55 protein-coding genes (2 of these 55 running past the window's edge) are annotated in these 56,484 nt (G+C 68.5%); 20 read left to right on the top strand and 35 right to left on the bottom strand.

What is annotated here, in order from left to right; translation table 11 throughout:
* The 4 genes from carA to gloB form a co-directional block, all read right to left on the bottom strand.
* Positions 1-964, bottom strand: partial view of a glutamine-hydrolyzing carbamoyl-phosphate synthase small subunit gene (gene carA, locus BLA15945_RS08660; RefSeq protein WP_059235031.1) — the 5' portion only. Its footprint begins 182 nt before the window's first position; the window shows 964 of its 1,146 coding nt (coding positions 1-964); it begins with the start codon at positions 962-964; its stop codon lies off the left edge, out of view.
* A gap of 355 nt (positions 965-1,319) precedes the next feature.
* Positions 1,320-2,537: an MFS transporter gene (locus BLA15945_RS08655; protein ID WP_059235033.1), complete on the bottom strand. Its 1,218-nt coding sequence runs from the start codon at positions 2,535-2,537 to the stop codon at positions 1,320-1,322.
* A gap of 158 nt (positions 2,538-2,695) precedes the next feature.
* The gene (locus BLA15945_RS08650) at positions 2,696-4,255 is read right to left on the bottom strand and encodes a transglycosylase SLT domain-containing protein (RefSeq protein WP_059235036.1); all 1,560 of its coding nucleotides are present in this window, start codon (positions 4,253-4,255) and stop codon (positions 2,696-2,698) included.
* Between the two features lie 151 nt (positions 4,256-4,406).
* The gene (gene gloB / locus BLA15945_RS08645; protein ID WP_174992059.1) at positions 4,407-5,213 is read right to left on the bottom strand and encodes a hydroxyacylglutathione hydrolase; all 807 of its coding nucleotides are present in this window, start codon (positions 5,211-5,213) and stop codon (positions 4,407-4,409) included.
* An 18-nt stretch (positions 5,214-5,231) separates the two neighbouring features.
* On the opposite strand from gloB, the gene BLA15945_RS08640 reads away from it, so the two are divergent.
* The 3 genes from BLA15945_RS08640 to dnaQ are packed head-to-tail and all read left to right on the top strand — an operon-like array spanning position 5,232 to position 7,257.
* Positions 5,232-6,044: a class I SAM-dependent methyltransferase gene (locus BLA15945_RS08640; RefSeq protein WP_059235039.1), complete on the top strand. Its 813-nt coding sequence runs from the start codon at positions 5,232-5,234 to the stop codon at positions 6,042-6,044.
* Positions 6,041-6,484: a ribonuclease HI gene (gene rnhA, locus BLA15945_RS08635; protein ID WP_059235042.1), complete on the top strand. Its 444-nt coding sequence runs from the start codon at positions 6,041-6,043 to the stop codon at positions 6,482-6,484. Before BLA15945_RS08640 ends, rnhA begins: the two co-directional genes overlap by 4 nt.
* 38 nt (positions 6,485-6,522) lie before the next feature.
* Positions 6,523-7,257, top strand: a complete 735-nt coding sequence (gene dnaQ, locus BLA15945_RS08630) for a DNA polymerase III subunit epsilon (protein WP_059235044.1) — start codon at positions 6,523-6,525, stop codon at positions 7,255-7,257.
* Positions 7,258-7,284: 27 nt separating this feature from the next.
* On the opposite strand, the gene BLA15945_RS08625 is transcribed toward dnaQ, so the two are convergent.
* Positions 7,285-7,617: a YnfA family protein gene (locus BLA15945_RS08625; RefSeq protein WP_059235046.1), complete on the bottom strand. Its 333-nt coding sequence runs from the start codon at positions 7,615-7,617 to the stop codon at positions 7,285-7,287.
* 541 nt (positions 7,618-8,158) lie between these two features.
* On the opposite strand from BLA15945_RS08625, the gene proP reads away from it, so the two are divergent.
* A complete protein-coding gene (proP, locus tag BLA15945_RS08620; RefSeq protein ID WP_059235048.1) occupies positions 8,159-9,649 on the top strand; it encodes a glycine betaine/L-proline transporter ProP in 1,491 nt (496 codons plus the stop codon).
* A 110-nt stretch (positions 9,650-9,759) separates the two neighbouring features.
* Here the strand turns inward: proP and BLA15945_RS08615 are convergent, their stop codons facing one another.
* Complete coding sequence (locus BLA15945_RS08615) at positions 9,760-9,966, bottom strand: hypothetical protein (RefSeq protein ID WP_059235050.1); 207 nt, start codon at positions 9,964-9,966, stop codon at positions 9,760-9,762.
* Between the two features lie 173 nt (positions 9,967-10,139).
* The gene (locus tag BLA15945_RS08610) at positions 10,140-10,769 is read right to left on the bottom strand and encodes a glutathione S-transferase family protein (protein WP_059235052.1); all 630 of its coding nucleotides are present in this window, start codon (positions 10,767-10,769) and stop codon (positions 10,140-10,142) included.
* 141 nt (positions 10,770-10,910) lie between these two features.
* Between BLA15945_RS08610 and BLA15945_RS08605 the strand changes: the two genes are divergently transcribed.
* On the top strand, positions 10,911-12,128 hold the full coding sequence (locus tag BLA15945_RS08605; protein ID WP_174992058.1) for a polyhydroxyalkanoate depolymerase: 1,218 nt from the start codon (positions 10,911-10,913) through the stop codon (positions 12,126-12,128).
* 7 nt (positions 12,129-12,135) lie between these two features.
* Here BLA15945_RS08605 and BLA15945_RS08600 read toward each other — a convergent pair whose 3' ends face one another.
* The 11 genes from BLA15945_RS08600 to madL all read right to left on the bottom strand — a co-directional run bounded on the left by BLA15945_RS08600 (position 12,136) and on the right by madL (position 20,898).
* Entirely contained in the window at positions 12,136-12,780 is a 645-nt protein-coding gene (locus BLA15945_RS08600) for a phosphoribosyltransferase (RefSeq protein WP_174992057.1), read from the bottom strand.
* A gap of 125 nt (positions 12,781-12,905) precedes the next feature.
* Complete coding sequence (locus BLA15945_RS08595) at positions 12,906-13,427, bottom strand: phospholipase D-like domain-containing protein (RefSeq protein ID WP_059235059.1); 522 nt, start codon at positions 13,425-13,427, stop codon at positions 12,906-12,908.
* 117 nt (positions 13,428-13,544) lie between these two features.
* Positions 13,545-14,477, bottom strand: a complete 933-nt coding sequence (locus BLA15945_RS08590) for an acyltransferase domain-containing protein (protein ID WP_174992056.1) — start codon at positions 14,475-14,477, stop codon at positions 13,545-13,547.
* Positions 14,474-15,340 (bottom strand): triphosphoribosyl-dephospho-CoA synthase MdcB, encoded by an 867-nt coding sequence (mdcB, locus tag BLA15945_RS08585; RefSeq protein ID WP_059235063.1) that lies wholly within the window; start codon positions 15,338-15,340, stop codon positions 14,474-14,476. Before mdcB ends, BLA15945_RS08590 begins: the two co-directional genes overlap by 4 nt.
* Positions 15,337-16,005, bottom strand: a complete 669-nt coding sequence (mdcG, locus tag BLA15945_RS08580) for a malonate decarboxylase holo-[acyl-carrier-protein] synthase (protein WP_174992055.1) — start codon at positions 16,003-16,005, stop codon at positions 15,337-15,339. Before mdcG ends, mdcB begins: the two co-directional genes overlap by 4 nt.
* Positions 15,992-16,699 (bottom strand): biotin-independent malonate decarboxylase subunit gamma, encoded by a 708-nt coding sequence (gene mdcE, locus BLA15945_RS08575; protein WP_174992054.1) that lies wholly within the window; start codon positions 16,697-16,699, stop codon positions 15,992-15,994. The genes mdcG and mdcE overlap by 14 nt, the downstream gene beginning before the upstream one ends.
* Positions 16,686-17,621 (bottom strand): biotin-independent malonate decarboxylase subunit beta, encoded by a 936-nt coding sequence (locus BLA15945_RS08570; protein WP_059235067.1) that lies wholly within the window; start codon positions 17,619-17,621, stop codon positions 16,686-16,688. Before BLA15945_RS08570 ends, mdcE begins: the two co-directional genes overlap by 14 nt.
* Positions 17,618-17,932, bottom strand: coding sequence for a malonate decarboxylase acyl carrier protein (gene mdcC / locus BLA15945_RS08565; protein WP_174992053.1), 315 nt, complete (start codon positions 17,930-17,932; stop codon positions 17,618-17,620). The genes BLA15945_RS08570 and mdcC overlap by 4 nt, the downstream gene beginning before the upstream one ends.
* Before the next feature lie 10 nt (positions 17,933-17,942).
* Positions 17,943-19,589: a malonate decarboxylase subunit alpha gene (gene mdcA / locus BLA15945_RS08560; protein WP_174992052.1), complete on the bottom strand. Its 1,647-nt coding sequence runs from the start codon at positions 19,587-19,589 to the stop codon at positions 17,943-17,945.
* A gap of 134 nt (positions 19,590-19,723) precedes the next feature.
* Positions 19,724-20,491 carry a malonate transporter subunit MadM gene (gene madM / locus BLA15945_RS08555; RefSeq protein WP_059235073.1) on the bottom strand — a complete coding sequence of 256 codons (768 nt, stop codon included), beginning with the start codon at positions 20,489-20,491 and terminating at the stop codon, positions 19,724-19,726.
* 11 nt (positions 20,492-20,502) lie between these two features.
* Complete coding sequence (gene madL, locus BLA15945_RS08550) at positions 20,503-20,898, bottom strand: malonate transporter subunit MadL (RefSeq protein WP_059235074.1); 396 nt, start codon at positions 20,896-20,898, stop codon at positions 20,503-20,505.
* A 328-nt stretch (positions 20,899-21,226) separates the two neighbouring features.
* Here madL and BLA15945_RS08545 point away from each other — a divergent pair, with 328 nt between their 5' ends.
* Positions 21,227-22,075, top strand: coding sequence for a LysR substrate-binding domain-containing protein (locus tag BLA15945_RS08545; RefSeq protein ID WP_059235076.1), 849 nt, complete (start codon positions 21,227-21,229; stop codon positions 22,073-22,075).
* Between the two features lie 165 nt (positions 22,076-22,240).
* On the top strand, positions 22,241-22,519 hold the full coding sequence (locus BLA15945_RS08540; RefSeq protein WP_059235078.1) for a DUF4148 domain-containing protein: 279 nt from the start codon (positions 22,241-22,243) through the stop codon (positions 22,517-22,519).
* A gap of 25 nt (positions 22,520-22,544) precedes the next feature.
* Here BLA15945_RS08540 and BLA15945_RS08535 read toward each other — a convergent pair whose 3' ends face one another.
* Positions 22,545-23,462 carry a 3-hydroxyacyl-CoA dehydrogenase NAD-binding domain-containing protein gene (locus BLA15945_RS08535; RefSeq protein ID WP_174992051.1) on the bottom strand — a complete coding sequence of 306 codons (918 nt, stop codon included), beginning with the start codon at positions 23,460-23,462 and terminating at the stop codon, positions 22,545-22,547.
* Positions 23,463-23,707: 245 nt separating this feature from the next.
* Between BLA15945_RS08535 and BLA15945_RS08530 the strand changes: the two genes are divergently transcribed.
* Together BLA15945_RS08530 and BLA15945_RS08525 are read left to right on the top strand one after the other, a co-directional pair.
* A complete protein-coding gene (locus tag BLA15945_RS08530) occupies positions 23,708-24,148 on the top strand; it encodes an Hsp20/alpha crystallin family protein (RefSeq protein WP_059235082.1) in 441 nt (146 codons plus the stop codon).
* Between the two features lie 16 nt (positions 24,149-24,164).
* Positions 24,165-24,575 carry an Hsp20/alpha crystallin family protein gene (locus BLA15945_RS08525; RefSeq protein ID WP_174992050.1) on the top strand — a complete coding sequence of 137 codons (411 nt, stop codon included), beginning with the start codon at positions 24,165-24,167 and terminating at the stop codon, positions 24,573-24,575.
* 116 nt (positions 24,576-24,691) lie between these two features.
* Here BLA15945_RS08525 and BLA15945_RS08520 read toward each other — a convergent pair whose 3' ends face one another.
* Complete coding sequence (locus BLA15945_RS08520; RefSeq protein ID WP_174992049.1) at positions 24,692-25,012, bottom strand: TFIIB-type zinc ribbon-containing protein; 321 nt, start codon at positions 25,010-25,012, stop codon at positions 24,692-24,694.
* A 90-nt stretch (positions 25,013-25,102) separates the two neighbouring features.
* The gene (locus BLA15945_RS08515; protein ID WP_059235088.1) at positions 25,103-25,855 is read right to left on the bottom strand and encodes a TerC family protein; all 753 of its coding nucleotides are present in this window, start codon (positions 25,853-25,855) and stop codon (positions 25,103-25,105) included.
* Positions 25,856-25,963: 108 nt separating this feature from the next.
* Between BLA15945_RS08515 and BLA15945_RS08510 the strand changes: the two genes are divergently transcribed.
* Complete coding sequence (locus BLA15945_RS08510; protein ID WP_174992048.1) at positions 25,964-26,857, top strand: LysR family transcriptional regulator; 894 nt, start codon at positions 25,964-25,966, stop codon at positions 26,855-26,857.
* A 116-nt stretch (positions 26,858-26,973) separates the two neighbouring features.
* Positions 26,974-28,206: a DUF2242 domain-containing protein gene (locus BLA15945_RS08505; RefSeq protein ID WP_174992047.1), complete on the top strand. Its 1,233-nt coding sequence runs from the start codon at positions 26,974-26,976 to the stop codon at positions 28,204-28,206.
* Positions 28,207-28,722: 516 nt separating this feature from the next.
* On the opposite strand, the gene BLA15945_RS08500 is transcribed toward BLA15945_RS08505, so the two are convergent.
* Positions 28,723-29,643, bottom strand: a complete 921-nt coding sequence (locus tag BLA15945_RS08500) for a pyridoxal-phosphate dependent enzyme (RefSeq protein ID WP_174992046.1) — start codon at positions 29,641-29,643, stop codon at positions 28,723-28,725.
* A gap of 162 nt (positions 29,644-29,805) precedes the next feature.
* On the opposite strand from BLA15945_RS08500, the gene BLA15945_RS08495 reads away from it, so the two are divergent.
* The 6 genes from BLA15945_RS08495 (at position 29,806) to BLA15945_RS08470 (ending at position 37,826) form a co-directional block, all read left to right on the top strand.
* Positions 29,806-30,717, top strand: coding sequence for a LysR family transcriptional regulator (locus BLA15945_RS08495; protein WP_059235096.1), 912 nt, complete (start codon positions 29,806-29,808; stop codon positions 30,715-30,717).
* A gap of 756 nt (positions 30,718-31,473) precedes the next feature.
* Positions 31,474-32,679, top strand: coding sequence for an MFS transporter (locus BLA15945_RS08490; protein WP_059235098.1), 1,206 nt, complete (start codon positions 31,474-31,476; stop codon positions 32,677-32,679).
* Between the two features lie 563 nt (positions 32,680-33,242).
* The gene (locus BLA15945_RS08485; RefSeq protein ID WP_174992109.1) at positions 33,243-33,740 is read left to right on the top strand and encodes a Csu type fimbrial protein; all 498 of its coding nucleotides are present in this window, start codon (positions 33,243-33,245) and stop codon (positions 33,738-33,740) included.
* Between the two features lie 15 nt (positions 33,741-33,755).
* Complete coding sequence (locus BLA15945_RS08480) at positions 33,756-34,475, top strand: fimbrial biogenesis chaperone (protein ID WP_059235102.1); 720 nt, start codon at positions 33,756-33,758, stop codon at positions 34,473-34,475.
* 94 nt (positions 34,476-34,569) lie between these two features.
* Positions 34,570-36,867, top strand: coding sequence for a fimbria/pilus outer membrane usher protein (locus tag BLA15945_RS08475; RefSeq protein ID WP_233464155.1), 2,298 nt, complete (start codon positions 34,570-34,572; stop codon positions 36,865-36,867).
* Positions 36,864-37,826, top strand: coding sequence for a Csu type fimbrial protein (locus BLA15945_RS08470; protein ID WP_174992044.1), 963 nt, complete (start codon positions 36,864-36,866; stop codon positions 37,824-37,826). Before BLA15945_RS08475 ends, BLA15945_RS08470 begins: the two co-directional genes overlap by 4 nt.
* Before the next feature lie 16 nt (positions 37,827-37,842).
* On the opposite strand, the gene BLA15945_RS08465 is transcribed toward BLA15945_RS08470, so the two are convergent.
* The 4 genes from BLA15945_RS08465 to BLA15945_RS08450 all read right to left on the bottom strand — a co-directional run bounded on the left by BLA15945_RS08465 (position 37,843) and on the right by BLA15945_RS08450 (position 41,896).
* Positions 37,843-38,130 carry a hypothetical protein gene (locus BLA15945_RS08465; RefSeq protein ID WP_174992043.1) on the bottom strand — a complete coding sequence of 96 codons (288 nt, stop codon included), beginning with the start codon at positions 38,128-38,130 and terminating at the stop codon, positions 37,843-37,845.
* A 104-nt stretch (positions 38,131-38,234) separates the two neighbouring features.
* Positions 38,235-39,257, bottom strand: coding sequence for a histone deacetylase family protein (locus BLA15945_RS08460; protein WP_059235110.1), 1,023 nt, complete (start codon positions 39,255-39,257; stop codon positions 38,235-38,237).
* A gap of 25 nt (positions 39,258-39,282) precedes the next feature.
* A complete protein-coding gene (locus BLA15945_RS08455; protein WP_174992042.1) occupies positions 39,283-40,554 on the bottom strand; it encodes a Zn-dependent hydrolase in 1,272 nt (423 codons plus the stop codon).
* 31 nt (positions 40,555-40,585) lie between these two features.
* Positions 40,586-41,896: an MFS transporter gene (locus BLA15945_RS08450; protein WP_174992041.1), complete on the bottom strand. Its 1,311-nt coding sequence runs from the start codon at positions 41,894-41,896 to the stop codon at positions 40,586-40,588.
* A gap of 189 nt (positions 41,897-42,085) precedes the next feature.
* On the opposite strand from BLA15945_RS08450, the gene BLA15945_RS08445 reads away from it, so the two are divergent.
* Complete coding sequence (locus BLA15945_RS08445; protein WP_059235116.1) at positions 42,086-43,042, top strand: LysR family transcriptional regulator; 957 nt, start codon at positions 42,086-42,088, stop codon at positions 43,040-43,042.
* 58 nt (positions 43,043-43,100) lie between these two features.
* Here BLA15945_RS08445 and BLA15945_RS08440 read toward each other — a convergent pair whose 3' ends face one another.
* The 5 genes from BLA15945_RS08440 to speB form a co-directional block, all read right to left on the bottom strand.
* On the bottom strand, positions 43,101-44,171 hold the full coding sequence (locus BLA15945_RS08440; RefSeq protein WP_174992040.1) for a porin: 1,071 nt from the start codon (positions 44,169-44,171) through the stop codon (positions 43,101-43,103).
* A gap of 158 nt (positions 44,172-44,329) precedes the next feature.
* Complete coding sequence (locus BLA15945_RS08435) at positions 44,330-45,760, bottom strand: purine-cytosine permease family protein (RefSeq protein WP_059235121.1); 1,431 nt, start codon at positions 45,758-45,760, stop codon at positions 44,330-44,332.
* 302 nt (positions 45,761-46,062) lie between these two features.
* A complete protein-coding gene (locus BLA15945_RS08430; RefSeq protein ID WP_059236830.1) occupies positions 46,063-46,740 on the bottom strand; it encodes an SOS response-associated peptidase family protein in 678 nt (225 codons plus the stop codon).
* Positions 46,741-46,870: 130 nt separating this feature from the next.
* The gene (locus BLA15945_RS08425; RefSeq protein WP_059235123.1) at positions 46,871-47,335 is read right to left on the bottom strand and encodes a GNAT family N-acetyltransferase; all 465 of its coding nucleotides are present in this window, start codon (positions 47,333-47,335) and stop codon (positions 46,871-46,873) included.
* Entirely contained in the window at positions 47,328-48,296 is a 969-nt protein-coding gene (gene speB / locus BLA15945_RS08420) for an agmatinase (RefSeq protein WP_174992039.1), read from the bottom strand. Before speB ends, BLA15945_RS08425 begins: the two co-directional genes overlap by 8 nt.
* A 129-nt stretch (positions 48,297-48,425) precedes the next feature.
* Between speB and BLA15945_RS08415 the strand changes: the two genes are divergently transcribed.
* Positions 48,426-49,343 carry a LysR family transcriptional regulator gene (locus tag BLA15945_RS08415; RefSeq protein WP_174992038.1) on the top strand — a complete coding sequence of 306 codons (918 nt, stop codon included), beginning with the start codon at positions 48,426-48,428 and terminating at the stop codon, positions 49,341-49,343.
* 27 nt (positions 49,344-49,370) lie between these two features.
* Here BLA15945_RS08415 and BLA15945_RS08410 read toward each other — a convergent pair whose 3' ends face one another.
* Positions 49,371-50,000 carry an NAD(P)H-binding protein gene (locus tag BLA15945_RS08410; RefSeq protein ID WP_174992037.1) on the bottom strand — a complete coding sequence of 210 codons (630 nt, stop codon included), beginning with the start codon at positions 49,998-50,000 and terminating at the stop codon, positions 49,371-49,373.
* Between the two features lie 457 nt (positions 50,001-50,457).
* On the opposite strand from BLA15945_RS08410, the gene BLA15945_RS08405 reads away from it, so the two are divergent.
* Positions 50,458-54,048 (top strand): ESPR-type extended signal peptide-containing protein, encoded by a 3,591-nt coding sequence (locus tag BLA15945_RS08405; RefSeq protein ID WP_174992036.1) that lies wholly within the window; start codon positions 50,458-50,460, stop codon positions 54,046-54,048.
* 74 nt (positions 54,049-54,122) lie between these two features.
* On the opposite strand, the gene BLA15945_RS08400 is transcribed toward BLA15945_RS08405, so the two are convergent.
* From BLA15945_RS08400 to BLA15945_RS08390, 3 genes are all read right to left on the bottom strand, one after another.
* Entirely contained in the window at positions 54,123-54,527 is a 405-nt protein-coding gene (locus BLA15945_RS08400) for an AraC family transcriptional regulator ligand-binding domain-containing protein (protein WP_233464154.1), read from the bottom strand.
* A gap of 195 nt (positions 54,528-54,722) precedes the next feature.
* Entirely contained in the window at positions 54,723-56,114 is a 1,392-nt protein-coding gene (gene lpdA / locus BLA15945_RS08395; protein ID WP_059236832.1) for a dihydrolipoyl dehydrogenase, read from the bottom strand.
* A gap of 5 nt (positions 56,115-56,119) precedes the next feature.
* Positions 56,120-56,484 carry the 3' end of a dihydrolipoamide acetyltransferase family protein gene (locus BLA15945_RS08390; RefSeq protein WP_059235133.1) on the bottom strand. Its footprint extends 946 nt past the window's final position, so 365 of the gene's 1,311 nt are visible here — the last part of the coding sequence; its start codon lies beyond the right edge, outside the window; its stop codon occupies positions 56,120-56,122.

Here is a 56,484-nt window from a genome sequence, read left to right as displayed (position 1 = left end):
CCGGCAGCGAATCGGCGTCGACCGCGAAGCCGTGGTTCTGCGACGTGATCACCACGCGACCGTCGCCGAGATCCTTCACCGGATGGTTCGCGCCGTGGTGGCCCGTCTTCATCTTCAGCGTCTTCGCGCCGACGGCGAGGCCCATGATCTGGTGGCCGAGGCAGATGCCGAAGGTCGGCACGCCGCGTTCGATGAACTGCTTCGTGGCCGCGATCGCGTAATCGCACGGCTCCGGATCGCCGGGGCCGTTCGACAGGAAGATGCCGTCCGGATTCAGCGCGAGCGCATCTTCCGCGCTGGCCTGTGCCGGCAGCACCGTCACGTGGCAGCCGCGCTCCGCGAGCATGCGCAGGATGTTGTACTTGACGCCGAAATCGTACGCGACGACGCGGTACTTCGGCGCTTCCTGCATGCCGTAGCCGCCTTCGAGGCGCCATTCCGTCTGCTTCCATTCGAACGGCTTGGCGGTCGACACGACCTTCGCGAGATCCATGCCCGCGAGGCCCGGGAACGAGCGCGCGAGCTCGATCGCCTTCGCTTCGTCATCGGAGCCCGCCAGGATGCAGCCGCTCTGCGCGCCCTTGTCGCGCAGGATGCGGGTCAGCTTGCGGGTGTCGATGCCGGCGATCGCGACGATGCCTTCGTCGCGCAGGTAATCGCCGAGCGTGCGGTCCATGCGGAAGTTCGATGCGAGCGTGGGCAGATCACGGATGATCAGGCCGGCGGCATGGACTTTCGTGGCTTCGACGTCTTCGGCGTTGACGCCGACGTTGCCGATATGCGGGTAGGTGAGCGTGACGATCTGGCGCGAGTAGCTCGGATCAGTCAGGATTTCCTGATAGCCGGTGATCGCGGTATTGAACACGACTTCGCCGATCGTGTGGCCTTCGGCCCCGATCGAATAACCACGAAAGACCGTGCCGTCGGCGAGTGCAAGCAAGGCGGGAGAAAAAGACGGCAACACGGGAGGCTCCTTGGGGAACACCCTGCTGCCGACCTGTTTACCCTGCCGCGCGAGCGCCGCGCTGCGTGGGCGCGCGTGGTCGCTTGCTGGACGCGGCCTGCGCTGTCGAGTCGCGAACCCGGCGCGTGGCGCACGAGGCTTCGCGGCATCGCCCGGCAGGCGGCGTGCGGCGGATGAACGGGATGAATGAGGTAGGCGCTAGGGTGCGAGGTTGATCAGCACAAACTTTCAAATTATAGCCTGAAAATGGCCTTATCTTCAATCGATATGGCCGTCCGATCATGCACGCGCCGCGCGGCGCAACGCGCTGCGGCCCCGTTTCCGCGGCCGCCCTACCCGTCAGCGTACCGCCGGATCAGTGCGCTTGGCCAGTGCCGCGCGCAGGCCACACGTACCAGACCGCGCTCGCGAGCTGCAGCGCGAGCAGCACGCCCCATGCGGTGAAGTGCGCGGCGGCCGGATAGCGGCCGTCGACCGCCGGCCAGTGCGACAGCACCGCGCCGACACCGATCTGGAACGCGAAAATCAGCAGGAAGATCACGAGCGTGAGCGTCGTGTTCGCGCGGCCGATCAGGTGAGCGGGAAAGTGCCCGGCCATCACCGCATAGGTCAGGATGCCAACCCCGCCGAACATCCCGTATGCCGCCCACAGCACGGCCGGCGGCAGCGGCACGCGCGCGACGATCGCGACCTGCGTCGCGACGAACAGCGCCATCCCGACGCCGCAGAATGCGTAGACCGACACGCCGCGCCGCTCGAGTACGCGCGCCGCCGCGCCGAAGCCGACGCAGCCGGCCATCATCGCGAAGCCGAGCACCGACACGAGGCGCGCGGCGTGCGGCGCATCGAACCCGGCGACATCGCGCAGATACGGCCCGACCCACAGCGACTGCATCGCATAGAACACGCCCTGCGTGACGATGGAGAACGACGAAATCCTCCAGAACGCGCGGCTGCTCAGGATGTGCCACGTGCCCTTGAACTGGCTGACGAGGCTGCCCTGGTGGCGTACCCGGGGCGCCTCGGGCGCAGCCAGGCCGATCGACGCCGCGACGACCACCGTCAGCACCGCGAGACCGAAACAGATCGCGCGCCAGCTCGTCCAGCCGAGCAGCCAGGTCAGCGGCGAGCCGACCATCACGCCGCCGAGGCCGCCGACGGCCATCACGAGACCGTTGACGAGCGGCAGCCGGCCGACCGGGAAATGCTGCGCGAGCGCCTTGAACGCCGCGCCGAGGCACACCGACACGCCGACACCGATCAGCAGCCGGCCGACCATCATCGTGCCGAGACTGTGCGCGGCGCCGAACACCGCCGCGCCGGCCGCCGCGAACAGCAGCATGCCGGCCGTCACGCGGCGCGGGCCGAAGTGGTCGAGCATCACGCCGGCCGGAATCTGCGCACCCGCGAAGCCGAGGAAATAGAGGCTGGTCAGCAGGCCGAGATCGGCAGCCGACAGCCCGAGCTCGTGCGTGACGAACGGCGCGAAGCCCAGATTGACGCCGCGGAACACATACGACACGAAATACCCGACCGAAAACAGCGCGAGCACCCTCACCTGCACCGACGACATCACTTCCCCTTGTTATATGAAGACGCGCGACGCGGCGCCCCCGCGCCGCGCACAAACGAAAACGCCGTCACCTCGGTGACGGCGTTTCGTCGCAATTCGTCGGATGATAGCGCAATTGCGGGAACCGGACCGGCCGGCCGCTGCGCGTGGCCGCCGCGTTACTTCTTCTTGCCCTTGTGGGTAGCAGCCTTGGCCGGCGCTGCCTTCGCCGACTTGGCGGCCGGCTTTGCAGCACCGCGCTTCGCGCCGTGCGACTTGCCGCCCACTGCCAGGCTTGCGCGCTCGATGTGCGCACCGCCGGCCGATGTCGCGATCCGCTCCGGACCGGGTTCCGCCGGCACCGAACGGCCGACCGGCACGTGCAGCACGAGCGCCTGACCCGGCATCGCGAGATCGCGGTGCGTACGGTTCCACGCCTTCAGCTGACCGACCGACACGCCGTAGCGGCCGGCGATCGCCGCCATCGACTGCTTGCGGCGCACGCGGATCAGCATCTTGCGCGTATCGGGTACGTCGGGCTCCATCGCGAGCGCGCCGTTTTCGGCGACGTCTGCGCTGATGTCCTCGTCGTCGTCATCGCCGCGCGGCACGACGATCGTCGAGCCCGGCTTCAGGCGCATGCCCGCCGGAATCTTGTTGACCGACATCAGCGTATCGGCGTCGACGCCGATCTTTTCGGCAATCGCGGCCGGGCGCGCACGTTCGCTGACCGTATAGGTGGTCCACGTCGACAGCTGGCCGTTGTAGGCCTTCAGGCCCTTCTCGAACGCGGACGCGTTGTCGAACGGCAGCAGGATCTGCGGATCGGTCGCACCGAGGATCACGGGCTTCGAGAACGACGGGTTCAGCGAGCGGAACTCGTCGAGCGACAGGTTCGCGAGCTTCGCGGCCACCGCCACGTCGATGTCGCGCGACGTCGTCACCGTCACGAAGTACGGGTGGTTCGGGATATCCGGCAGCGCCAGCCCGTACTGCTGCGGACTGGCGATGATGTTCTTCACCGCCTGCAGCTTCGGCACGTAGTTGCGCGTCTCGTTCGGCATCCGCAGGCTCTGGTAGTCGGTCGGCAGGCCGGCCGCCTGGTTGCGCGCAATCGCGCGCTGCACGTTGCCCTCGCCCCAGTTGTACGCGGCCAGCGCCAGATACCAGTCGCCGAACATGTCATGCAGGCGCGACAGGTAGTCGAGTGCGGCGCTCGTCGACGCGAGCACGTCGCGGCGCTCGTCCTGCCACATGTTGCGCTTCAGGTTGTACGTGCGGCCCGTGCCGGGCATGAACTGCCACATGCCGGCCGCCTTCGCGACCGACAGCGCCTGCGGGTTGTACGCGGACTCGATGAACGGCAGCAGCGCGAGCTCGGTCGGCATGTGACGCGCCTCGAGCTCCTCGACGATGTGATACAGGTACTTCTGCGAGCGCTCGGTCATGCGCTGCACGTAATCGGGCCGCTGCGTGTACCAGGTCGTCTGCATGTCGACGAGGTCGCTCTGCAGGTCGGGCATCTGGAAGCCGCGGCGGATGCGCCCCCACAGATCGGAGTCGGCACTGGTCAGATCGCCGACCGATTGCTTGTCGACGTCGACAGTTTCTTTGGCGGTGGCTGATTTACGGAGGTAGTTGGACGTCGCCTGCGAATCGGCGGCGTTGTTGGCGACAGGGGCCTGGCTCGCACAAGCGGCGAGTAGCAGGACCACCATCGCACTCAATATAAGTCGCATGAAAATCTCGGCTTCCGACGGCTGGAAATTGCAGGCGATACTACGGAAGTGCGTGCTTCACGTCAATAAAAACACCGAAAACTCAGCGAAATCCTACATTTGGAGCAATTTTTACAGACACCGCTTGAGCTTTGGAGTCCTCCGGAAATCATCATCGGAACCGGTTTTTCCACTCGCGCATCAGCGTGAATGCCGCCAGACGATCCGGCACTGTTTCGTGCAGCTCGGCCTCGAGCGTGGCATGAATGGCCGCGCTGTCCGCCCGCATGAACGGGTTAACGGCACGCTCGTGTGCAATCGTAGTGGGCAGCGTCGGCACGCCGCGCGCGCGCAGCGCCTGCGCTTCGTCGCGCCACGCGGCAAGCGCCGCATTGCCCGGCTCGCACGCGAGCGCGAAGCGGATATTGGACAGCGTGTATTCGTGTGCACAATGCACGCGCGTGTCGCCCGGCAGTGCCGCGAGCGCGTCGAGCGAAGCGAGCATCTGGGCGGGCGTGCCCTCGAACAGGCGGCCGCAGCCGCACGAGAACAGCGTGTCGCCGCAGAACACGTGCGGCGCCGCGTTGTGCTGCCCGGCCGCCTGGAAATAGGCGATGTGGCCGCGCGTGTGACCCGGTACGTCGAGCACGTCGAATTCGACGGCCGGTGCGTCGAGCGTCACGCGATCGCCGCCCGCAAGCGGCCGCGTGACCACACCGATCGCTTCGGCCGCAGGGCCGTAAACGGTCAGCGGAGCATTGTCCGGTTGGCTATCGCGCAGCGCCTCGACACCGCCGACGTGGTCGGCGTGGTGGTGCGTGAGTAAAATAGCGGTCAACCGCCAGCCACGTTCGGCAAGAACCCGGCGTACAGGCGCGGCTTCACCCGGATCGACGGCGATCGCATCGCGGCCGTCCGAGACGAGCCAGATATAGTTGTCATCGAATGCCGGAACCGGCACGTATTCCAGCTCGTTCATGGGCGCGCAATCATCGTTATGTCTGATCGTCAAATTATAGACTGGCCCGCCTGGACCGACTCGCCTCCCGGCCGCTACGTGCTGGACTGGGAGCAGGCGCAGCTCGACCGGATCGTGTCCGACGTCTTCGGGTTTCATGCGCTGCAGCTCGGCCTGCCGCAACTCGACGCGCTGCGCGAGAACCGCATGCCGTATCGCGGCCTCGTGCTCGATCCGGCGAGCGGCGCGAGCGCGCCCTACCAGTTTCCGTGGGCGCGCGAGGCGCACGCGGCGGAGCACGCACCCGCCGATCGCAGCACGACCTGGTGCGACCTGCTCGACCTGCCGTTCGAGTCGCAGAGCGTCGACCTGATCGTGATGCCGCACACGCTCGAATTCACGTCCGATCCGCACCGCCTGCTGCGCGAGGCCGAGCGCGTGCTGATGCCGGAAGGCCAGCTCGTGATCACCGGCTTCAACTCGCTCAGCCTGTGGGGCATGCGGCAATCGTTCGGGCGCATGGCGAACCGCCCGTTCGTGCCGGCCACGCGCGACCAGATCGCGTTCATCCGGCTCAAGGACTGGATCAAGCTGCTCGGCTTCGACCTCGAACGCGGCCGCTTCGGCTGTTACCGGCCGCCGCTCGTCACCGACAAGTGGCTGGGCCGCTACGGCTTCATGGAGGCCGCCGGCGACCGCTGGTGGCCGATCTTCGGCGCCGTCTACATGGTGACGGCCGTCAAGCGCGTGCGCGGCATGCGTCTCGTCGGCCAGATCAAGATGAAGAAGCCCGTGCTCGCACCGGGCCTGACGCCGGCGGCCTCCCCGACTACCCATCAAGAACATTCATGACTACCGATACCATCGACATCTATACCGACGGCGCCTGCAAGGGCAACCCCGGCCCCGGCGGCTGGGGCGCACTGATGCGCTACGGCAACCAGGAGAAGGAACTGTTCGGCGGCGAGCCGAACACGACCAACAACCGCATGGAGCTGATGGGCGTGATCGCTGCGCTCGAAGCGCTGAAGCGGCCGTGCCAGGTGGTCGTGCATACCGACTCGCAATACGTGCAGAAAGGCATCAGCGAGTGGATCCACGGCTGGAAGAAGAAAGGCTGGGTCACCGCGGCGAAAACGCCCGTGAAGAATTCCGACCTGTGGAAGCGGCTCGACGCGCTCGTCGCGCAGCACGAGGTCGAGTGGCGCTGGGTCAAGGGTCACGCGGGCCATCCCGAAAACGAGCGCGCGGACGCGCTCGCGAATCGCGGCGTCGAATCGCTCACGGCCTGAACGCCGGCCGTTCCCCTGTTTTCTTCGTTTTCCCCGACATGCGCCAGATCATTCTCGATACCGAAACCACCGGCCTGAACGCCCGCACCGGCGACCGCCTCATCGAAATCGGCTGCGTCGAGCTGCTGAACCGGCAGCTCACCGGCAACAACCTGCACTTCTACGTGAACCCCGAGCGCGACAGCGATCCGGGGGCACTGGCCGTGCACGGCCTCACGACCGAATTCCTCAGCGACAAGCCGAAATTCGCGGAAGTCGCCGACCAGATCCGCGACTTCGTGAAGGACGCCGAGCTGATCATCCACAACGCACCGTTCGACCTTGGCTTCCTCGATGCCGAATTCGCGCGGCTCAACCTGCCGCCGTTCACCGAACAGTGCGGCGGCGTGATCGACACGCTCGTGCAGGCCAAGCAGATGTTCCCCGGCAAGCGCAACTCGCTCGACGCGCTGTGCGACCGCTTCGGCATCAGCAATGCGCACCGGACGCTGCACGGCGCACTGCTCGACTCGGAGCTGCTCGCCGAGGTGTATCTCGCGATGACGCGCGGCCAGGAAAGCCTCGTGATCGACATGCTCGACGACGCGGGCGCGGGCGGCGGCGCCGCGAGCGGGCAGCGCGTATCGCTCGCCGCGCTCGACCTGGCCGTGGTGGCCGCGAGCGACGACGAGCTCGCCGCGCACCAGGCGCAGCTCGACGAGCTCGACAAGTCGGTCAAGGGCACCTGCGTGTGGCGCCAGTCCGCCGACGCGGGCGCCGCCGAATCGGCCTGACGCCCGCCGCACGCACTGCGGCCGCGCTTACGCGCGCGGCTGCAGCGCGATGACGGCCATCCCGCCGAGCGCGAGCACCGCGCCGGCCACGTCCCAGCGGGTCAGCGCGACGCCGTCGACCACCCGCAGCCAGACCAGCGCCACCGCGATATACACGCCGCCGTACGCGGCATAGGTGCGCCCCGCCGCACTCGGGTGCAGCGTCAGCAGCCACGCGAACAGCGCGAGCGACAGTGCGGCCGGCACCAGCAGCCAGACCGGGCGGCCGCCCTTCAGCACGAGCCACGGCAGGTAGCAGCCGACGATTTCTGCCAGCGCGGTGGCGGCGAACAGCGCCGCGATCTTCATCAGTTCGGTCATCCGGTTTCTCGCGAATTCGCCCCCTGCTCCCGGGGGCCGCACGGCCCCGCCGCGCGCCGCCGATCATACCCGAGCAGGCCGCGCCGAACGCCCCGCCAGACGGGCGCTTCCCGGCAATTTGCACGATCATCCGTCATCGTGCTATCATGTCGCCTGTTTCAACATTCAATCTCTGTCTATTCGATTTCGAGAGAAGTCCGTCCGCACGTTGCGGGCCGGCGCTTCGACCGAAATTGCATCCACAGGAAAGCCCGCCCGACAGGCCCGCTTTTCTCGTTTCGTTGCCCCTCCGGGGCGTTGCCGGAATGCCGGACACATCGTCCGCACCGGCATCTGCCGCCTGCATCACGCGGCCCATTCTTCATGAGCGCACTGTCGCGACGGCCCATCGGGCCCGCGTCGAAGCAGCCCCTTACGGCCCTTTACCGCCCGTTGTGCAGTAAGTGCTTAAAGGTTTGCCCCGACGCGCAGCACGCGACACCGCGCTCGCCGGCAAACCGTGTCGGACGGCTCGCCCGTTCCGGCGCAGTCAAAGGAGTGCATGACCTTGACCGCAACACACGTCAGCCCGACCGCTGCTTCTTCCTCCGCTTCGCCGTCCGGTGAAGCTCCGCTCGCCGCGGACGACATTACCGTCGTCGACCAGAGCCTGCTCAAGCGCGCCGTCAGCGCGATGGCCATCGGCAATGCGATGGAATGGTTCGACTTCGGCGTCTACAGCTACATCGCCGTCACGCTCGGCAAGGTGTTCTTCCCGTCCAGCAGCCCGTCCGCGCAGTTGCTCGCGACCTTCGGCACGTTCGCGGCCGCGTTTCTCGTGCGCCCGCTCGGCGGCATGGTGTTCGGCCCGCTCGGCGACCGTATCGGCCGCCAGCGCGTGCTCGCCGCGACGATGATCATGATGGCCGTCGGCACCTTCGCGATCGGCCTGATCCCCAGCTACGCGTCGATCGGCATCATGGCGCCCGTGCTGCTGCTGGTCGCCCGCCTCGTGCAGGGCTTCTCGACCGGCGGCGAATACGGCGGCGCGGCCACCTTCATCGCCGAATTCTCGACCGACAAGCGCCGTGGCTTCATGGGCAGCTTCCTCGAATTCGGCACGCTGATCGGGTACGTGCTGGGCGCCGGCGTCGTCGCGCTGCTCACCGCGTCGCTGTCGCAGGAAGCGCTGCTGTCGTGGGGCTGGCGCGTGCCGTTCCTGATCGCGGGCCCGCTCGGCCTGATCGGCCTCTACATCCGGATGAAGCTCGAGGAAACGCCGGCGTTCAAGCGCCAGGCCGAAGAACGTGAAGCCCAGGACAAGGCCGTGCCGAAAGCGCGCTTCCGCGAAACGCTGATGCGCAACTGGCGTGCACTGCTGCTGTGCGTCGGCCTCGTGCTGATCTTCAACGTGACCGACTACATGGTGCTGTCGTACCTGCCGAGCTTCATGTCGTCGACGCTGCACTTCGACGAATCGCACAGCCTCGTGCTCGTGCTGATCGTGATGGTGCTGATGATGCCGATGACGCTGTACGCGGGCCGCCTGTCGGACAAGATCGGCCGCAAGCCCGTGATGCTCGCCGGCTGCGTCGGCCTGCTCGTGCTGTCGATGCCGGCGATGATGCTGATCCATGCAGGCACCACCGCGTCGGTGTTCGGCGGCCTGCTGATCCTCGGCGTGCTGCTGTCGTGCTTCACCGGCGTGATGCCGTCGGCGCTGCCCGCGCTGTTCCCGACCGAGATCCGCTACGGCGCGCTCGCGATCGGCTTCAACGTGTCGGTGTCGCTGTTCGGCGGCACGACGCCGCTGATGACCGCGTGGCTCGTCGACGTGACGCACAACCTGATGATGCCCGCGTACTACATGATGGGCGCCGCCGTGATCGGCATCGTATCGGTCGTCGCGCTCGCCGAAACCGCGCGCCAGCCGCTGAAGGGCTCGCCGCCCGCCGTCGCGACGCGCCGCGAGGCGCACCAGCTTGCGCGCAAGCTGCGCGAAGAGGACGACGCGCCGGAGATGTATGGCGTCGCGACGCCGGCACGCGCCTGAGCGCCGCCCCATGAAAAAGCCCCGGCCGAAGCCGGGGCCCGATCGAACCCGATCCGCCCGACCGGCTTGCGCCGGCCGGGCATTTTTTTATCCTTTCGACGCGAACGCTTTCACGCGCGCACTTCGCAATGACGGCAGAAGATCAGCGCGCGCGAACGCGAGACGGCCGCCTGGGCGCCGCGCGTCGCCATGATCAACCCGACCTGGCCGAGATTGAAGTCGCGCTCGACCATCAGCTGTGTCAGCGCGGCAAGCGGCAACACGACGGACGGGTGGTACAGGCTCGATTCGATCAAGGCTTTCATCATCGGCTCCATCTGGCAAGGCGTGATTCGATGGAGTGGATTTTAGGGACCGGCCGCTTCCGGATAAACAGCGCGAATGCGAAGTCACTTGTCAGCCGCTGCGAACAATCGGCAGCGGCCTGCCGGACAAGGCCGGACGGACGACGAAACGCGGCGTGGCGCGGCATGGCGCCGCACTGCCGGGCCTAGACGAGCGGCGTTTCGACGAATGCCGGCAGCGCTTCCGCCCGCGCCGAATGTGCGGCGAGCGCCGGATAACGGGCGGGATCGATCCGCGCAAGCACCGGATAATCGGCCGCCATGAACTGCGTGAAACGCCAGGCCACCGCGACCGTCACGTCGGATTGCAGCAGCCGCGCGCCGCCGAACCAGCCGTCCGCGGCCGCGACGAGCGGCTCCAGCGCGCCGTACGCGCCTTCCAGCTGGCTCAGTACGCGTTCGATCCACGGCGCGTGCTGCTTGTCGGACGGGCGCAGCGCCTGCTCGTAGACGACCTGCACGGTTTTCTCGGCGGCCGCCAGCGCGAAGCCGACCGGCACGAGCGCTCGCAGCCGCGCCTCGGCGGCGTCCGGCAGCAGGCGCCGCTCCGGCGCCACCAGGTGATCGAGATAGTCGACGATCAGCGACGAATCGATCAGCGTCGCGCCGTCGCCGGTCACGAGCGTCGGCGCCTTGACGACCGGGTTGACCGTCCTGAACTGCTCGAAATGGCGAAACACCGAGATCGACTCGTGTTCGAACGGCAGGTCGAGCAGCTTCGCCGAAATGGCGACGCGGCGCACGAACGGGGAATCCAGCATGCCGATCAGCTTCATCGCAAACGCTCCGCTTGAGGAGAATGGGACCGACGACTGTAGCAGCGTCGCGCGGTGCCGCCTAGGGCCTCATCCGGCTCCCGCTGCCCGGCCACAGTGACCATAATGCAAGTTCACGCCCCTTCCGCCCCAAGGTCCGCCATGTGGTATGCCCTCGTCGAGCAGCAGCGGGAATGGATGCGCGCCTGGCGCGCGGCGACACGGTACGCCTTCGATGCGTGGCCCGCGGCCTCGCTGCCGCACGCCGCGTCGTCGTGCTACGACGACCTGTTCGAACCGCTGCTCGGGCCGCCGGCCGCCCCGCCGTGCTTCGACATCGACTGGCCCGCCATCGGCGAGCGGATCGTCGCGCATACGCCGTTTTGCGACCTGCGGCGCTTCGCGCACGCCGATGCGCGCCGCACGGTGCTGCTGTGCGCGCCGCTCGCCGGGCACGCGGCCGTGATGATGCGGGAAACCGCCGAGACGCTGCTCGCCGACGGCGACGTCTGCGTGACCGACTGGCGCAATGCGCGCGACGTGCCGCTCGCGGCAGGCCGTTTCGGGCTCGACGAATATGTCGCGATGCTCGACGGCTTCGTCGACGCACTCCAGCACGACGGCCGGCCGCTGCACGTCGTCGCCGTGTGCCAGGCAACCGTACCGGCGCTCGGCGCACTCGCACTGCGTGCCGCGCGCGGCCTCGCGCCGCCCGCGAGCGTCACGCTGATCGGTGGCCCGCTCGATGCGCGCCTGAATCCGAGCGCGCTCGGCACCGCCGCCGCCAGCCATTCGCTCGACTGGTGCCGGCGTCATCTGATCGACATCGTGCCGCCCGGCTTCGCGGGGCACGGCCGCCACGTGTTCCCGACCTATCTGCAGCAGGGCGAGATCGCGCTGCTGTATCCGAAACGCTTCCTGACGCTGATCGAGGCCTACGCGCTGGCCGCATCGCGCTTCGACCTGGCCGGGCTCGCCGGCGCGCGGCGTGCGCTGCTCGAATACACGGCGCTGCTCGACATGCCGGCCGACTATTTCCTCGATACGGTCGACATCGTGTTCCAGCGCATGCGTCTCGCGACCGGCACGTGGGACGTGGGCGGCCGGCGCGTCGAACCGGCCAGGCTGCGCGGCGTCGCGCTGCTGACCGTCGAAGGCGCCTGCGACACGGTCACGGGCGCCGGCCAGACGCACGCGGCGCTCGACCTGTGCAGCGGCCTGTCGGCCGGCGAGCGTCACCGTATCGACGTCGACGATTGCGATCACTACGGGCTGTTTATCGGAGCGCGCTGGCACGGCACCGTCCATCCGGCGCTGCAGCGCGTGTTCGCGCTGGCCGAGGCCGGCCGGCCGCGCCCGCGCCGCATCCGGCGAACGTGACGACGCGTCAGGACCGGGCCGCGTCGAGCCATGCGCGCACCTCGTCGTCGCTCGTCTGCTCGAAGCGTGCGTAGAACTGGCTGATCCCGAAGAACCGCAGCGGCTGCGACACGGTGACGAACGCGTCGGCCAGGCCGTCGAACACGTGCCGCGTACCCGCCGGCGCAACCGGCACAGCCGCCACGACCCGCGCGGGGCGCCGCGCGCGCAATGCCTGCAGCGCGACGCACATCGATGCGCCGGTCGCGACACCGTCGTCGACAACGATCGCGATGCGCCCTTCCACCGGCAACGGCGGCACGGCGCCGCGATACAACGCTTCGCGACGATGCAGTTCGACCGTTTCGCGCACGATCACGTCGGCGAGTTGCGAGTCGGAGACCCCCATCGAGCGAAGCACCGAACGTTGCAGGTGAATCGCGCCACCCGTGGCGATCGCGCCCATCGCGAGCTCGGGATCGTGCGGCACGCCGAGCTTGCGCACGACCAGCACGTCGAGCGGCGCGCGCAGCGCGCAGGCGACCGGATACGCGACGGGCACGCCGCCGCGCGGCAACGCGAGCACGACGACATCGCTGCGCCCCGCGTATTCGCGCAGCGCGTCGGCCAGCTGGCGGCCGGCATCGGCGCGATCGGCAAAATATTCGGTCACGATCGGCTCCCTGCCGTTGCGCCGGATGCGCGGAACCCTCGCCGGCGCCTGTCATCGAGCATGGTTCATCGGCCGCGCCGATGCAAGCAGGGTCACACCGGCGCAGGACACGCCGCAGGCAAGGGTCAGAGGCCGCCGGCCTGCCGGTATAGCCGCCAGAAAGACTGCGCGTAGGATTGCGCGAGTTCGGGGGCACGCCGGAACACGTTCACCGTCTCGGCATGCGCGGCCGCGCCGTCGGACAGCGTCGTCAGCGCGACGCTGTCGTCGACGATCACGAAGCGCGGTGCGGGGTCGCCATGCCGCGAATCGATCGCGACGTCGATGCCCGCGGATTTCAGATAGCCGGCGCCGCTGTACCGGCCCGCGCGCGGCGTGCGCACGAGCACCACGCGTACCTCGATCCCGCGCGCGCGGGCCGCGCGCAGCGCGCTCGCGACAACCGGCGGCACCTGCGTATAGCCGGCCAGCAACACGCGGCGCTGCGCCTGTTCGATCAGGTCGACGGTCGCGTCGGCCGCCGCGTTGTCATACGAAAAGTACGTGCCGACCGATGCGGCGTCGGACGGAATCTGGCTCGCGTGGACGCTCGTCACGCAGCAGAACACGGCGAAAAAGAAGGCGGCTGGTCTCATGGCGGGCGCCATTGTAGCGGCGCCAATTCGCGTGGCAAGGGGCGCCTGCGACGCTGCTGCGCCGGCGCAACACCCAATGCGGAACGAGGGCCTGGCGGCTGTGTTCCGGGCCGTATTTCAGACGGTCGATCAACCGGCCGCGACGCGCGCGAGCCAGCTCGTCACGCCGTCGACGGACCGAAAATCCGCGAGGCTGCGCGCGGGCAACGCGGGATACGCGCCGCCGGCCATCTCGGCCAGCGCCCGCCCGGGGCCGAGTTCGAGAAACGCGGTGGCGCCTGCCTCCACGCAGGCGGCGAGACAGGCCGCCCACTCGACCGGCTCCGCGATCTGCCGCGCGAGCTTGTCGAGGCCCGCGTCGATATCGAGCACCGACGCGCCGTCGATCCCCGAGAACAGCCGCGTGCCGGGCAACGGCCGCCGCACGTGCGCCGCGGCGAGCGACGCGCGAAATACCGGCACGGCCGCCGCGAGCCGGCGCGTGTGCGACGCGATCCGCACGCAGACGGGCGCCACGCGCTGTGCGCCGGCACGCGCCGCGTCGTCGGCCACTGCCTCGACATCCGCGTGCCGCCCCGCGACCACGAACGCATCGCCGGGGTTCGCGATCGCGATGGCCGCATCGCGGCCGTCGCACAGTTGCGCAAGCTGCGCGCGCGTCAGGCCGCGCACGAACACCATCCGCTCGTCGCCGCCGCTTGCGGCATCCATCGCGCGTGCACGCGCGTCGGCCAGATCGAGCGCGTCGTGCGGCTCGATCATCGCCGCCACACTCCAGGAGCCGACCTCGCCGACGCTGTAGCCCGCGACGCAGCGCCGGCGCGGCCACGCCGCGTCGAGCAGCGCGGCGGCCGCGAGCGCCTGGACCGTACAGAGGATCTGCGCAGCGCGGTTCTCGCACAGCGCGTCCGGCCCGGCCTGCCGGACCCATGTGCGCGGATCGTCGCCAAGGAGCCGGCCGGCGTACGCGAACAATGCATCGGCCTGCGGCGCGGCCCCCGTCAGGTCGAACATGTCGGCGCGCTGCGCGCCTTGTCCTGAACAGAGGATGGCCAGCGTCATCGCGGGCCCCCGTCGGCTTCGAGCGCATCGACGAATACGCTCATCGCAAGCAGGTCGGCCGCGCCGCCCGGGCTCAGCCGGCGCGCGACGAATGCACGGTGCGCGGCGGCCGCGCGCAGCCGCCAGTCGCGCGCCCGCACGCCGCCGCGTGCGACGAACGCGCGGGCGGTCGCCCGCGCGAAATCGAGGCCACCCTGCCCGCCCCGGTGCAGCAGATTCGTGTCGTCGAGCGCGGCGATCAGCGCAAAGCACGCTGCCACGCGCGCGGCCTCCGGGTCGTCCGGCAGATCGCGCTGCGCGCGGCGCAACGCGGGCAACCCGACCGCGTACACGGTCGCGAAGCCGTCTGCCGCTTCACGACGCGCGCCGCCGACGCCGTAGCGGTGGCTGGCCCGCTCGCCGTGGCTGTCGGGCAAGCGCGGGCCGCCGAGAATGTCGGTGCCCCAGCGGCCGGAGACGAACGCGCCGAGCGTCGTCCCGTCCGGTACGGCGCCCGGCATCGCGCGCCGGCCCGCGGCCGCGCACAGCAGCCCGAGCCCGAAGATCGCGCCGCGATGCGTATTGACGCCGCCGGTCGCGGCGAGCATCGCGTGTTCGGCACGCAGGCCGATCTTGCGCAGCACGGTCATGTCCGCGTCGCGCGCGCCCGCGTCGGCCAGCTCCGCGAAGTACGGCCGCAGCACGGCGGCGCTGCGCGCGAACGTCGCAGCGTCCATGTCGGTGTGACTGCCGCTGTCGACGTGACTGACGAGGCCCGGCTTCGGAAAGGTTTCGATCTCGAGCACGAGGCTGCGCTCGGCCAGCGCGGCGATACGCTCCGCATCGGACGGCGCCGGTACGCGACAGGCAGCCCATGCGCTCATCGTGCGGCTCCGGTGAATGCGTCGGCCGTCATCAATTCGACGCCGATCGCGGTCTTCACCGCGACGTCGGGCAGCCGCGCGTGCAGTTCGCGCCAGTTGACGCCCGCGCCGTCGGCGCGCAGCAGCTCGCCGTCGATCCGCATCGGCGCACGCGCGTCGATCGCCGCGAGGCCGTCGAGCAGCGCGGCGAGCGACTCGGCGGCCGGCAGCGGAAACACGATGTCGAGATCGGACGATGCGGCCAGGTACGGCTCGCCCGTCAGCGCCTGCCACGCAAGACTGCCGAACACGCGGCCCGGCACGCCGCAGCGCGCGCCGAGCGCGTCGAGCGCGCGCAACGGCACGTGCCATGCGTCGGGCGCGGCGGCGAGCACGTCGGCCAGCGCGGGCAGCGGGCCGACCGTCGCGAGCGCGTCGGCGGCGACGTTCAGCGCAATGCGCCGCTTGCCCGCCGCAGGCGGCAGCGGCAGGCCGAGCGGCACGCGGCCGGCATCGGCTTCATCCGGCGACGCACGGCGCACGATCAACGGCCAGCCGCGTTCGGCCCATGCGCGCACGAGCGGATCGCCCGCAAGTGCAGGGTCGCGCGCGAATGCCGCGCCCCATCCGGCCGCCGTCAGCGTGACGAGCGTGTGACGGCGCAGCGGCAGCTCAGCGTGCGGCACGCGCGAGTGCCTCGACGCGCTGCGCGACGTCGGTCGCAACCGGCCGGCCGCGCGACGCACGCCGGTCGACGCGATCCAACGGCTTGCCGAGCCATTCGCCGACCTGTGCGTCGAGCGCGCGGGCCGGATCGAGCACGGCGTCGACAGCGCCCATCTTCACGAGGTTGTCGAGCCCCGGCGCGAACACCGGCGTCGAACGCGACATCTCCTTCAACACGTCGATCGGCAGCTTGGTCACGCGCGACATCGACGGCAGGTCCATCACCTCCGGCTCGGCGCCCGGCACCGCGAGCAGCGTGCGCGTCGCGAGTGCGGTCGCGATGAACGCGCCGGCCGCCGTATGGCCGTACAGCACGCCGATCGTCCGGTGCCCGGCGAGATCCGCGTGCATCAGGCACTTCGCGAGGTGCGACAGCCCTTCGTTCAGGCCGAGCAGTTCGTCGCGCTTGCTCATCCGCTGGCTGTCGCTGTCGACGAGCACGACGATCGGCGTGTCACCGCCGCGCGCGATCGTGTCGAGCACGCACGACGCGAGCGTCAGCGCTTCGTCGATGCCGAACGGCAAGCGGTCGGTGACGCCGATCACGTCGACGCGCGTGCCGGCCAGTTCCGCGTGGCCGGTCAGCAGGCCGCCATCGCGCGCGATCGAATGACCGTTGGGAAACAGCGAATTCAGGACTTCATCGAGCGTCATGCTGCGGCTCCTGTAACTGGTCGGCGAGCTTCGCGAATGCGTCGTCGGGCATGCCCGGGATCGCTTCCGGCTTGTCGGCCCCGAGCGTACGCCACACGTCGCGCGCATCCTTGCACGCGCCGAACCGTTCGACACGCGCTTCGAGACGCGCCTGTTCCGCGCGCAGCATCGCCGCGTCGAACGCCGGCGCGCGGCCGATCAGGTCGAGCGCCGCCGCACGGAACGCGTCCGGCGTATCGGCCACGTAACGATCGGCACCGCCGATCAGCCGCCGGTGCTTGCCGCCCATCGTGCGCCAGATCAGCGCGCGATCCTTCGAATCGAATTCCTCGACGCCGCGATTGGTCTCGATCACTTCGGGGCCCGACACGCTGATGCGCCCCTGTTCCGACACCGCAAGCGCCGAACAGCACGCGGCGAGCAATCCACCGCCGCCGTAACAGCCCGCACGCCCGCCGATCAGCCCGACCACCGGCACGCCGGCTGCCCGCGCTTCGACGAGCGCACGCATGATCTCGGCGATCGCAAGCTCGCCCGCGTTCGCTTCCTGCAGCCGCACGCCGCCCGTATCGAACAGGATCAGCACCGGCTTGCCGACTTCGCGTGCGGCGCGCAGCAGCCCGGTGAGCTTCGCGCCGTGCACTTCGCCGAACGCGCCGCCCATGAAGCGGCCTTCCTGCGCGGCGACGAACACCGGCCGGCCGTCGAGCCGGCCGTGGCCGACCACCATCCCGTCGTCGAACTGCTGCGGCAGGTCGAACAGCGGCAGGTGCGGGCTCGTCACGCGCTCGGCCGGCCCGAGGAATTCACTGAAACTGCCCGCGTCGAGCAGCCCGTCGATGCGTTGCCGCGCCGACGCTTCGTACCAGCTCGCGCCGTTCGCGACGAACGCCGGCGCGTCGTGGATCACGTCGCTCATCATGCCTCCCCCTCGATCGCGCGCACGGCCTGCGCGAGCCGCAACGACACCATGTCGGGCCGCGCGCCGCCGTCGTTGATCGACAGCTTCAGGCCGCCCGGCGTGCGCCGTTCGACGAAATCCGACACGACGGCCTGCCAGACCGCACCGAAACCGACGGCCGCCGTGCGGATGTCGATCTCGCATTCGTTGCCCGGCAGCACGCGCTCGACGAGCACCTCGAGATTGCCGGACGCGACCACGCCGACGAGCGCCGCGGCCTGCTCGCCCTTCGCGCGTTCGCGCGCGGTGAAGCGATAGTTCAACTGTTCCATGCCCTCTTCCTCACCAGTTGCGGAACCGGGCCGGCGGCGCGTAGAGCCCGCCCGACCAGTGCACGAGATCCTTGATCGAACGCGCGGCGAGCCAGCGGCGGTCGGCGTCGAGCGGATCGATGCCGAGATCCTCCGGGCGGCGGATCACGCCGCGCTCGCGCAGGCGCTCGACCATCTTCCGGTCGCGGCCGCGGCCGACGTCCGTATAGCCGGCGACGCCGCGGATCGCATGCTCGCGTTCGTCCTTGTCGCGGCACATCAGCAGGTTCGCGATCCCTTCCTCGGTGACGATGTGCGTGACGTCGTCGCCGTAGACCATGATCGGCGCGAGGTCGAGCTGCAGCTTGTCGGCAAGCTTCAGCGCGTCGAGCTTCTCGACGAACATCGGCACGTTCTTGTCGCCGAACGTCTCGCCGATCTGCACGACGAGCTTGCGGCCGCGCCGCAGCGCCGCCGACGTGTCGGGGTCGGCTTCCGCGCCGGCCTTCAGCCACGGCTCGCTCGGATGGCGCCGGCCGCGTGCGTCGCTGCCCATGTTCGGCGCGCCGCCGAAGCCCGCGATCCGCTCGGCCGTGACCGTCGACGAATGGCCGGACAGGTCGATCTGCAGCGTCGAGCCGATAAACATGTCGCACGCATAGAGGCCGGCCGTCTGGCAGAACGCGCGGTTCGAGCGCAGCGACCCGTCGGGGCCCGTGAACCACACGTCGGAACGTTCGCGGATGTAGTCGTCCATCCCGACCTCGGAGCCGAAGCAGTGGATCTGCTCGACCCAGCCCGACTCGATCGCGGGAATCAGCGTCGGGTGCGGATTGAGCGCCCAGTGCGTGCAGACCTTGCCCTTCAGCCCGAGCTTCTCGCCGTAGGTCGGCAGCAGCAGCTCGATCGCGGCCGTGTTGAAGCCGATCCCGTGGTTCAGGCGCTTGATGCCGTACGGCTGGTAGATGCCCTTGATCGCGAGCATCGCGGTGAGGATCTGCGTTTCGGTGATCGCAGCCGGATCGCGCGTGAACAGCGGCTCCACGTAGAACGGCCGGCCGGCCTCGACGACGAAGTGCACGCGGTCGCCCGGGATGTCGACACGCGGCACCTTGTCGACGATGCGGTCGACCTGCGCGATCACGATGCCGTCCTTGAACGCGGTGGCTTCGACGACGGTCGGCGTGTCCTCGGTGTTCGGGCCCGTGTACAGGTTGCCGTCGCGATCGGCGCTGACCGCGGCGATCAGCGCGACCTGCGGCGTGAGGTCGATGAAGTAGCGCGCGAACAGCTCGAGATAGGTGTGCACCGCGCCGAGCGCGATCTTGCCGCCGAACAGCAGCTTCGCGATGCGCTGGGACTGCGGGCCCGAATACGCGAAGTCGAGACGCTTCGCGATGCCGCGCTCGAACACGTCGAGATGCTCGGGCAGCACGACGCCCGACTGCACCATGTGCAGGTCGTGAATCTTCGCGCTGTCGACGTCGGCGAGCGCCGTCGCGAGCAGGTCGGCCTGCTTCTGGTTGTCGCCTTCGAGGCAGACGCGGTCGCCGGGCCGCAGCACCGCTTCGAGCAACGCGACGGTGTCGCGCGCATCGACCCGCTTGCCCTGCGCGTAAACCGCGCCGGCCGCGAGCCGTGCATCGCGCGCCTGCCGCGCGTGATTCCATCCCGTCATGAACAGTTCTCCCGCTTCGATGGTTCAGCGGCATTCTAAGCCTGGCGCCGCCGCCGATTGATGATGTTGACGAATGCGACTCAGAGGACGCCGCGATGGATGCGGCCCGCACGCGCAGGCCGCACCGCCTGGCCTCATGCGCCGACCAGCGCGCGCGTCGTGAAGTACAGCACCGACGGGCCGAGCAGGCAGCCCACGCCCGTATGGAACGTCGCGACCAGCGCGCCGTACGGGACGAGCCGGCGGTCGGTCGCGGCGAGCCCCGCGCTCACGCCGCTGACGGTGCCCGCGAGGCCGCCGAAGATCATCGCGGAACGCGGCGTCTTCAGGCCCATGAAGTTCGCCGCGACCGGCGTGCCGACCATCACGATGATCGCCTTCACGAGCCCGGTCGCAATGCTCAGCGCGATCACGTCGGAGCTCGCCCCGATCGCCGCGCCCGTGACGGGCCCGACGATGTAGGTGACGGCGCCCGCGCCGATCGTCGTCATGCTGACCGCATCGGTATAGCCGAACGCGCGCGCGATGCACGCGCCGACGATGAACGGCAGCACGGTGCCGAGCAGCAGCGACACGACGCCGACGAGCCCGGCCTTGCGCGCCTCGGCCGGCTGCACTTCGAACGCGGTCGCGACGATCGCGAAATCGCGCAGCATCGCGCCGCCCATCAGGCCGACGCCCGCGAACAGCGGCACGTCGGCGATTCCCTTCTCGCCGCCGGTGAACGCGCCGCCGACGTACGCGAGCACGAGACCGATCACGATCGCGATCGCGGAGCCGTGCACGCGGCCGAACGTGAGCTTGCGCGACGCGATCGACGACAGCCACATGATCAGGCCGACCAGTGCGAACGACGCGACGAGCCCGTTGTGGGCGACGGTTTTTTCGAGCATCTGCAGCATGGCGGCCTCCGTTACTGTTCTTCGAATTGCGGCACGCCCGCGAAGGCCGTGTCGTCGCGCCCGGTGCGCACCAGTACCGCGATGCAGCATGCGCAGATCGCGACCGCGCCGACCGCCGCCAGCAGCGCGACGGGGCCGCCCTTCAGCGCGGCGACGACGTTCTGGTTCGCGGCCATCGCGACGACGACCGGGATGTACATCGCGCCCCAGAAACCGACGCCGGCCTCGGTCTCCTTCGGCATCCAGCCGCGCCGGTGCAGCCACAGGCGCAGGCAGATCAGCAGCAGCATCGCGATGCCGACGCCGCCGACGTTGGTCTTCACGCCGATCGCGCTGCCGAGCAGGTCGCCGAGGAACAGTCCGGCCAGGTGGCAAAACGCCAGCAGCGCGGTTCCGTAGATGATCATGAGTCGTCTCCAGTCTCTTCGTGACGGGCGCCGGACGCGTGCAGGAACCGGGCCCGCACGCCGGTCCCGGGCGCGGACTTGTCTCCTGCGGCGGTGCGCCGCGGCCCGGCGGCCCGTCTGGCGGGCCCGTTCTCGGGCGGTCGATGGGATGATGCGGTTTCGGCCCGGACGCCGGATGCCGTAGACTGAACGAAGCAGCCGCCGGCACGACGCGGGCTACGCGTCCGGTACGCCCCGCTGCGGGCACGCACCGGCGCGTGATCCGATACTAGCGCCGCCCAATCCGGCCATTTATGAAGTTGTCGAAACCGATTCAGTGGATTTAGCAATGCGCCCGTTACCGCCCGAGCTGCTGCGCAGCTTCGTCGCCGTCGCCCAGTCCGGCAGCTTCACCGCCGCGTCCGAGCGCGTGAGCCTGTCGCAATCGACCGTCAGCCAGCACATCCGCCGCCTCGAGGAGCTGCTCGACCGGCCGCTGTTCGAGCGCGACACGCGCAACGTGCACCTGTCGCAGCACGGCGACGCGCTGTTCCGCTACGCGGTGCGCATCCTCGAACTGATGGACGAAGCCGTCACGTCGGTGTGCGGGCCGCCGCTGTCGGGCAAGGTGCGGCTCGCGATGTCGGAGGATTTCGCTTCGGCGCACCTGACTGCCGCGCTCGCGAGCTTCGTGCAGCGCAACCCGGACGTCGAGCTCGCGATCTCGACCGGGCTGTCGGGCGACCTGTTCGACGCGCTCGACGAAGGCCGGCACGATCTCGTGTTCGCGAAGCGCATCGCCGGCAGCCGGCGCGGCCGCGTGATCCGCAGCGAACCGCTGTACTGGTGCACCGGCCCCGAATCGCGGCTCACCGGCCATGAAACCGTGCTGCCGCTCGCGATGCATCCGGAACCGAGCGTGTCGCGCCGCCGCGTGCTCGAATCGCTCGAGGCCGTCGGGCGGCCGTACCGGATTGCGGTCGTGAGCAGCAGCGTCGCGGTGTTGCGCGCGGCCGCGAGCGCGGGGCTCGGGGTCAGCGCGTTTGCCGGCTACGTGATCCCGGCCGGGCTCGCGCGGCTCGACGCGGGGCTGCCCGAGCTCGGCGAACTCGAATACGTGATCGACCGGCCGGCGGCCGCATCGCGCTCCACGCTCGCGCTCGAAGCGACGCTGATCGCGGCGGCGGCCGAATTGTGACGACACCGGGCGCCGCACGCCTGCGCGGCCGCGCCCGCACCTGACAGCTTTGCCCGGAACGCGTCATCGTCCGCGCAGCACCCGCTCGCGACAATGGGACCCATCGGAATGCACGGCAAACCGCCGCGCACCTCCGGTTCCCCGTCCCCTTGATCGGAGCCCGCCATGAACGTTTTGCGATTCGCCGTCGCGACCGCCGCAGCCGCCCTGCTGTCCCCCGCCTTTGCCCAGACCGACGCCGCTGCGTCCGCGCCGGGCCTGACCCGCGCGGAAGTCATCGCCCAGCTCAAGCAGGCCTATCTCGACGGCGAGCTGCCGACGAACGACAGCAACTACCCGCCGAATGCCGCGACGCGAGCACGCAACCGCGAACTCGTGCAGGCCGCGAGCCCCGCGTGGCTGGCCCAGACGCCGCCCGCGCCGCAATCGACGTCGCAGCAATAGCCGGACCGCTGACGCTCCGGCGCGCTCAGGGCAGGAAGCTGCGGCGCCGCGCATCGATCAATTCGACGAGCAGACGGTCGCGCTCGGCCGCCAGTTCCTGCATCGAACGCTCGCCCTGGATCGCGCGCAGTTCGTCGTTCAGCCTGCGATCGATGTCCGGATCGAACGAAGGCGTGCCGAGGTCGTCCCACCAGCTCGTGATCGGCCCCGACAGGTGTTCGAGGAAGTGCGCGATCCCGCCCGCGCCGCCGCCGAGGTGGTAGGTCAGGCACTGCCCCATCAGCCCCCAGCGCAGGCCGGGCCCCCACGCGACGGCCTTGTCCGCATCGGCGACACTCACGACGCCTTCGCCGACGAGGTGATACACCTCGCGGAACAGCGCGGCCGCGAGCCGGTTCGCGACATGGCCGGTCATCTCCTTGTTGAGGACGATCGTCTGCTTGCCGAGCGCATCGTAGAAATCCTTCACGCGCGCGATCACGTCCTGGCCGGTCGCATCGCCGCCGACCAGCTCGACGAGCGGAATCAGGTGCGGCGGATTGAACGGATGCGCGATCAGGCAGCGCTCCGGATGCTTCGCGCACGCGGTCTGGATGTCGGACATCTTCAGCCCCGACGAGCTCGATGCGATCGGCACGTGTTCCGGCAGCACGTCGTCCATCTGCCGGTACAGCGCGCGCTTCAGATCGAGGCGCTCAGGGCCGTTTTCCTGCACGAAATCGACGCCGGCGAGCGCGCGCACGAGATCGGCGTCGAACGACAGCCGCGCGGAGAGTTCGGCGGCCCGCTCGCCGAGAAACGCGGCCAGCGCGTCGCGCAGCCGCGCGTCGGCTTGCGGCGCCGGATCGGTCGCGACAACGTCGAAACCCTGCGTCAGGTAGAAAGCCGCCCAGCTCGCGCCGATCACGCCGGCGCCGACGATCGCGATACGTCGAATGTCCATGGTTGTCCCGTGTGGTTGGTCTGCAGATATCTCGCGGCGATTGTCGCATCGAATCCTGTGCGCATGCGTTGACGCAGATTGCAGATTCCCTCTTGAAATGCGCGGCAGCGGCCACTAATTAACCGTCGTCGGGCCGTGCTTCATCTCTTGCACCGCCCCGTTTCGATCCAGTGGAGCCACCCGTCGCGCCCGCCGCAGGCGTCGCGCCGTCACGTCTCCCGTGTTCCCTGTTCAGGAGGACCAACATGAGCGGTATCCATTTCGGCAACGACCTGTTCGACGAATTCGCCCGCGTGCAGCGGCAAGTGGCGAACCTGCTCGGCGAGCGCCCGTCCGGCATCCGCGCGGTGCGTCCGGGCGCCTTTCCCGCACTCAACGTCGGCGCCACCGACGACGCGATCGAGATCGTTGCATTCGCACCCGGCATGGCCGCAGGCGATTTCGACGTGTCGATCGACAAGGACCTGCTGACGATCAGCGGCGAGCGCAAGCCGGTGCCGCGTACCGAAGGCGAAGACGTGCGGACCTACGCGCAGGAGCGCTTTCACGGCGCATTCCGCCGCGTCGTCGAACTGCCGCGCGACGCGAATCCCGACCAGGTCAGCGCGCGCTACGAAAACGGCTGCCTGCTGATACGCGTCGGCCGGCGCGAAGCCGCGAAGCCGCGTGCGATCACCGTTCAGTAATCTTCAGGATACCGACATGAATACGAACCCGACCCTGGCCGAACGCCACACGAACACCGTTCACCCTGCTGCTGCCGAAGCCGCGCACCGGCCCGCGATCACGCCGGCCGTCGACATCGTCGAGAACGATCGCGGCGTCACGCTGCGCGCCGACCTGCCCGGCGTGCCGCGCGAGAACCTCGACGTGAAGGTGCACGACACGACGCTGACGATCGAAGCCGGTACGCACCTCGATACGCCGGAAGACCTGCGCGTGCGACACGCCGAAGTGCGCTCGACACGCTATGCACGGTCGTTCGTGCTCAGCGCCGATCTCGACACATCGCGGATCGACGCGAACCTGCGCGACGGCGTGCTGACCCTGACGATTCCGCGCCGCGAGGAAACGCGTCCGCGCCGCATCGACGTGACGGCCGGCAACGCGTGAGCGTTGGTGCGGGTCGCGATGTGACGTGTCGCGACCCGCATGAAAAAAGCCCCGCCCGGCGCGATGCCGGGCGGGGCTTTTTTATCGGCGTGCGTGCAGGCACGCCGTATCCGGATTCAATCGAAGTCGAACAGGTCGAACACCGACTTCTTGCGCCGCTGGCCGTCGTGCCGGTGACGATCGTCGTGCGAGCGGCCGTCGCGCCCCCAGCCATCGTCGCGACCGCGCTGCGCCGGTGCGTTGTGCTGCGCCGGTGCGTTGTGCTGCGTCGGCGAATCGTCGCGGCGCGCCGGCGCATCGCCGGTTTCGCGGGCGATCAGCTTGTCGAGCTCGCCGCGATCGAGCCACACGCCTCGGCACGTCGGACAGTAGTCGATCTCGATCGACTGGCGCTCGGCCATCAGCAGGTCGGGTGTCTTGCAGACAGGGCATTTCATCGCGTTTCTCCTTTCCGTGCGAATTTCGTCTGGATTCCGTACGAGGCGCGCGAGCCGGCCGCCGCGGCGGCCGGCGTCACGCGCAGCGGCTCAGTCGCCTTCCCCTTGCGCCGCACGCTTCGCCTTCGCGCGCCGCGCCAGCATGTTCATGCCCTCGACGAAGGCCGAGAACGCCATTGCCGCGTAGATGTACCCCTTCGGCACGTGCGAACCGAAACCTTCGGCGATCAGCGTCATGCCGATCACGACCAGGAACGACAGCGCCAGCATCACGATGGTCGGGTTGCGATCGATGAAGCGTGCGAGCGGCTGTGCGGCAAACAGCATCACGGCCACGGCGACGATCACGGCGACGAACATGATCGGGATGTGCTCGGTCATGCCGATCGCGGTCACGATGCTGTCGATCGAGAACACGATGTCGAGCATCACGATCTGGCCGATCGCGGCCCATACCGTCAGGCTGGCCGCGCCGCTCGCCCCGCCCGCGCCGCCGTCATGCGACACGTGGTGATGAATCTCGGTGGTCGCCTTCCACACGAGGAACAGGCCGCCCGACAGCAGGATCATGTCGCGCCACGAGAACGCGTGGTCGAACAGCGTGAACACGGGTTCGGTCAGGCTCGCGATCCACGCGACGCTGCCGAGCAGCGCAAGACGCATCACCAGCGCGAGCGCGATGCCGAGGCGCTGCGTGCGGGCGCGCTGCGCCTCGGGCAGCTTGTTGCTGAGGATCGAGATGAAGATCAGGTTGTCGATGCCGAGCACGACTTCCATCACGACGAGCGTCAGGAGCGCGGCCCAGACGGCGGGGTCGGCGGCAAGCGTCAGCAGGTAGTCCATGAAATGGGCCGATACGAAAGTGGAAAGCCAGATGATATGCCGCCCCGAACTTCGTAAAAATCAGAGAGAATCTGACTTTAAGTTCGGTTTTTTCGATATATCGATCCGATGCTCAATTTCCGACATCTGTACTACTTCTGGGTCGTCGTGAAGGAAGGCGGCTTCGCGCGCGCCGCCGGCCGGCTCGACATGGCCGTGCAGACGATCAGCGCGCAGGTGCGCGAGCTCGAGAAATCGCTCGGGCACCAGTTACTGCGCCCGGCCGGGCGCGGCGTCACGATGACCGACGCGGGCCAGGCCGCGTTTGCGCGTGCGGAGGTCATCTTCGAGATGGGGCGGCTGATTCCCGACGACGTGCGCGCGGCGGCCAGCCAGCCGACCGTGCGGCTCGCGGTCGGCCTCGCGGACGGCATCTCCAAGCTCGCCGCGCATGCGATCCTGGCACCGGTGCTCGACACGCCCACGCTGCGGCTGCTGTGCCACGAGGGCGAGCACGATGCGCTGCTCGCGGAGCTTGCGCTGCATCATCTGGATCTCGTGCTGGCCGGCCAGGGCGCGCCGTCGGGGTCGAACCTGCGCGTGACGAGCGAGCGGCTCGTCGCCTCGCCGGTCGACTGGTACGGGCCCGCGGCGCTCGTCACGCCGGCCGCACGGCAGCGCTTTCCGCAGTGCCTGGCCGATCTGCCCGTGCTGTTGCCGACCGCCCATTCGGCGCTGCGCGCACGCCTCGACCTGTGGCTGGAAGGCGAACGGATCGTGCCGCGCGTGGCCGGGGAATTCGAGGACAGCGCGCTGATGGCCGTGTTCGCGGCGCGCGGCCTCGGCGTGTTTCCGCTGAGCGAGCTCGGCGCGAACGACGCGTCGCTGCTGCGTGGGCTCAGGCGGCTCGGGCGCGCGGGCGACGTGACCGAGGAGATCCACGCGATCCGCTCGCGGCGCGGCGAACATCATCCGCTGACGTCGCAATTGCTCGCCGCGGCGCGCGGCGCACCGGCCGACTGAAGCGAGCGCGACATCAAACGAAACTATAATGACGCCCCGGCCTTACGAGATGTGCACGCGCATCACCCCAGGCACCGCCCTTGCGCAGCCTCTCGCCAAGCCTTCTGAAAGACGCCATGCACAACCGATTTCGCCTGTTTTCCGTTTCGTGCGCGCTCGCGGCCGCGACCGTGCTGGCGGCGTGCTCGTCGCCGCCCAAGCCGATCTACCAGCAGGAACAGTTCGACGCGACGAGCAGCCCGTACGCGCACACGTTCCACTCGAAATCCGACGCGGCCTGCGAGGCCGCGCGGCGGGCGCTGCTGAGCCAGGGCTACGTGGTGTCGTCGTCGCGCAACGATGCGGTCGACGGCAGCAAGAATTTCCAGCCGAACAACGACATGCACGTCGTGATCGAGTTTCACGTCGTGTGCGCGGATGCGAACGCGGACGGCTCGTCGAGCATCGCGTACGTGAATGCGGTGCAGGACCGCTACACGCTGAAGAAGTCGAATACGTCGGCCAGCGTCGGCTTGAGCGTGTTCGGCTCGCTGTCGCTGCCGATCGGGTCGAGCGACGATGCGCTCGTCAAGACCGCGAGCGAGACGATTCCCGCCGGCGTGTTCTATGAACGCTTCTTCAATCTCGTCGACCATTTCCTGAAGATCGACCCGGCACGCCGCGATCGCGCAACCGTGAAGGCGGCCGAGAAGGAACCCGTCGCGCCGCTGCCCGAACCCGCGCCGACGCCGCAAGGCGAACCGATCAAGATGACGACGCCGGTCGTGCCGACGCCGCCCGCGGCGCCGGTGCCGCTTTCGGTGCCGGGTGTGGCGCCCGAGCCGGGCGCGAACGCCGTGCCGGCCGCGGCATCTGCTGTCGTCGTGCCGGCCACGGTGCGCGCGGCCGCGCCGATGGCGGCGTCCGGTTCCGCGTCGGTGCCGGTTGCTGCTGCGGTCCCGGCTTCCGCCTCCGGCGCCGCGCCCGCACCGGCTTCGGCACCCGCATCGACTACCGGTTCGTCGCCCGCGCCGGCTGTCGCACCTGCGCCCGTGTCGGCTGTCGCGCCTGCGCCCGCTTCGGCACCCGTGTCGGCTTCCTCCGGTCAGGCTACCTCGCCGGCCTCGGCCCATTCGCCGGCCGCCGGTTCGGCGGTCGCACCGGCGGCCGCACCGGTTTCCGCGCCCGCCTCGGTTTCGGGTCCGGCGGCACCGTCGGCCCCAGCCACCCCGGCATCGGCCACGCCGGCGCCTTCGTCGGCAGCCTCCGCGCCTGCATCAGCATCGGCACCGTCGAGCGCGTCGCCTGCCGCCGTGAACCCCGTCGCATCTTCCGCGCCTTCCGGCGCGAGCGCGCCAGCCGCGAACTGATCGATCTGTCGTATCGCCGCGCCCGGCCGCACCGGGCTCAGCGCGGCGATACGCGTCCCCTCCGCGTCATTTCCCCAAGCCATGTCCGCGCATCCGGCCATCTGACCACGCCGTGATGACGGACCAGCAACGCCGACGCCGCTCGGCAGGCCCGACACGGCCGATTCCCTAAGCTCCGCACGCGACGATCGCAAGCCGCCCGGCCATTTCCCGACCGCCCCGCCCGCTTTCCTGCTTTCCTGCTTTCCTGCTTTCCTGCTTTCCTGCTTTCCTGCTTTCCTGCTTTCCGGCTTTCCTGCTTTCCCGCTTTCCCGCTTTCCCGCTTTCCCGCTTTCCCGCTTTCCCGCTTTCCCGCTTTCCCGCTTTCCCGCGTTACCGCGTTACCGCGTTACCGCGTTACCGCTTTCCCGCTTTCCCGCTTTCCCGCGTTACCGCGTTACCGCGTTACCGCGTTACCGCTTTCCCGCTTTCCCGCGTTACCGCGTTACCGCGTTACCGCTCCCCCACTCCCCCGCGTTACCGCAACGTCGCGCGCAGCGTCTGCAGATACTCGACGGTCGCCGTCACGCCGCCGCAGACGATCACGGCGATGTCCGACGCCGACGCCAGCACCGGCACCGGCCGCTCGAGTGCGGCCAGCGCCGCGCCGCACGCGGGCTCGACGACGATCCGGTGCTCGTCGAGAAACCGCAGCGACGCAGCCACCGCGTCGGCATCGGACACGACGACGGGATGGATTTCGTGGCGCGTCGCCCACTCGACCGCCGCGTCGCACGGCCGTTTCGCGCCGAGCGACGTGGCGATGCTCGCAATCGCCGGCAATTCGACCGGACGCCCCTGCGCAACCGAACGCGCGTAGCAGTCGGCGCCTTCCGTTTCGGCCGCGACGACCGGCACGTCGTGCCAGCCGTTGCGCGCAAGCCCTTCGAGCACGCCGCACAACAGCCCGCCGCCGCCGACCGCGAGCACGACCGCGTCGGGCTTCGGACCGGCCGCCGCCATCTCGTCGATCATCGTCGCGTGACCCTGCCACAGCACGGGATCGTCGAACGGATGCACGAACGCATCGTGCTCGCCGAGCGCCGACTGGGCGAACGCGTTCGCCTCGGCCCAGCTCGCACCGTGCACGACGAGTTCCGCGCCCTCGATCTGGATCAGTTCGCGCGCGCGGGCCGATGCGCTTTCCGGCACCACGACTCGCACCGGCACGCCAAGCTCACGGCCGCAATACGCGACCGCGATACCCGCGTTGCCGCCCGACGACGACACGAACCGCCGCGCGCCGGCCGCATGCCGCGCCTCGCAGACGGCACCGATGCCGCGCAGCTTGAACGAGCCCGACGGCTGCAGCGCATCGAGCTTCAGCCGGATGGTCCTGCCGAGCCGGCGGGACGCGATTTGCGAGCGGATATAAGGGGTCGGGATATGAAGCGGCATGGGACGGAACGCTGTGGAAACGGAGGGAAACGCACGCGACTCGTGAGCACACGCGTGCGGCAGGGACGGTTATCGTACGGCAGGCTCGCCATGCTTTCCAATACCATCGAATGGCGTTTGCTATGCTTGCCAGGCATATCAACAAACCGGAACGGACACCGCATGCGCCAGATCGAATTGCGTCACCTGCGCTACTTCGTCGCCGTCGCACAGGCCGGCAGCGTGATGGCAGGCGCCCGCGCGGCCGGCATCGTCCAGCCTGCACTGTCGCGGCAGATCCGCGAGCTCGAGGACGCGATCGGTACGCCGCTGCTGATCCGCCGCACAACGGGCGTCACGCTCACGGCGGCCGGCGCGAGCTTCCTGCAGGATGCGACCGGCCTGCTCGCCACGCTGCAGGACAGCCGCGAGCGCGCATTGCGCAGCGCGGCCGGCCAGCTCGGCGAACTGCGGCTCGGCGCGCTGCCGAACTGCCTGCCGCTGCCGATCGTCGCGAACGTGCTCAAGGCGTTTCGCGACGCATGCCCCGATGTGAAACTGTCGATTGCGCCGATGCTGTCGGCCGAACAGGCGAGCGCGCTGATGCGCGGCCAGCTCGACGCCGGGATCATGGCCTGGCGTCGCGACGAGGCGCCGCACCTGTCGGGTGTGCGGCTGCTGAGCGACCGCTTCGTGCTCGCGATGCCCGCGCCGCCGGGCGGCGGCTTCAACGCGCCGCGCACGCTGGCCGATGTCGCAAACGAACCGTTCGTCTGGTTCGACGCACAGCGCTCCGCCGCGCACCACCGGTTCCTGATGGCGCAGTGCCAGCAGGCCGGCTTCACGCCGCGCATCGCGCAGGTCGGCAGCGACATCCCGACGCTGATCGGCCTCGTCGCGGCCGGGATGGGCTGTGCGTTCGTGCCCGAAAGCGCGTCGCCGACCTGCCCGCACACGGTCCGGCTCGTCGCGCTCGACGAGCTTGCGAGCCGCTTCGACATCGAGTTCGTGTTCGACGGCGCGGCGGCGGCACCGTCCCCCGTCGTCGCACGGTTTCTCGCGGCCGTACGCGATGCGGCCGGCGAACCGGGCTGAACGGATGCCGGGGGCGCGTCCGGCACGCAAACGGGCAACGCGGCTTGCAACTCGGGCCGGCGAGCGTAACCGCCCCTCCGCCATACCGTCGCTCCGGCTGCTTCGGCGCGTTGAACGACACCGTCGAGCCCACAAAAAATCTTTCAAAAAGCTGACGCACGACACTGCGGCACCGGAATTCTTAAATTGACACCCAAAACGGCCGTTTAACGCCGATTCGAATTGTCACGGGCCGAAATATACTGCGCCCGCATCCAACCCTCGTGCCAAAGAGAGGATGCTTTTCCGCCCCGGTCACGGTCCCCCTGTGGTCGGGGCTTTTTTGCGCTTGCGCCTTGCGGGGAAAGGGTTTCCGGCCAACGCACGATGTCCGCCACCGGCGCTCGCCGATACCTGGGCCGCGCGCCCGGACCACCCGGCTGCAGGTCGCCGCACGGCGGCCGGACCGCGCCCGGCGCATCGCCCCGGGCGGCCGCCCATTCGCCGCACACCCTCACCGGATCGCAGCCGCGCGACCGCAGGCTCCGCCCTTTCATCTTACGAATATCTTTCGCCAATCCCAGCCTCGTTCGACAGCCCCCGCCGACGCATCATCCACAAGCCTCGCGCGCATGTCGCCCCTGCTCCGCATTGTTGACATGAAATCAAGATAATTTCGCCCGCATGCGGCTTTTTCCGCAAAAGTAATGCAGGCAAACTTCGCCCTGTCCTCAACGGTCCCGTGCCGTTGTCCTTCGATTAACAGGAGCCCATCGCGTGAACCCCACGACTTCCTCTCGTTCCCGCCCGGGCGGCAGCGCCGCGCTGCCGCTGCTGGCGCTCGCCGCCGGTGCGTTCGGCATCGGCACGACCGAGTTCTCGCCGATGGGCCTGCTGCCCGTGATCGCCGACGGCGTGCACGTGTCGATTCCGAAGGCCGGCATGCTGATCAGCGCGTATGCGATCGGCGTGATGGTCGGCGCGCCGCTGATGACGCTGCTGCTCGCGCGCTGGTCGCGCCGTTCGGCGCTGATCGCGCTGATGTCGATCTTCACGATCGGCAACCTGCTGTCGGCCGTCGCGCCGGACTACACGACGCTGCTGCTCGCCCGCCTCGTGACGAGCCTCAACCACGGCGCGTTCTTCGGGCTCGGCTCGGTGGTCGCGGCCAGCCTCGTGCCGCGTGAAAAGCAGGCGAGCGCGGTCGCGACGATGTTCATGGGCCTCACGATCGCGAACGTCGGCGGCGTGCCGGCCGCAACCTGGCTCGGCCAGATCATCGGCTGGCGCATGTCGTTCGCGGCAACCGCGGGCCTCGGCCTGATCGCGATCGCCGGCCTGTTCGCCGCGCTGCCGAAGGGCGAAGCCGGCAAGATGCCCAACCTGCGTGCCGAACTCTCGGTGCTGACGCGCCCTGTCGTGCTCGGCGCGCTCGGGACGACGGTGCTCGGCGCCGGCGCGATGTTCACGCTCTACACGTATGTCGCCCCGACGCTCGAACACCTGACTGGCGCGACGCCCGGCTTCGTGACCGCGATGCTCGTGCTGATCGGCGTCGGTTTCTCGATCGGCAACATCGCAGGCGGCCGCCTCGCCGACCGCTCGCTCGACGGCACGCTGACCGGCTTCCTGCTGCTGCTGATCGCGACGATGGCTGCGTTCCCGTTGCTCGCCAGCACGCATGTCGGCGCCGCCGTCACGCTGCTCGTGTGGGGTGTCGCAACGTTCGCGGTCGTGCCGCCGCTGCAGATGCGCGTGATGCGCGCCGCCCACGAAGCGCCGGGCCTTGCGTCCGCCGTCAACATCGGTGCGTTCAACCTCGGCAATGCGGTTGGCGCGGCTGCCGGCGGCGCGGCGATCTCGGCAGGCTTCGGCTACGCAGCCGTGCCGCTCGTCGGCGGGCTGATCGCCGCGGCCGGACTCGCGCTCGTGGTGCTGCAGGTTGCGCAGCGCCGCCGTGCACCGGCCACCGCGAATTCGTAATCGCAATCCGGGCAATCCGACGTACCGACGCTCACGGCCGCGCAATGCGGCCGTTTTCGTTTTCCGCCGCCAATCCGGATTCGCCGATTCTTCAATCGGGATAAATCCCGAATATCACCCCCTCCTCCTTCCACACCCGAATTGAAAATTGAATCCACTCACGGATTACCGGGATCGATTCAATGCCCTGAAATGATTCGACGCATGTCATTTCCAATTCACCACACACCGCAATTATCCATTCCGCACCGGTCGATTCAATCCGCCACGCCAATCTGAAAATCGAGTCGCACCCCGCATAAGCCCCGCAGCCACTTGTGCTCCGCAAGAAAATATTTCGCCCGATGCGCCGGACAAAATCGAAAAGCGCAATGCTTACCGGTTTTATTCAATCATTAATCGATCAAACTGTAACAAAATGAAACAGCCAAAACTTTAAGATTGAAAGACTCCTCGATTCGTATCAGCATTCAAGCGGCCGTGGCGCGCGGAGCGCGGCATAAATCCAATGAAAAACCGACCGGGGAGGATTCAGAGTGAAAGTCGCCATCGCTTCCACGACATTGTCGCTCGCGCTGTCAATCGGCCTTTCGACACCTGCCGCCGACGCCGCTACCTATTCGAACGGCACCGCGACCGCCACCTTCAACGTCACGCTGACACTGCAGCCGAACTGCATGATCACCGCGAACCCGCTGGCCTTCGGGACCAACGGCGTGCTCTCCGCCGCGATCAACCAGCAGACGACCGTCAGCGTCACCTGCACCAACACGACGCCGTACAACGTCGGCCTCGATGCCGGCTCGGTCACGGGGTCGACCGTCGCGAGCCGCCTGATGGCCGGCACGGCGACCGGCAATACGACGACGACCGTCGGCTTCCAGCTGTACCAGGACGCCGGCCGCACGACCGTATGGGGCAACACGCAGGGGACGGACACGGTCGCCGGTACCGGCACGGGCTCCGCGCAGGCGCTGACCGTCTACGGCCAAGTGCCGACGCAGGCCACGCCGAAGCCGGACACCTATCAGACGACCGTCACCGCAACGGTCTACTTCTGACCGGCGCCGCCACGCATGATCGCATTACGTCGAACGCTCGCCGCGCTGCTGTGCGCGGCCGGCGCCGCGCACGCCGCGTCGCTGCAGATCTCCCCCGTCACGATCGAATTCGGCGCCGACGACACGGCCACCGGCATCACGCTGCGCAATCCGGGCGATCGTCCCGTGTACGGACAGGTGCGCGTGTTCCGCTGGGACCAGGCCGACGGCCAGGACACGCTGACGCCCACGCAGGACCTCGTCGCGAGCCCACCGCTGATCGAGGTCGGCACGCAGTCCGACCAGTTGATCCGCGTCGTGCGCGCGTCGCGCACGCCATCCGGTGTCGAGCAGAGCTACCGGCTGCTGATCGACGAGCTGCCGCCGCCCGGCGAAGCGCCGACCAACGGCGTGTCGATCCGGCTACGCTATTCGATTCCGGTGTTCGTCGAACCGCCGACCAACGGCGCGCCGCAGCTGGACTGGGCGCTCGCGCGCCAAAACGGCGGCTGGGTGCTGCGTGTACGCAACGTGGGCGCACGCCGCGCGCAGCTGGCATCGGTCGAGCTCGTGACCGGCGACGGCCGCGCGTACCCGCTCACGCACGGGCTGCTCGGCTACGCGCTCGCGGGCCGCACCGGCCAGTGGAGCGTGCCGCTGCCGGCCGGCCTCACGCTCGGCGGCAAGGTCACGGTGCGCGCGGCCGTCAATTCGCAGCCGGCCAGCGCGGTCGTCGCGGTGGAGCCGCCGGGCTAGACCGCCGGTGCGCCGCCCGGCCCCTTCCCCTTCGCCACGCGCCGGCACGTTTCCGGTCAACGGACGCAGAACGTCGCGGCGCGCCCGGCGCATCGTGCTCGTCGCCGTCGTGGCCGGGCGCCTGCTCGTGCACGGCGCGGCTCGCGCGGACGAACCGGCGGCGCTCGTGATGGCCGACAGCATCCACGACGTCATCCTCGAAGTCAGCATCAACGGCGAAAGCACGACGCTGCTCGCGCATTTCCGCGAACGCGACGGCCATCTGTCGGCGAGCGGCGCCGACCTGCGCACGATCGGCTTCGCGACCGACCGGCTCGGCATCGCCGACGCGGCGACCGTCGAGCTCGACACGATTCCCGGCCTGCGCTATCGCTACGACGCCGCGCACCAGCGTGTCGACCTGGCGATGGCCGACACGCTGCGCCGTCCGTACGCGGTCGACAGCCGCGCGTTGCCGGCCACGCAGGCGGCCACCGCGTCGCGCGGGCTCGCGATCAACTACGAGGCGTACGCGCAGACGATCGGCGACCGGCAGTTCTCGCTCTACACCGGCGTGCGCTACTTCGATCCGAACGGCGTGTTCAACACCACCGGCACCGCGTATTTCTACAACGGCCAGCGGCGCTACACGCGCTTCGATACGTCATGGAGCCGCTCGGACCCGGCGCGGCCGAGCACGACGCAGATCGGCGACGCGATCTCGGGATCGCTCGCGTGGACGCGCTCCGTGCGCCTCGGCGGCTTCCAGTGGCGCAGCAACTTCGCGCTGCGGCCCGATCTCGTGACGTTCCCGATTCCGTCGCTCGCGGGTTCCGCCGCAGTACCGTCGGCGGTCGACCTGTACGTCAACAACGTGCGCCAGTACACCGGCAACGTGCCGAGCGGCCCGTTCATCATCCACGACGTGCCGGGCATCACCGGCGCCGGCCAGGCGACCCTCATCACGCGCGACGCGCTCGGGCGCACCGTCGCGACGTCCGTGCCGCTCTATGTCGACACGCGCATGCTGTCGGCCGGGCTGTCGAGCTATTCGTTCGAGGCCGGCTTCCTGCGCCGCAACTATGCGCTGCAGTCGTTCGACTACGACGCGCGGCCGGCCGTCAGCGGCTCGATGCGGCGCGGCGTCAGCGATACGCTGACCGTCGAGGGGCATGCGGAAGCGACGGGCGGCGTGCTCAACGCCGGCGTCGGCGCGCTGATGCGGCTCGGCTATGCGGGCGTGGTGAGCGGCGCGGTCGCGGGCAGCGTCGGCCGCTATCCGGGCACGCAGGTGAGCGTCGGCTACCAGCTGATCGAACCGCGCTTCTCGATCAACGCGCAGACGATCCGCGCCTTCGGCCGCTACGGCGACCTGGCATCGCGCGACGGTTCACCGGTGCCGTCGGCGACCGACCAGGCGACGCTCGCGCTGCCGTTCATGCACCGCCAGACGCTGTCGCTCAGCTATATCGGCTTCCGGCTGCCGCAAGGCCCGAGCGCGCGGATCGGCACCGTGTCGTACACGCTGAGCCTCGGCGATCTCGCATCGCTGAGCGTGAGCGCCTACCGCGATTTCGCGCAGCAGGGCGCGAACGGCGCCTTCGTGTCGCTGAACATCGGGCTCGGCCGCAACACGTCGCTCAACGCGACCGTCGGCCGCCAGCGCGGCCAGTCGAACTACACCGTCGACGCGAACCGTCCGCCCGACTACGACGGCGGCTGGGGCTGGGGCGTGCAGACCGGCGGCACGGGCGCGGTGCCCTACCGGCAGGCGCAGGTGCGCTATCTCGGCCGCGCGGGCGAGGTCATCGCGGCCGCGCAAAGCATCGACCGTCAGACCGGCGCATCGCTCGACGTGAGCGGCGCGCTCGTGTTCATGGACAGCAGCCTGCAGTTGTCGCGCCGCATCGACGACGGCTTCGCGCTGGTGTCGACCGACGGCGTCGCGGGCATCCCCGTGCTGCACGAGAACCGCGTGATCGGCACGACCGATCGCGCCGGGCATCTGCTCGTGCCCGACCTGAACGCGTACCAGAACAACCAGGTCGCGATCGATTCGATGAAGCTGCCGGCCGACGCGCGAATCGCCCGCACGTCGATGACGATCGTGCCGCAGGCGCAATCGGGCGTCGTCGCGCATTTCGGTGTGTCGCGCTATCGCGCCGCGTCGGTGATCCTGCGCGACGCCGCCGGGAATCCGCTGCCGGCCGGTGCGCGCGTGCATCACGCCGAAAGCGGCGCGGACACGATCGTCGGCTATGACGGGCTCACGTTCATCGACGGGCTGAAGGACGACAACCATCTCGCGATCGACTACGGCACGCAACGCTGCGCCGTGGCATTCGCGTTCACCGCGCCCGGCGACGGCACGCTGCCGACCGTCGGGCCGCTCACCTGCCGGGCGGCGCCATGAGAATCGTGCTGCTGCTCGTCCTGGCGCTCGCCGCGTGGTGCGGCGTGCCGCGTCACGCGCAGGCCGAGACCTGCACGGCCACCGCATCGACGGTCACCTTCGGCTCGGTCAGCCCGATCTCGCTCGCGCCGGTCACCGCGACCGGCACCGTCAGCATCACGTGCACGTGGTCGGCCGTCTCGCTGACGCCAAACGTGCTCGTGTGCCTGAATCTCGGCGGCACGAGCCCGCGCAGCCTCGTCAACGGCGCCAACGCGATGCAGTACGACCTCTATCTCGACGGCGGGCATTCGGTCGCATGGGGTTCCGTGTATTCCGGCACCACACCGGCGTCCGTCACGCTCGCCAAACCCGCGCTCGGCACGAGCGCGAGCGCGACGGTCACGATCTACGGACAGATCACGTCGAACCAGCCGACCGTGCCGACAACGGGCAACAACACGACGACCTACTCGCAGACGTTCGGCGGCAACACGACGTCGCTCAACGCCGGGTTCTACCTGCTCGGTGCGCCGACCTGCGCGTCGTTGACGACGTCGAACGGTACCTTCCCGTTCAGCGCGACCGCGAACGTGATCAACAACTGCAACATCAGCGCGACCAACGTCAGCTTCGGCACCGCGAGCGTGCTGTCCGGCACGCTCACGGCAACCGGCTCGATCACCGCGCAGTGCACGAACGGCGACGCGTGGAAAATCGCGCTGGACGGCGGCAGCACCGGCAACGTGACGGCACGCGGGATGCAGCGCAGCGGCGGCGGCGGCACGATCAATTACGGGCTTTACACGGATGCCGCGCGCTCGATCGCGTGGGGCGACGGCACGGGCGGCAGCTCGACGGCCACGGGTGTCGGCACGGGCACGTCGCAGGTCGTGACCGTATATGGCGCGGTGCCGGCGCAAACCACGCCCGCGCCCGGCAACTACAGCGACAAGATCACCGCGACGATCAGCTTCTAGCGGGAATGGCGGGAGGTCAGAACGTGACGGTCCATGCGGGCGGCACGCCCGCGCCGACGCTGCGCGGCGCCGATCGCAGGTCGGGCAGCGGTGCGTGGCTCAGCACGAACGGCGTGCCGTGCACACAGCTGACGCTCGGCATGTCGGCGTCGGCGGCCCCCCGCGCGCCCGAACCGATCGTGCAGATTTCCGGAATGATGAGACTGACGCGCAGCGGAATCGACGGTTCCGCTGCGTGCGCGAGCGACCCTGTGGCCAGCACCGCGAGCGCGAGCGCACCGCGTCTGATTTGGCCGGCTGTCATCGTGCGGCCCTCCTTCGTGCATCCATTCAGCATATGCGCGAATTATCGGCGTACGCACGGAAAACTTGAAGCCGCGCGCACGCGATCCGGCCCCGCTGAAACGGTCAGCGTGCGGCGGCGAACCCGCCGAAGAACGCACGTGCGTTCGCATCGAGGCTGTCGAGGTGATAGCCGCCCTCCTGCACGATCACCGTCGGCAACCCGAGCCCGCCGATCGCACCGCCGAGCCGCCCGAACCCGTCGGTCGTGACGGCAACCTGCGATTGCGGATCGTCCTTGTAGATGTCGAAGCCGAGCGCGAGCACGAGCGCATCGGGCTGGAACCGCGCGAGCGCGCGCAACGCGTCGTCGAGCCGCGCGAAGAATGCCGATTCCGGCGAACCGTGCGGCATCGGCAGGTTGAGGTTGAACCCGTCGCCGGCGCCCGCCCCCGTCTCTTCCTCATAGCCCGCGACGACCGGGTAGAAGTTGGTCGGATCGCCGTGGATCGATACGTACAGCACATCGTCGCGGCCGTAGAAGATCTCCTGCACGCCCTGCCCGTGGTGCATGTCGGTGTCGAGGACCGCCACGCGGCGATGGCGGCCCAGCAGCGACTGCGCGGCGATCGCCGCATTGTTCAGGTAGCAGAAGCCGCCGGCCGCATCGCGGCGCGCGTGATGACCGGGCGGCCGGCACAGCGCGTAGGCCTCGCGTGCGCCGTCGTTGACGTCCGCTGCGGCCGCGAGCGCGTCCTGCGCGGACCAGTACGCAGCGCGCCACGTGTTCGCACCGACCGGGCAACTGCCGTCGGCGAGGTAGCGCGCGGCTTTCGCGAGCACGCCGCGCAGCGGGTTCGGGTCGCGCACGAATACGTTCGACATCACTTCGTCGCCCCAGTCGTCGGGCATCTGCTTCCAGTCGCGGTGCGCCTCTTCGAGAAAGCGCAGGTAGTTCATGTCGTGCACGGCCGCGATCGGCGCGGTGCCGCGGTCGGCCGGCTCGCGCACGTCGAAGTCGAGCGCACGCACCGCCGCGACGAGCCGCGCCGCGCGTTCGGGCACTTCCTGCGGCTCGCGCATCTGGCCGCGCGACAGGTAGCTGCGCGGATGGTGCAGCAGTTGTTCGGGATGGAAATAGGTTTTCATCGTTCGTCCTCGTCGATTCGCCGCGTCATGCATCGTGCGCGGTGGCCGCCGCTTCGACGCGCGCTGCGATGCCTGCGCGCGCCAGCACCGCATGGAGCAGCACGTTCGTGCCGCGCGTCACGTCGTCGGGCAGCGCGTCCTCGGCCTCGTTGTGCGACAGGCCGTCGACGCACGGGATGAACACCATCGCGGTCGGGACGCGGCGCGCGAGCAGGATTGCATCGTGGCCGGCGCCGCTGACGATCCGCTCGTTCGTGTAGCCGAACGCTTCGGTTGCCTGCGCAACCAGTTCGACACAGTCACGGTCGAACGGTGTCGCCGGGCTGCGCCAGCAGGTATCGATCGCGACCCGCACGCCGCGCGCGGCGGCGATGCGTGTGCACGCATCGCGCAGGTCGCGCTCCATCGCGTCGACTTCGGCATCGTCGTGATGACGCAGGTCGACCGTGAACGTCAGGTCGCCGGCAATCGTGTTGCGCGACGCGTTGCGGATCCCGACCTGCCCGATCGTCGCGAGCCCGCGCGGCGCATAGCCGGCGACGATCCGTTCGAGTTCGAGCGCGATCTGCGCGCTCGCGAAGCATGCGTCCTTGCGATACGGCATCGGCGTCGTCCCCGCATGCGCGGCCACGCCCGTCACCGTCACGTCGAGCCAGCGGATCGCTTGCCCGCCCGTGACGATGCCGATCGTCGTACCGTTCGCTTCGAGCACGGGCCCCTGTTCGATATGCGCTTCGAAATACGCGTCGACCGCGCCGCCCGTTGCGCGCGTACCGCGATAGCCGCACGCGTCGAGTGCCGCGCCGAGCGCGACGCCGTCGGCGTCCTGCGTCGCGAGGGCCTCGTCGAGCGGCAACGCGCCCGTGGACACGGCCGAACCGAGCATCGCCGGCGCAAAACGCGCACCCTCCTCGTTGGTCCAGGACACGATCTCGAGCGGCTTGCCGGTCGCGATTCCTGCATCATTCAGCGTGCGCACGAGTTCGAGCGCGGCGAGCACGCCGTAGACGCCATCGAAGCGGCCGCCTTCGGGTTGCGTGTCGAGATGGCTGCCGATCAACACGGGCGCCGCTTGCGCATCGGCGCCGTCGCGCCGCGCGAACAGGTTGCCGACGGCATCGACGCTCACCGTCATTCCCGCGTCGCGGCACCATTGCGCGAACAGGTCGCGCCCACGCCGGTCGTCATCGGTAAGCGCGAGGCGCCGCACGCCGCCGCGCGGCGTCGCGCCGACGCGCGCCATGTCGGCCAGGCTCTGCCACAAACGGGCGCCGTCGATTTCCAGCAGGTCTTTCATGTGCACTCCGGATGAATTCGTTCGTTGAAGTTCAGTGCGAGCCGAGCGCTTCGGCGGCGGCCGGTTGCGCCGCCCGGCGCGCGTCGAGCGCGACGATGCAAAGCAGCGAAACGCCGGCGAGACACGTGTAGAACACCGCGAGCGGCCACCATTGGCCGGCGAAGCGATGCGCGAGCCACGTGCCGACGAGCGGCGTCAGGCCGCCTGCGATCGCGCCGCAGATCTGATACGCAAGCGAGATCGCCGAATAGCGCACGTGTGCGGGGAATACGTCGCTGACGAAGCCCGCGATCACCGAATAGAAGCCCGCCATGCAGACGACGGCGAGCGCGATGCCTGCAATCAGCGACGCGGACGTGCCGCCCTGCACGAGCATGAACATCGGATACGGCGACAGCATCGCGAGCAGCGCCGCAATCTTCAGGAAGCGCGCGCCGCCGATCCGCTCGGCGGTCCATGCGGCGATCGGTTGCGCGATGAACTGGATGATTGCGACTGCGAACAGGCTGTCGAGGATCAGCGAGCGCGAGACGCCGACGTACTGCGTCGTGTACGCGATCATGAACGTGTTGGTGAAATAGACGCCCGCGATGCCGATCGTGTTCGCGCCGATGCAGAGCAACACGAGCCCCGACGCGGAACGGAACACTTCCGCGACCGGCAGCTTCACCGTGCGGTTGGTTGCCTTCACCCGCGCGAATTCCGGCGATTCGTTCACGCCGAGCCGGATCAGGATGCCGACCACGAGCAGGACCGAACTCGCGAGAAACGGCAGGCGCCAGCCCCACGCGAGGAAGTCGGCCTTGTCCATCGACGTGACCGCGCGAAACGCGATCAGCGACAGGATCAGCCCGGCCGGGCTGCCGAGCTGCGCGAACGACGCGAAGAACGTGCGGCGCCCCTGCGGCGCATGCTCGCCCGCCATCAGCACCGCGCCGCCCCATTCGCCGCCGACCGCGATCCCCTGCACGACGCGCAGCGCGACGAGCAGCACCGGCGCGAGCATGCCGACCTTCGAATAATCGGGCAGCAGCCCGACGCACACGGTCGCGACGCCCATCATCATCAGCGTCGTCATCAGCGCCTTCTTGCGGCCGATGCGGTCGCCGAGGTGACCGAAGATCACGCCGCCGAGCGGCCGCGCGAAGAAGCCGACCGCGAACGTCGCGAACGACGCCATCGTGCTGACGAAGCGGTCATGCGACGGGAAATAGAGTTCGCCGAACACGAGCGCGGCGGCGGTCGCGTAGATGTAGAAGTCGTACCACTCGATCATCGTGCCGATGAACGCGGCCGTCGCGGCGCGTCCCGGCTGGCGGGCGGAAGGAAGGGACTGGGTCATGCGGGCTCCTGACGCGCGCCGCTGCGGGCGACGCGCAATATCGTGTGACGGCCGTCTGTCGCGGCCTCGCGCCGCACGCTGCGGCACCCCTCCTTTATCGGCGACCGCAAATCATTAGTCAAATTTCAAGTTATTATTCGCCGTATAAATTCAGCTAATGACTACCCTGACGCCTCGCCCGGAGACCCGATGCGCCCCGACCTCGCCCCGTTCCTGAACGACCGACTCGACTGGAACCTGTTGCGCACTTACCTGGTGATCATGCAGGAGCGCAGCGTGAGCCGTGCGGCCGCGCGCCTGCACGTGACGCAGCCGGCCGTGAGTCAGGCGCTGCGGCGGCTCGAGGAGACGCTCGAACGCCGGCTGATCGAGCGGCGCGGCGCGCACTTCGCGCCGACGCCGGCCGGCGAAGCCGTGTACCGGATCGCGAGCGACATCTACGGCGGCATCTCGCGCCTCGAAACGGAAATCGACGACAGTACGGCCGACCTGACCGGGTCGATCCGGCTGCTGACGGTGAGCCGCATCGAATCGCCCGTCTACGACGAATTCCTCGCGGAATTCCACCGCGCGTATCCGCGCATCGACCTGCAGATCGAAGTGATGCGCTCGTCGGACATCCTGTCGTCGCTGCTGCAGAAGACGGCCACGGCCGGGCTCGGCCTCTGCCGTACGCCGCACGACAAACTGGAGATGCGCTGTTTCCTGCGCCAGCGCTATGCGATCTACTGCGGCCGCCATCACCGGCTGTTCGGGCAGACGCAACTGCGGATGGACGATCTGCTCGCGGAGAATTTCGTGTCGTTCACGAGCGACCAGATCGGCGACAGCCTGTCGCCGCTCACCGTGTTTCGCGATCAGAAGGGTTTCACGGGGCGCATCGTCGCGTCGTCGCCGAGCCTCGAGGAAGTGCGGCGATTGATCTTCGCGGGCTACGGGATCGGCTGCCTGCCCGAGCACATCGTGCGCGACGACATCGCGCAGCAGCGGCTGTGGCGGCTGCCGCCCGACGACGGGCTCGTCGATGTCGACGTGTTCCTGCTGTGGCACCGCGACCGCAAGATGAATGCGGCCGAGCATGCGTTTCTCGACGCGATGGAACGCTGCATGCAGCGCTATTCGCTCGCGCAGCGGCTGGGGAAGTAACGGCGCGAATGCGCCGAAGGAAGGCGCCGGGCGCACACGGCCCGGCGCGTCGCACGCGTCAGAAGCGATGCACGATGCCGAGCTGCACGCCGCGCGCATTCGCGCCCGGATACGCAAGCGGCAAGCCGGGGTTCGCCGCGCCGGCGAGCGTGTAGCCAGCCTGGTTGCGGTTGCGCAGGTACGACAGCGCGCCGTAGAAGCTCGTGCGCTTCGACAGGTCGTACTCGTACATCAGCCCGAGCTGCTCCGCGTTGTTGCCCTGCGACGACTGGTCGTGCAGATACGCATAGCCGAGCGCGACGGTGTTCGCCGGGTTGAACTGGTATTTGACCGACAGCCCGTACACGCGCGAATCGATCCCGAAGTCGGCCCACTTCACCGCCGAGAAGCCGCCGTACACGGTGGCCTTGCCGATCTCGTAAGACGCGCCGGCCATGATCGTGCGATCGGTCGTGGCCGCCGTCGCGTTCTTCAGCCACTGGCCCGCGACGAACGCGCCGAACGGCCCGTGTTCGTAGGTCAGATCGAACTGCTGGCTGGAACCCGCCGAGCGCACGCCGCCCGCGTCGCCGAATCCGAAGTACATCCCGCCCTGGAAACCCGCGATCTCCGGGCTCTGGTACGACAACGTGTTGCTCGTGCGGAACGCGAACACGGTCAGGTTGTCCATGCCGGACGCCTGCGTGACACCGCCGAACGCGTCCTGCCCGCCCTGGTCGTTGAACAGCGGCGAATTCTGGCGGCCCGCACGCACCTTGCCCCACTGCCCTGCGAGGCCGACCCACGCCTGCCGGTTGAACATGCTGCCCGCACTCGCGAGCGAGCCGTCATTCGGGTTGAAGCCGTTTTCCAGCGCGAACTCGATCTTCTGCCCGCCGCCGATATCCTCGCCGCCCTTCAATCCGAACCGGCTGCCCCACTGGCCGCCCGAGTTGATCGCCGCCGTATAGCCGTTGCCCGTATTCACGTACTGCGCGAATTCGTCGATCACGCCGTACAGCGTCACGCCGTCCTGCGCGAGCGCGGTGCCCGATCCGGCGAGGCAGGCAACCGCGACCGTCATGCGAAGCCCGGCGTGCACCGGCCGCACGCTGCAATCTCTGCCGCGCGCTTCAATTTGTTTAGTCATACTATTCAATAGTCCAGGAATGAAACGACACCGGGCGCGGTGTGCATGCCGCACCGGTATCGCGGGATACGGGATCGTGTTGACAGAGCCGGGCGCAGGCTGCGCCGGGCTCGACGCTCAGGCCGGCGGCTTGCCGGCCCGATGCGCGAGACGTGTCGTCAGTGGTGCACTTCGCCGCGTTCGAGCGGCAGGATCAGGCGTTCGGGGATGCTGCGACGCGACGCGCGCGCGCCGATGTAATACAGCACGGCCGGCACGATCAGCCCGAGAATCCACGAGATGTCGGTGCCGCCAAGGGCATCGACGAGCGGCCCCGTGTAGATGTGCGTCGACATGAACGGCAGCTGCACGAGGATGCCGACCACGTAGATCGTGATCGCCATCGCATTCCAGCGGCCGTAGCGGCCGTCCGGATCGGACAGCGCCGGCACGTCGTAGCGCGAGCGCGTGAAGCAGTAGTAGTCGACCAGGTTGATCGCGCTCCACGGCGTGAAGAACGCGAGCAGGAACAGGATGAACGCGGTGAACTCCTTCAGGAACGAATGACGGCCCGCAAGCGCGATCAGCGTCGATACGCAGATCATCCCGAAGATGTACACGAGGCGGCTCTTCGACGACACCGCGCCCTTGCCGCGGAAGCCGCTGACGATCGTCGCCATCGACATGAAGCTGCCGTATGCGTTGAGCGCCGTGACCGTCACCTTGCCGAACGCGATGCTGAAGTACAGCAGTGCGGCCACGGCGCCCGTCGAGCCGAGCCCGACGATATACGCGACCTCATGGTGTGCGAACTGGCCGCCGGCCAGTGCGGCCGCGAACACGCCGAACACCATCGCCGCCTGCGCACCGATCACCGAGCCGAGGCCAACCGCGAGGAACGTCGCGACCGACGACGTCGAGCGCGGCAGGTAGCGCGAATAGTCGGCCACGTACGGACCGAACGCAATCTGCCACGACGCGGACAGCGACATCGACAGCAGGAAGCTCGCGAGCGAGAAATGGCGGTTGGCGAGCAGCGCGCCGACATCGTGGTTCGCGAACAGCTGCGTGAACATGTAGACGAACGCGACGATGCCGACCACGCTCGCGATCCGGCCGACGAAGTGGATCGCGCGATAGCCGAACACGGTCAGCACGACGATCACGGCTGCGAACAGCAGGATGCCGGCTGCGTCGTCGACGTGCAGCAACTGCGCGACGGCCTGCCCGGCCAGCACCGAGCCGCTGGCGGAGAAGCCGATGTACATCAGGCACACGAGCACGATCGGGATCATCGCGCCGTACACGCCGAACTGCACGCGGCTCGAGATCATCTGCGGCAGCCCGAGCTGCGGCCCCTGCGCGCCGTGCAGCGCCATCACCGCGCCGCCGACGAGCTGGCCGAGCAGCAGCGCGACCAGCGACCAGAACACGTCGCCGCCGAGCACGACCGCGAGCGCGCCCGTGACGATGGCCGTGATCTGCATGTTCGCGGACAGCCACAGCGTGAACTGGCTCAGCAGGCCGCCGTGTCGCTCGGCATCGGGAATGAAGTCGATCGAGCGTACCTCGATCAGTCCGCCGGCTTTTCCACTGGAATTCGTTGACACGAGTCAATCTCCAAAATACTCAGGACCACACATGGTTTAAACGGGACAGGATGCTGCGAGCCGCCCTTTCGGCTCTGCGGGTGCGGGGCGCCGTGGATCGCCGGCATGCGCCACGCACGCACGGTCTGCACGCTGGCGCGCAAGCGGCACGACGTGCGCCGACATTGCCAGCGGATAATCTTGTATATACAACTTGCGAGATATCGGTGATTACCCGGTATCGACCGGCTTTCGAAATTGTCCGAATAATCGCGACACGGCCGGTCGTTTTGCCGCAAGCCGGACGTCGGAAAAATGAAAGGTCAGGTGGCGGCCGGCGGTGCCTGATCGGGCGCCGCCGTCATGTCGCCGGCGGGGAGCAGGTTCAGCATGCGCCGTGCGGCCTCGATGTCGCGCCCGTGCAGCCATTCGTCGTAATCGTCATGGCGCAGGATCACGACGCCTCGTTTCTCGTCGCCGGGCCGATGCATCCGCGCGAACAGCGGGTGATCGTCGGCGTTTACCGTGAGCATCGTCATGCCGATGCATGCGCGCCCGTCGCTGTCTTCGTAGCGGCGCCAGATACCGGCGACGCAGTACGGCTGCCAGCCGTCGACGCCGATCCGGTGCCACACATTGCGGCCGGTTTCGTAGCACGGCTCGCAGATCCAGCGCACCGGAATCAGGCAACGCTGGCCATTGCGCCAGGCCTTGCCGTAGAGCCGCGACGAGCCGACCGTTTCCGTGCGCGCGTTCACCGTATCGAGCTTCTTTTTCTTCCGGCCGTGCTCGTCGAGCCGCTCGGGTTGCATGAATTTCGGCCAGAAACCGAACACGGCCCCCACGACCGCAAGGCTGTCGCCTTCGGCGCATGCGACCGGTGCCGCGTAGTCGGGATACACGTCGGGTGCCCACGGGTCGCGGCGATACAGATCGCCGATGCCGATCTTCAGTTCGCTGATGCCCGGGTCTTCGCCCGGAGCGCGGTAGTGAGTGCACACGGCTCGGCTGACGATGGAAGCAATGTTTCCATCGTAGATCAGCGAGCACGCCGCCATTGATCTATTGTTTTGTATGACGAAACAGTTTTACGGATCGCGTGAAGTGCCACGATCGGGACAACGCATGCCGTCAGGTGCTCGAGCCGACCCGGAGCGTGAGAATTTCATCGCCGGCCTCGTCCAGCTGCCCGGTCGGAATCCAGCCGAGATGCCGGTAGAACCCGTACGAGCGCGACGCGGGGTCGGTCGAACAACCGAGAAACAACGACGTGAAGCCGCTTGCCGCGAAATCGTCGATCACGCGCCGCAGCAGCCGCTTGCCGATCCCCGCCCCTTCGTACGCAGGCAGCATCGCGAGCACGACGATCTCGCCCGAACCGGTGTCGCCGAAGCAGTAGCCGACCATGGTTCCGTTCGCAAAGCAGGCATGGCCCGAAAACAGGCCGTCGCGAATTCCGGCGTCCCAGCTTTCGGCCGTGATGCCGAGATCGCGCAACTGCGCTTCAGTCAACGCGTTCTCGCGCGTCCGCCCGCGCAGTGCGATGCACGCGGCCGCGTCGCCGGGTACGGCCTTGCGCCAGATGAGGTCATCCATCGATCGAAGCTTCCCTGGTTTGCCGCCGGCGCGATGCATACAGGCAGATCAGTTCGAGTGCGATCGTCGCGCCGGCCAGCGATGTGATTTCCGCATGATCATACGGTGGAGACACTTCGACCACGTCCATGCCGACCAGGTTGATGCCGTCGAGGTGGCGCAGGATCTCGAACGCCTGATGGCTCGACAGGCCGCCCGACACCGGCGTACCGGTGCCCGGCGCGAACGCCGGATCGAGACAGTCGATGTCGAACGTCAGGTACACCGGATGATCGCCGACGCGCTCGCGAATCCGTGCGGCGACCGCAGCCGGCGTCGACGCATGCACGCGGCGCGCATCCTGGATGTCGAATCCCATCGGCTCGTCGTTGGTCGTCCGGATGCCGATCTGCGCCGACCGTTCGGGCACGACCCACCCTTCCCGCGCCGCGTGCCAGAACATCGTCCCGTGATCGATGCGCTTCACGTCGCGGTCGGGCCACGTGTCGGTGTGCGCGTCGAAATGCACGAGCGACAGCGGGCCGTGCACCTTCGCATGCGCCTTCAGCAGCGGATACGTGATGAAGTGATCGCCGCCAAGCGTCAGCATCGCGCAGCCGCTCGCGAGGATCGCATCGGCATGCCGCTCGATCGCTCCCGGCACCGATTCGGGCTGGCCGAGATCGAACGCGCAATCGCCATAATCGACCGCAGCCAGCACGTCGAACGGATCGAACGACCACGGCCACGGGCGCTCCCATGCGATGCCCGTCGATGCGATCCGCAGCCCGCGCGGGCCGAAACGCGTGCCGGGCCGGTGCGACGCGGCGGAATCGAACGGCACGCCCGTGATCGCAAGATCGACGCTGTCGAGATCGCGGCTGAAGCGCCGGCGCATGAAGCTCGTCGCGCCCGCGAAGGTCGGTTCGGCCTGCGTGCCGTAGAGGCTGTCGCGCGTGAACGCGAAATCGTTCTGGCTCATCGTCGGAATCCTGTCTGAAGGGGGACACGGCCGCGCGGCTGGCGACCTCGAACCCGATTCTGCCCGCGCGGCATCCGACGAAAAATATGAACTAACATAAGCCAACTTCACGAAACGCGATGTATCGCCATGCTGACCCGACTCCGAGACATGGATCTGCAATTGCTGCGGCTCTTCCTGACGATCGTCGAGAGCGGCGGCTTCAGCGCCGCGCAAGGCACGCTCGGGATGGCGCCGTCCACCATCAGCACGCAGATGGCCAAGCTCGAGACCCGGCTCGGGTTCCGGCTGTGCGATCGCGGCAAAAGCGGCTTCCGGTTGACGCCGAAGGGCGAACGCGTGCTGCAGTCGACCCGCCGGCTCCTGCAGGCAATGGACGTGTTCACGCGCGATACGCAACACGTATCGGACACGATGCTGGGCGAGTTGCGCATCGGCCTGTCCGAGCGGCTCGCGCCCGACGTCGTCGAATCGATCGCAGCGGCCGTCGGCCGTTTTCGCGAACAGGCACCGGACGTGCTGATCGAGATGATTGCGATACCGCCCGACGAACTGGAGCGCCGGCTGCTGAAAGGCGAACTGCAACTCGCGATCGGCTATTTCTCCGGCCACCAGGCCGGCCTGCACTACGCACCGCTGTTCGTCGAACACCAGTCGCTGCATTGCGGCGCACGCCATCCGCTGTTTGCGAAAAAAAGCGTGTCGGTCAACGACATCGCGCGCACGAGCAACGTCGCGCGGCTCTACAAGACGAACACGTCGGGTGCGGCGCTGCGCAACGCGCAGCCGACCGCGCTTTCGGAAAACGTCGACGCCGACGTGATCTTCATCCTGTCCGGCGCGCATGTCGGCTTCCTGCCCGACCACGTCGCGGCGCCGTGGGTCGCCGCCGGAAAGATGCGCCGGCTGCTCGCGAGCAAGCTGAGCCATACGGTCGAATTCCAGCTCGCGACACCGAGGAACTGCGACGGCAGCGAAGCGCTGGATGCGTTCACCGCTGCGCTCGCCGAACAGTTCGGCGAGCTTGACGGGTGCGCAGGCGGATAGCCAGGCCGGCCCCCTGCCCGTGCCGCGTCAGGCGAGCCGGTCCGATGCGACGACGTGCACGCCCGGCCGCGCGTCGATCGCGGCATCGACCAGCGCACGCGCGATCCGCGACGCCGGATTCACGCGCCACTTCGCCGGCAGCATCGGCCCGGCGGCGTTCAGCGCGAACACGAACAGCCGCTCGCCGAACCTGAATTCGTCGCGGCTGCCGCCGATCAGGCCAGGCCGCACATACGTGAGCGACGCGAACCCGATACCCGCCAGCGCCTGCTCGACCTCGCCCTTCACGCGGTTGTAGAAGATGCGCGACGCGGCGTCTGCACCGAGCGCGGAATTCAGCACGTAGGTCGGCGTGCCGTGCCGGTGCGCGAGCCGCGCGACCGCGAGCGGATAGTCGTGATCGACGCGCCGGAAGGCCGCTTGCGAACCGGCGGCCCGCATCGTGGTGCCGAGCGTACAAATGACCGCATCGGCCCGCCACCCGTCGGCCGCGGCGGGCAACTGGTCGAAATCGACCTCCAGCGCGCGCATCTTCGGATGCGGCGACAGCGGCCGGCGCGCGAGGACGACCACCTGATCGACCCGCGAATCGGCGAGCGCGACTTCGAGGACGTGGCGTCCGACGAGTCCGGTCGCGCCGACGAGCAGCAGTTTCATGTCCGGTTCTTCCGTGAGGAGCCTGCGTTGGCGGGCCCGATGCGGCCCGGTTTCCGGCTATCGACATGATCGTCGGCCGACCTCGCGCCGACAACCTTCCTGCATCTCGAAAAATTACAGATCGCGCTCACTACATATCTCGAATTTACCCACGCCAGCTTCTGCTCGCAGGTTCACCGACGCAGCAATTCGTCGCACCTTTTCACGCATTTTCGCTATTTTCATCGCACCCTATCTCTCTAAACGTCGATTTATTCGATGTTTATACGACAAATAATGTAAAACAGTGCAAGAAAACGCATTCATTTTTCGTTGTTTTACATTACAAATACATTTCATTCTGTAAGATTCATCTCATTCGTTATCTCCTAATTCACCCGGGAACGCCCATCCAGCTGTCTTAATTCTTCAAGTCATCGTATCGCGGTGCGGCGTCCTCTTTTTTCCGAGACAGTCTATGAACCGCACTTTCCGTACGATCTGGAACGACGCACTGGGCGCCTGGGTCGCCACCTCCGAAACCACCCGCGCCAACGGCAAGAAAACCTCGAGCAAGGTCTCGGCTTCCGCACGCGTTGCCGCCACGCTCTCCGTCGCCGCCGCAGCCCTGATCCCCCTCGACAGCCTCGCCTACGTCTCCGTCGGCGGCGACACCGGCTACCCCTGCTCCGGCACGTGGGCAGCCTGCGCCGACTACTGGTCCGTCGCGATCGGCGACGAAGCCACGGCGACGCAAACCGGCAACCGCGCCGGCGCAACGACGGCCAGTTTCCTGACGTCGGTCGGCTCGCGCTCGAAGGCAACCGGCGGCACCTATGCCGCGGCCTTCGCTGCCGAGGCCAACGCCACCGGCGAAGGCTCGCTCGCGATGGGCGGCAAGTCCACCGCATCCGGTCACAGCGGCGTCGCCGTCGGCTACCGGTCGAACGCAAGCGTCGCCAACGCGGTCGCGCTCGGCCAGGGTTCCATCGCCGACCGCACCGGTTCGGGCACGGAGCGCTTCTCCGATGCGGCCGTCGCATCGAACGGCGTCGTGTCCGTCGGCAGCGCCGGCGCGGAACGCCAGATCACCCGCGTCGCCGGCGGCACGCAGGACACCGATGCCGTCAACGTCCGGCAGCTGGCCGCCGTCGACGCAGCGGCATCGACCGGCCTCACGTCGCTGTCGACCGGGCTGAGCACGACCGGCACCACGATGACGTCGCTGTCGACGTCGGTCGCGACCGGCCTCACTTCGCTGTCGACGTCCACGTCGGCCGCGATCGATGCCGCGACCACGCGCTACTACAGCGTCAACGACGGCGGCACGGCCGGCGCGAACTACAACAACGACGGCGCCACGGGCCTCAACGCGCTCGCGGCCGGCGTGAACGCATCGGCAGCCGGCCAGGCGGACGTCGCAATCGGCGCGGGCGCGGCCAGCAGCAGCGGCTCGACCGGCGCCGGCAACGTCGCGATCGGCCAGGACGCCAGTGCGGTCACGACGGGCGGCGGCTTCGGCGTGATCGCGCTCGGCGCGGGCGCGAAGGCCGGCACGGGCGGCTACACCGGCGCCACCGCGATCGGCTACAACAGCTCGGCCACGGAGAACAGCATGGCCATCGGCGCCAACGCGTCGTCGAGCCACACGGGCACGGCACTCGGCCGTGCGGCGGAAGCCACCGCGCGCGGCGCGCTGGGCGCCGGCTCGTCCGCCGCCGCCACCGCGACGAGCGCACTCGCGCTGGGTGACCGCGCGACGAGTTCGGCCGCCACCAGCGTGTCGGTCGGCACGCAGGCCAACGCCAGCGCACAGGCTGCGAGCGCGATCGGCCCGCGTGCCATCGCGTCGGGCGCCGGTGCGGTCGCACTCGGTGCGAGCGCAACGGCTGCCGACGCCGGCGCGGTCGCACTGGGCTCCGGCTCCGTGACCGCGGCGGCCATCGGCACGAGCGGCGCGACGATCAACGGCACCACGTACGATTTCGCCGGCACCGCCCCTGCCTCGACCGTCAGTGTCGGCGCGGCCGGCCGTGAACGTACCGTGACCAACGTCGCCGCAGGCCGGCTGGCCGAGAAAAGCACCGACGCCGTCAACGGCTCGCAGCTGAACGCGACCAACGTCGAACTCAGCACGGTCGGCTCCAATCTCGCGAGCCTGTCGACCTCGACCGAATCGTCGATCGCGTCGCTGTCGACGTCGACGTCGACCGGTCTCTCCAAGACGAACGACACGCTCACGTCGCTGTCGACCTCGACCGCCGACAGCCTGCGCATCGTCGACAGCAACATGGCTTCGCTGTCGACCGGGCTGAGCACGACCGACAACACCGTCGCATCGCTGTCGACCGCCACGTCCACCGGCCTGTCGACGACCCGCAACACGCTGGTTTCGCTGTCCACATCGGCATCGACCGGCATCGACACGCTCGGCAAGAACCTGACGTCGCTGTCGACCGCAACGTCGACGACCGCCGGTTCCTTGTCCACTACGATCAGTACAACGAATGACAATCTGGTCTCGCTGTCGACCTCGACGTCGACCGGCTTCGTGTCGCTGTCGACCGGCCTGAGCACGACCAACGACACCGTCACGTCGTTGTCGACGTCGGCCTCGACCGGCTTGTCGACGACCAACAGCACGCTCGCGTCGCTGTCGACGTCCGCATCGACGGGCATCCACTCGCTGTCGACCGGCCTCAGCGCGACCGACAGCACGATGACGTCGCTGTCCACGTCGACCTCGTCGGGCCTCGGCTCGCTGTCGACGAGCATCAGTTCGGTCACCGTCAACACGACGAACCTCGGCAACAGCACGGCCGACGCGCTCGGCGGCGGCGCCGCGTACGATCCGGCGACCGGGAAGATCACCGCGCCGTCGTACGTGACGTACAACAACGACGGCACGACGACGACCCACACCAACGTGGGCGACGCGATCGACAATCTCAACGCGAAGGGTGCGAAGTACTTCCACGCGAACTCGACCGAAGCCGACAGCCAGGCCACCGGCGCGAACAGCGTCGCGATCGGCCCGAACGCGGTCGCCAACCTCGACAACTCGGTGGCGATCGGCAACCGCTCGGTCACCGGCGCGGCCGTCGGCGTGTCGTCGTCGGCCATCGGCGACCTGCGTTTCGGCGCGTATGCGGGCGCGAACCCGTTCGGCGTGTTCAGCGTCGGCGCACCGGGCCAGGAACGCCAGATCCAGAACGTCGCGGCCGGCCGCGTGAGCGCCGACAGCACCGATGCGATCAACGGCAGCCAACTGCATGCGACCAACCTGAACGTCGCGTCGCTGTCGACCGGGCTCAGCTCGACGAACAGCAACCTCGCGTCGTTGTCCACGTCGACGTCGACCAGCATCGGTTCGCTGTCGACCGGCCTGTCGTCGACCAACGAAGCGCTGGGCTCGCTGTCGACGTCCACGTCGACGAGCGTGACGTCGCTGTCAACCGGCCTGTCGACGACCAACGACCGCGTGTCGTCGCTGTCGACCAGCGTGACGAACATCAATGCGCAGATCAACAACCTGTCGACGTCGGCATCGCGCAACACGGGCATCACCGCGGACATGAACGGCTCGGGCACCGATGCGCCGACCGTCACGGCCGGCTCCAATTCGGTCGCGATCGGCGCGAACTCGAACGACGGTGGCCGCTCGAACGTGGTCTCGGTCGGCACCGCCGAACAGCAGCGCCAGATCGTCAACGTCGCACCGGGCACGCAGGGTACCGACGCGGTCAACCTGAACCAACTGACGACGGCGACGGAATCGGCGAACCGCTACACCGACCAGCGGGTCGGCGCGATTCAGCAAGGCGTGAACGATCTCGCACGCAACGCGTATTCGGGGATCGCGATCGCCGGCGCGCTCGCGGGCATGCCGCAAGTCGATCCGGGCAAGGTCGTCTCGGTCGGCGCCGGATTCGGCAACTACGGCGGCTATACGGCGATCGCCGTCGGCGGCAGCGCGCGGATCACGCAGAACACCGTGATCAAGCTCGGCGTCGGCACGGTGAACGGCTCGCGCATGATGGTCAACGGCGGCATCGGACATTCGTGGTGATGCCGCGCGGGCCGCAGCGGTACGTGCCGGCCCGCTCCGCCGCAAAACGGAAAAGCCCGTGAACGTCAGGTCGTTCACGGGCTTTTTTTCATCGGCGCAGTCGTGCCGGATCGCGTGCTACGCAGCGGCCGCTCGAGATGCGCGTGTTCGAACGTGGGCGTACTGGCAGGCTGGCCGTACCGGATCTTCGCGCCGAGCACCGTCTGTTTCGCTTCGGTGCCGGCGCCGGCGTCGTACGTCAGGTCGAACGTCGCGAGTTCGAAGGCGCTGCCGATCACGTCGCGCAATACGCGGCATGTCGCCCCCATCGCACGTTCGACGAAGAAACGCTGCACGTTGGCAGCGAGCTCCGGCCATGCGTCGAACCGAATCGCATCGTGCGACCCGACGCGGCGGAACGTCATCCCGACAAACGTATAGGTCGGCGCCAGACAGCGGCCGGCCAGCGCGACGGCGTTCATGCCCGTCGCGCTGCTCAACAGCCCGTATCCGAGCAGCCTGCATGCCGGCAGGCCGACCTTCAGGCCGATCCCGGCCTCGACGGCGGTCAGGTCAGCAGGTTCGACGCGACGGCCAGCTCCTGCGCAGCCAGCACCGTGAAATCCGGATCGGCAAGCTGCTTCAGCCGGTGCGCACATTGCGCACCGGCGGCTCCGTTTCAGGCAAACCGCACGTCAGACGTGCAACGCATGCCCGAGCGCACGCAGCGCAGCCTCCTGCAGCGCTTCGCCCAACGTCGGGTGCGCGTGGATCGTACCGCCGATGTCCTCCAGCCGCGCGCCCATCTCCAGCGACTGCGAGAACGCGGCAGCCAGCTCCGACACACCGCGCCCGACCGCTTGCCAGCCGACGATCAGGTGGTTGTCGCGCCGCGCGACAACGCGCACGAACCCCTCGGTCGCCTGCAACGTCATCGCGCGCCCGTTCGCCGCGAACGGAAACGATGCGCTCAGGCAATCGACGCCGGCCGCGTGCGCATCGTCCGGCGACCAGCCGGCCGTCACGATCTCGGGATCGGTGAAGCACACGGCCGGAATCGACGCAGGCACGAACTGGCGGCGCCGGCCGGCAATCAGCTCGGCGACCATCTCGCCCTGCGCCATCGCGCGATGCGCGAGCATCGGCTCGCCCGCGACATCGCCGATCGCCCACACGTTGCGCATCGACGTCCGGCATTCGTCGTCGATCCGCAGCGCACGGCCGTTACGATCGAGCTGCAGCGTCTCGAGCCCGAAGCCGTCGACGCGCGGCCGGCGGCCAACGGCAACCAGCACGCGATCGGCCGGCAGCGTCTGCTCCGCGCCGTCGGCGGCCTGCACGCGCACCGCGCCATGCTCCGCCAGCCCGAGCACCTTGTGGCCGAGCCACAGCCGGACACCGAGCCGCGCAAGCGAATCGGCAACCGGCCGCCCGAGTTCCGCATCGTACGCAGGCAGCACGCGCTCGGCCGCTTCGACGATGCTGACGTCGACGCCAAGCTTGCGATAGACGGTCCCGAGTTCGAGCCCGATATACCCGGCCCCGACGACGACCAGCCGCTTCGGCAGCGTCGCGGGCGACAATGCCTCGGTCGATGACACGACGTGCCCGCCGAACGGCATCGTCGGCAGTTCGACCGGCTCGGAACCCGTCGCGAGCAGCAGGTGTTCGCAACTGATCCGCACCGAGTGCCCGCCGGTGACGACGTCGACGGTCTTGCCGTCGACCACGTGTGCGTCGCCATGCAGCACGCGCACGCCGTTCTTCTTGAGCAGCGCGCCGACGCCGCGCGTCAGCCGGTCGACGATGCCGTCCTTCCACGCGACGCTTTTCCCGATGTCGATCTCGGGCTTGTGCACGCGGATCCCGAGCGCGCCCTCTCCCGCATGACCGCACGCCTGTTCGAATGCGTCGGCCACGTGGATCAGCGCCTTCGACGGAATGCAGCCGATATTCAGGCACGTGCCGCCGAGCCGGTCGCGCTCGACCAGCACGGTCGGAATGCCGAGCTGGCCGGCGCGGATCGCGGCGACGTAGCCGCCCGGGCCGCCGCCGATGACGAGCAGTGTGGTGTGTTCGTTCTTCATCGCGCTCACTCCACGAACAGCAGTGCCGGGCGCTCGAGCACCGCGCGCACGGCCTGGATGAATTCGGCCGCATCCGCGCCATCGACGACGCGATGATCGAACGACGACGACAGGTTCATCATCTTGCGCGCGACGATCGCGCCGTCGCGGATCATCGGGCGTTCGACGATCCGGTTCACGCCGACGATGCCCACTTCCGGATGATTGATCACCGGTGTCGACACGATGCCGCCGAGCGCGCCGAGACTCGAGATCGTGATCGTCGAACCGCTCAGCTCGTCGCGCTGCGCGCGGTTCGCACGCACCGCATCGGCGAGCCGCGCGATTTCCGCCGAGATCGACCACGCGTCGCGCGCTTCGGCGTGACGCA

The organism is Burkholderia arboris (assembly GCF_902499125.1).
In the GTDB taxonomy this organism is placed as follows: domain Bacteria; phylum Pseudomonadota; class Gammaproteobacteria; order Burkholderiales; family Burkholderiaceae; genus Burkholderia; species Burkholderia arboris.
This window is presented reverse-complemented; position numbering and strand designations above follow the sequence as displayed.

Bases quoted from the DNA above. Each gene is read 5' to 3' on its own strand.
- BLA15945_RS08655 (WP_059235033.1), bottom strand. From the start codon at position 2,537: ATGTCGTCGGTGCAGGTGAGGGTGCTCGCGCTGTTTTCGGTCGGGTAT.
- BLA15945_RS08650 (WP_059235036.1), bottom strand. From the start codon at position 4,255: ATGCGACTTATATTGAGTGCGATGGTGGTCCTGCTACTCGCCGCTTGT.
- gloB (WP_174992059.1), bottom strand. From the start codon at position 5,213: ATGAACGAGCTGGAATACGTGCCGGTTCCGGCATTCGATGACAACTAT.
- BLA15945_RS08640 (WP_059235039.1), top strand. From the start codon at position 5,232: ATGTCTGATCGTCAAATTATAGACTGGCCCGCCTGGACCGACTCGCCT.
- rnhA (WP_059235042.1), top strand. From the start codon at position 6,041: ATGACTACCGATACCATCGACATCTATACCGACGGCGCCTGCAAGGGC.
- dnaQ (WP_059235044.1), top strand. From the start codon at position 6,523: ATGCGCCAGATCATTCTCGATACCGAAACCACCGGCCTGAACGCCCGC.
- BLA15945_RS08625 (WP_059235046.1), bottom strand. From the start codon at position 7,617: ATGACCGAACTGATGAAGATCGCGGCGCTGTTCGCCGCCACCGCGCTG.
- proP (WP_059235048.1), top strand. From the start codon at position 8,159: ATGACCTTGACCGCAACACACGTCAGCCCGACCGCTGCTTCTTCCTCC.
- BLA15945_RS08615 (WP_059235050.1), bottom strand. From the start codon at position 9,966: ATGGAGCCGATGATGAAAGCCTTGATCGAATCGAGCCTGTACCACCCG.
- BLA15945_RS08610 (WP_059235052.1), bottom strand. From the start codon at position 10,769: ATGAAGCTGATCGGCATGCTGGATTCCCCGTTCGTGCGCCGCGTCGCC.
- BLA15945_RS08605 (WP_174992058.1), top strand. From the start codon at position 10,911: ATGTGGTATGCCCTCGTCGAGCAGCAGCGGGAATGGATGCGCGCCTGG.
- BLA15945_RS08595 (WP_059235059.1), bottom strand. From the start codon at position 13,427: ATGGCGCCCGCCATGAGACCAGCCGCCTTCTTTTTCGCCGTGTTCTGC.
- BLA15945_RS08590 (WP_174992056.1), bottom strand. From the start codon at position 14,477: ATGACGCTGGCCATCCTCTGTTCAGGACAAGGCGCGCAGCGCGCCGAC.
- mdcB (WP_059235063.1), bottom strand. From the start codon at position 15,340: ATGAGCGCATGGGCTGCCTGTCGCGTACCGGCGCCGTCCGATGCGGAG.
- mdcE (WP_174992054.1), bottom strand. From the start codon at position 16,699: ATGACGCTCGATGAAGTCCTGAATTCGCTGTTTCCCAACGGTCATTCG.
- BLA15945_RS08570 (WP_059235067.1), bottom strand. From the start codon at position 17,621: ATGATGAGCGACGTGATCCACGACGCGCCGGCGTTCGTCGCGAACGGC.
- mdcC (WP_174992053.1), bottom strand. From the start codon at position 17,932: ATGGAACAGTTGAACTATCGCTTCACCGCGCGCGAACGCGCGAAGGGC.
- mdcA (WP_174992052.1), bottom strand. From the start codon at position 19,589: ATGACGGGATGGAATCACGCGCGGCAGGCGCGCGATGCACGGCTCGCG.
- madM (WP_059235073.1), bottom strand. From the start codon at position 20,491: ATGCTGCAGATGCTCGAAAAAACCGTCGCCCACAACGGGCTCGTCGCG.
- madL (WP_059235074.1), bottom strand. From the start codon at position 20,898: ATGATCATCTACGGAACCGCGCTGCTGGCGTTTTGCCACCTGGCCGGA.
- BLA15945_RS08545 (WP_059235076.1), top strand. From the start codon at position 21,227: ATGCGCCCGTTACCGCCCGAGCTGCTGCGCAGCTTCGTCGCCGTCGCC.
- BLA15945_RS08540 (WP_059235078.1), top strand. From the start codon at position 22,241: ATGAACGTTTTGCGATTCGCCGTCGCGACCGCCGCAGCCGCCCTGCTG.
- BLA15945_RS08535 (WP_174992051.1), bottom strand. From the start codon at position 23,462: ATGGACATTCGACGTATCGCGATCGTCGGCGCCGGCGTGATCGGCGCG.
- BLA15945_RS08530 (WP_059235082.1), top strand. From the start codon at position 23,708: ATGAGCGGTATCCATTTCGGCAACGACCTGTTCGACGAATTCGCCCGC.
- BLA15945_RS08525 (WP_174992050.1), top strand. From the start codon at position 24,165: ATGAATACGAACCCGACCCTGGCCGAACGCCACACGAACACCGTTCAC.
- BLA15945_RS08520 (WP_174992049.1), bottom strand. From the start codon at position 25,012: ATGAAATGCCCTGTCTGCAAGACACCCGACCTGCTGATGGCCGAGCGC.
- BLA15945_RS08515 (WP_059235088.1), bottom strand. From the start codon at position 25,855: ATGGACTACCTGCTGACGCTTGCCGCCGACCCCGCCGTCTGGGCCGCG.
- BLA15945_RS08510 (WP_174992048.1), top strand. From the start codon at position 25,964: ATGCTCAATTTCCGACATCTGTACTACTTCTGGGTCGTCGTGAAGGAA.
- BLA15945_RS08505 (WP_174992047.1), top strand. From the start codon at position 26,974: ATGCACAACCGATTTCGCCTGTTTTCCGTTTCGTGCGCGCTCGCGGCC.
- BLA15945_RS08500 (WP_174992046.1), bottom strand. From the start codon at position 29,643: ATGCCGCTTCATATCCCGACCCCTTATATCCGCTCGCAAATCGCGTCC.
- BLA15945_RS08495 (WP_059235096.1), top strand. From the start codon at position 29,806: ATGCGCCAGATCGAATTGCGTCACCTGCGCTACTTCGTCGCCGTCGCA.
- BLA15945_RS08480 (WP_059235102.1), top strand. From the start codon at position 33,756: ATGATCGCATTACGTCGAACGCTCGCCGCGCTGCTGTGCGCGGCCGGC.
- BLA15945_RS08470 (WP_174992044.1), top strand. From the start codon at position 36,864: ATGAGAATCGTGCTGCTGCTCGTCCTGGCGCTCGCCGCGTGGTGCGGC.
- BLA15945_RS08465 (WP_174992043.1), bottom strand. From the start codon at position 38,130: ATGACAGCCGGCCAAATCAGACGCGGTGCGCTCGCGCTCGCGGTGCTG.
- BLA15945_RS08460 (WP_059235110.1), bottom strand. From the start codon at position 39,257: ATGAAAACCTATTTCCATCCCGAACAACTGCTGCACCATCCGCGCAGC.
- BLA15945_RS08455 (WP_174992042.1), bottom strand. From the start codon at position 40,554: ATGAAAGACCTGCTGGAAATCGACGGCGCCCGTTTGTGGCAGAGCCTG.
- BLA15945_RS08450 (WP_174992041.1), bottom strand. From the start codon at position 41,896: ATGACCCAGTCCCTTCCTTCCGCCCGCCAGCCGGGACGCGCCGCGACG.
- BLA15945_RS08445 (WP_059235116.1), top strand. From the start codon at position 42,086: ATGCGCCCCGACCTCGCCCCGTTCCTGAACGACCGACTCGACTGGAAC.
- BLA15945_RS08440 (WP_174992040.1), bottom strand. From the start codon at position 44,171: ATGACTAAACAAATTGAAGCGCGCGGCAGAGATTGCAGCGTGCGGCCG.
- BLA15945_RS08425 (WP_059235123.1), bottom strand. From the start codon at position 47,335: ATGGATGACCTCATCTGGCGCAAGGCCGTACCCGGCGACGCGGCCGCG.
- speB (WP_174992039.1), bottom strand. From the start codon at position 48,296: ATGAGCCAGAACGATTTCGCGTTCACGCGCGACAGCCTCTACGGCACG.
- BLA15945_RS08415 (WP_174992038.1), top strand. From the start codon at position 48,426: ATGCTGACCCGACTCCGAGACATGGATCTGCAATTGCTGCGGCTCTTC.
- BLA15945_RS08410 (WP_174992037.1), bottom strand. From the start codon at position 50,000: ATGAAACTGCTGCTCGTCGGCGCGACCGGACTCGTCGGACGCCACGTC.
- BLA15945_RS08405 (WP_174992036.1), top strand. From the start codon at position 50,458: ATGAACCGCACTTTCCGTACGATCTGGAACGACGCACTGGGCGCCTGG.
- lpdA (WP_059236832.1), bottom strand. From the start codon at position 56,114: ATGAAGAACGAACACACCACACTGCTCGTCATCGGCGGCGGCCCGGGC.